This window comes from Sinorhizobium sp. CB7 (genome assembly GCF_041357635.1).
In the GTDB taxonomy this organism is placed as follows: Bacteria; Pseudomonadota; Alphaproteobacteria; order Rhizobiales; family Rhizobiaceae; genus Rhizobium.
Genome location: NZ_JAULLL010000004.1, coordinates 57,672 through 114,609 on the forward strand (window position 1 = coordinate 57,672; position 56,938 = coordinate 114,609).

At 59.8% G+C, this 56,938-nt stretch carries 51 protein-coding genes and 2 pseudogenes (2 of these 53 only partly in view); 16 read left to right on the top strand and 37 right to left on the bottom strand.

Annotation, left to right across the window (positions count from 1 at the left end; translation table 11 throughout):
* From AAE029_RS09360 to AAE029_RS09380, 5 genes are all read right to left on the bottom strand, one after another.
* On the bottom strand, positions 1-74 hold the 5' portion of the coding sequence (locus tag AAE029_RS09360; protein ID WP_371072556.1) for a DeoR/GlpR family DNA-binding transcription regulator. It extends 769 nt beyond the left edge of the window; only the first 74 of its 843 coding nucleotides appear in the window; its start codon is at positions 72-74; the stop codon falls past the left edge of the window.
* Between the two features lie 287 nt (positions 75-361).
* Positions 362-1,309 (bottom strand): D-ribose ABC transporter substrate-binding protein, encoded by a 948-nt coding sequence (locus AAE029_RS09365; RefSeq protein ID WP_371072557.1) that lies wholly within the window; start codon positions 1,307-1,309, stop codon positions 362-364.
* Between the two features lie 112 nt (positions 1,310-1,421).
* Entirely contained in the window at positions 1,422-2,474 is a 1,053-nt protein-coding gene (locus AAE029_RS09370; protein ID WP_371072558.1) for an ABC transporter permease, read from the bottom strand.
* Positions 2,475-2,497: 23 nt separating this feature from the next.
* Entirely contained in the window at positions 2,498-4,042 is a 1,545-nt protein-coding gene (locus tag AAE029_RS09375) for a sugar ABC transporter ATP-binding protein (protein WP_371072559.1), read from the bottom strand.
* A complete protein-coding gene (locus AAE029_RS09380; RefSeq protein ID WP_371072560.1) occupies positions 4,039-4,692 on the bottom strand; it encodes a DUF2291 family protein in 654 nt (217 codons plus the stop codon). The genes AAE029_RS09375 and AAE029_RS09380 overlap by 4 nt, the downstream gene beginning before the upstream one ends.
* Positions 4,693-5,622: 930 nt before the next feature.
* On the opposite strand from AAE029_RS09380, the gene AAE029_RS09385 reads away from it, so the two are divergent.
* The 7 genes from AAE029_RS09385 (at position 5,623) to AAE029_RS09415 (ending at position 12,905) form a co-directional block, all read left to right on the top strand.
* Positions 5,623-7,197 carry an FGGY-family carbohydrate kinase gene (locus AAE029_RS09385; RefSeq protein WP_371072561.1) on the top strand — a complete coding sequence of 525 codons (1,575 nt, stop codon included), beginning with the start codon at positions 5,623-5,625 and terminating at the stop codon, positions 7,195-7,197.
* Positions 7,198-7,235: 38 nt separating this feature from the next.
* On the top strand, positions 7,236-8,747 hold the full coding sequence (locus AAE029_RS09390) for a glycerol-3-phosphate dehydrogenase (protein ID WP_371072562.1): 1,512 nt from the start codon (positions 7,236-7,238) through the stop codon (positions 8,745-8,747).
* An 11-nt stretch (positions 8,748-8,758) separates the two neighbouring features.
* Positions 8,759-9,691 (top strand): sugar phosphate isomerase/epimerase family protein, encoded by a 933-nt coding sequence (locus AAE029_RS09395; protein ID WP_371072563.1) that lies wholly within the window; start codon positions 8,759-8,761, stop codon positions 9,689-9,691.
* 143 nt (positions 9,692-9,834) lie between these two features.
* Positions 9,835-10,821, top strand: coding sequence for a sugar-binding transcriptional regulator (locus AAE029_RS09400; RefSeq protein ID WP_371072564.1), 987 nt, complete (start codon positions 9,835-9,837; stop codon positions 10,819-10,821).
* 73 nt (positions 10,822-10,894) lie between these two features.
* Positions 10,895-11,671 (top strand): DeoR/GlpR family DNA-binding transcription regulator, encoded by a 777-nt coding sequence (locus AAE029_RS09405; RefSeq protein ID WP_371072565.1) that lies wholly within the window; start codon positions 10,895-10,897, stop codon positions 11,669-11,671.
* Entirely contained in the window at positions 11,668-12,438 is a 771-nt protein-coding gene (locus tag AAE029_RS09410) for a triose-phosphate isomerase (protein ID WP_371072566.1), read from the top strand. Before AAE029_RS09405 ends, AAE029_RS09410 begins: the two co-directional genes overlap by 4 nt.
* Positions 12,439-12,449: 11 nt before the next feature.
* The gene (locus AAE029_RS09415) at positions 12,450-12,905 is read left to right on the top strand and encodes an RpiB/LacA/LacB family sugar-phosphate isomerase (protein WP_371072567.1); all 456 of its coding nucleotides are present in this window, start codon (positions 12,450-12,452) and stop codon (positions 12,903-12,905) included.
* 183 nt (positions 12,906-13,088) lie between these two features.
* Here AAE029_RS09415 and AAE029_RS09420 read toward each other — a convergent pair whose 3' ends face one another.
* Entirely contained in the window at positions 13,089-15,386 is a 2,298-nt protein-coding gene (locus AAE029_RS09420) for a cation:proton antiporter (protein WP_371072568.1), read from the bottom strand.
* A gap of 266 nt (positions 15,387-15,652) precedes the next feature.
* Here AAE029_RS09420 and AAE029_RS09425 point away from each other — a divergent pair, with 266 nt between their 5' ends.
* Together AAE029_RS09425 and AAE029_RS09430 are read left to right on the top strand one after the other, a co-directional pair.
* Complete coding sequence (locus AAE029_RS09425; RefSeq protein WP_371072569.1) at positions 15,653-16,099, top strand: lipocalin-like domain-containing protein; 447 nt, start codon at positions 15,653-15,655, stop codon at positions 16,097-16,099.
* A 628-nt stretch (positions 16,100-16,727) separates the two neighbouring features.
* Positions 16,728-17,234: a DUF2380 domain-containing protein gene (locus AAE029_RS09430; protein ID WP_371072570.1), complete on the top strand. Its 507-nt coding sequence runs from the start codon at positions 16,728-16,730 to the stop codon at positions 17,232-17,234.
* A 20-nt stretch (positions 17,235-17,254) separates the two neighbouring features.
* Here AAE029_RS09430 and AAE029_RS09435 read toward each other — a convergent pair whose 3' ends face one another.
* The 8 genes from AAE029_RS09435 to AAE029_RS09470 are packed head-to-tail and all read right to left on the bottom strand — an operon-like array spanning position 17,255 to position 26,295.
* On the bottom strand, positions 17,255-18,133 hold the full coding sequence (locus AAE029_RS09435) for a ribokinase (RefSeq protein ID WP_371072571.1): 879 nt from the start codon (positions 18,131-18,133) through the stop codon (positions 17,255-17,257).
* Between the two features lie 10 nt (positions 18,134-18,143).
* A complete protein-coding gene (locus AAE029_RS09440; RefSeq protein ID WP_371072572.1) occupies positions 18,144-19,952 on the bottom strand; it encodes an ABC transporter ATP-binding protein in 1,809 nt (602 codons plus the stop codon).
* Positions 19,953-19,956: 4 nt separating this feature from the next.
* Positions 19,957-20,895, bottom strand: a complete 939-nt coding sequence (locus AAE029_RS09445; protein WP_371072573.1) for an ABC transporter permease — start codon at positions 20,893-20,895, stop codon at positions 19,957-19,959.
* On the bottom strand, positions 20,895-21,869 hold the full coding sequence (locus AAE029_RS09450) for an ABC transporter permease (protein ID WP_371072574.1): 975 nt from the start codon (positions 21,867-21,869) through the stop codon (positions 20,895-20,897). Before AAE029_RS09450 ends, AAE029_RS09445 begins: the two co-directional genes overlap by 1 nt.
* 5 nt (positions 21,870-21,874) lie before the next feature.
* Complete coding sequence (locus tag AAE029_RS09455; protein ID WP_371072575.1) at positions 21,875-22,849, bottom strand: nucleoside hydrolase; 975 nt, start codon at positions 22,847-22,849, stop codon at positions 21,875-21,877.
* Positions 22,846-23,805 carry a nucleoside hydrolase gene (locus AAE029_RS09460; RefSeq protein WP_371072576.1) on the bottom strand — a complete coding sequence of 320 codons (960 nt, stop codon included), beginning with the start codon at positions 23,803-23,805 and terminating at the stop codon, positions 22,846-22,848. The genes AAE029_RS09455 and AAE029_RS09460 overlap by 4 nt, the downstream gene beginning before the upstream one ends.
* A gap of 40 nt (positions 23,806-23,845) precedes the next feature.
* Positions 23,846-24,727 carry a dihydrodipicolinate synthase family protein gene (locus AAE029_RS09465; protein ID WP_371072577.1) on the bottom strand — a complete coding sequence of 294 codons (882 nt, stop codon included), beginning with the start codon at positions 24,725-24,727 and terminating at the stop codon, positions 23,846-23,848.
* Between the two features lie 23 nt (positions 24,728-24,750).
* Positions 24,751-26,295: an ABC transporter substrate-binding protein gene (locus AAE029_RS09470; protein WP_371072578.1), complete on the bottom strand. Its 1,545-nt coding sequence runs from the start codon at positions 26,293-26,295 to the stop codon at positions 24,751-24,753.
* Positions 26,296-26,430: 135 nt separating this feature from the next.
* On the opposite strand from AAE029_RS09470, the gene AAE029_RS09475 reads away from it, so the two are divergent.
* The 4 genes from AAE029_RS09475 to AAE029_RS09490 all read left to right on the top strand — a co-directional run bounded on the left by AAE029_RS09475 (position 26,431) and on the right by AAE029_RS09490 (position 30,261).
* On the top strand, positions 26,431-27,333 hold the full coding sequence (locus AAE029_RS09475; protein ID WP_371072579.1) for a LysR family transcriptional regulator: 903 nt from the start codon (positions 26,431-26,433) through the stop codon (positions 27,331-27,333).
* 215 nt (positions 27,334-27,548) lie between these two features.
* Positions 27,549-28,172 (top strand): Crp/Fnr family transcriptional regulator, encoded by a 624-nt coding sequence (locus AAE029_RS09480; RefSeq protein WP_371072580.1) that lies wholly within the window; start codon positions 27,549-27,551, stop codon positions 28,170-28,172.
* A gap of 463 nt (positions 28,173-28,635) precedes the next feature.
* Positions 28,636-29,190, top strand: coding sequence for an HdeD family acid-resistance protein (locus AAE029_RS09485; protein WP_371072581.1), 555 nt, complete (start codon positions 28,636-28,638; stop codon positions 29,188-29,190).
* Positions 29,191-29,283: 93 nt separating this feature from the next.
* Entirely contained in the window at positions 29,284-30,261 is a 978-nt protein-coding gene (locus AAE029_RS09490) for a YihY/virulence factor BrkB family protein (protein WP_371072582.1), read from the top strand.
* Between the two features lie 29 nt (positions 30,262-30,290).
* On the opposite strand, the gene AAE029_RS09495 is transcribed toward AAE029_RS09490, so the two are convergent.
* From AAE029_RS09495 to AAE029_RS09525, 7 genes are all read right to left on the bottom strand, one after another.
* Complete coding sequence (locus AAE029_RS09495) at positions 30,291-30,878, bottom strand: DUF3611 family protein (RefSeq protein ID WP_371072583.1); 588 nt, start codon at positions 30,876-30,878, stop codon at positions 30,291-30,293.
* A gap of 195 nt (positions 30,879-31,073) precedes the next feature.
* Positions 31,074-32,228 carry a mandelate racemase/muconate lactonizing enzyme family protein gene (locus AAE029_RS09500; protein ID WP_371072584.1) on the bottom strand — a complete coding sequence of 385 codons (1,155 nt, stop codon included), beginning with the start codon at positions 32,226-32,228 and terminating at the stop codon, positions 31,074-31,076.
* Positions 32,229-32,239: 11 nt separating this feature from the next.
* Positions 32,240-33,448: a D-mannonate dehydratase ManD gene (manD, locus tag AAE029_RS09505; RefSeq protein WP_371072585.1), complete on the bottom strand. Its 1,209-nt coding sequence runs from the start codon at positions 33,446-33,448 to the stop codon at positions 32,240-32,242.
* 3 nt (positions 33,449-33,451) lie between these two features.
* Entirely contained in the window at positions 33,452-35,152 is a 1,701-nt protein-coding gene (locus AAE029_RS09510; RefSeq protein ID WP_371072586.1) for an ABC transporter ATP-binding protein, read from the bottom strand.
* Positions 35,149-36,303 (bottom strand): ABC transporter permease, encoded by a 1,155-nt coding sequence (locus AAE029_RS09515; protein ID WP_371072587.1) that lies wholly within the window; start codon positions 36,301-36,303, stop codon positions 35,149-35,151. Before AAE029_RS09515 ends, AAE029_RS09510 begins: the two co-directional genes overlap by 4 nt.
* Entirely contained in the window at positions 36,300-37,286 is a 987-nt protein-coding gene (locus tag AAE029_RS09520) for an ABC transporter permease (protein ID WP_371072588.1), read from the bottom strand. Before AAE029_RS09520 ends, AAE029_RS09515 begins: the two co-directional genes overlap by 4 nt.
* 73 nt (positions 37,287-37,359) lie before the next feature.
* A complete protein-coding gene (locus AAE029_RS09525; protein WP_371072589.1) occupies positions 37,360-39,300 on the bottom strand; it encodes an ABC transporter substrate-binding protein in 1,941 nt (646 codons plus the stop codon).
* 176 nt (positions 39,301-39,476) lie between these two features.
* On the opposite strand from AAE029_RS09525, the gene AAE029_RS09530 reads away from it, so the two are divergent.
* Positions 39,477-40,172 (top strand): GntR family transcriptional regulator, encoded by a 696-nt coding sequence (locus tag AAE029_RS09530; protein WP_371072590.1) that lies wholly within the window; start codon positions 39,477-39,479, stop codon positions 40,170-40,172.
* Positions 40,173-40,353: 181 nt separating this feature from the next.
* On the opposite strand, the gene ccoS is transcribed toward AAE029_RS09530, so the two are convergent.
* The 13 genes and pseudogenes from ccoS to AAE029_RS09595 all read right to left on the bottom strand — a co-directional run bounded on the left by ccoS (position 40,354) and on the right by AAE029_RS09595 (position 52,525).
* On the bottom strand, positions 40,354-40,536 hold the full coding sequence (gene ccoS / locus AAE029_RS09535) for a cbb3-type cytochrome oxidase assembly protein CcoS (RefSeq protein WP_371072591.1): 183 nt from the start codon (positions 40,534-40,536) through the stop codon (positions 40,354-40,356).
* Between the two features lie 13 nt (positions 40,537-40,549).
* Positions 40,550-42,775, bottom strand: coding sequence for a cation-translocating P-type ATPase (locus tag AAE029_RS09540; RefSeq protein WP_371072592.1), 2,226 nt, complete (start codon positions 42,773-42,775; stop codon positions 40,550-40,552).
* Positions 42,772-43,272 (bottom strand): FixH family protein, encoded by a 501-nt coding sequence (locus AAE029_RS09545; protein WP_371072593.1) that lies wholly within the window; start codon positions 43,270-43,272, stop codon positions 42,772-42,774. The genes AAE029_RS09540 and AAE029_RS09545 overlap by 4 nt, the downstream gene beginning before the upstream one ends.
* A complete protein-coding gene (gene ccoG, locus AAE029_RS09550) occupies positions 43,269-44,849 on the bottom strand; it encodes a cytochrome c oxidase accessory protein CcoG (RefSeq protein ID WP_371072594.1) in 1,581 nt (526 codons plus the stop codon). The genes AAE029_RS09545 and ccoG overlap by 4 nt, the downstream gene beginning before the upstream one ends.
* 163 nt (positions 44,850-45,012) lie before the next feature.
* Positions 45,013-45,201, bottom strand: coding sequence for a hypothetical protein (locus tag AAE029_RS09555; RefSeq protein ID WP_371072595.1), 189 nt, complete (start codon positions 45,199-45,201; stop codon positions 45,013-45,015).
* A 9-nt stretch (positions 45,202-45,210) separates the two neighbouring features.
* Entirely contained in the window at positions 45,211-46,074 is an 864-nt protein-coding gene (gene ccoP, locus AAE029_RS09560; protein ID WP_371072596.1) for a cytochrome-c oxidase, cbb3-type subunit III, read from the bottom strand.
* Between the two features lie 2 nt (positions 46,075-46,076).
* Positions 46,077-46,229, bottom strand: coding sequence for a cbb3-type cytochrome c oxidase subunit 3 (locus AAE029_RS09565; protein WP_371072597.1), 153 nt, complete (start codon positions 46,227-46,229; stop codon positions 46,077-46,079).
* A gap of 12 nt (positions 46,230-46,241) precedes the next feature.
* Positions 46,242-46,973: a cytochrome-c oxidase, cbb3-type subunit II gene (gene ccoO / locus AAE029_RS09570; RefSeq protein ID WP_371072598.1), complete on the bottom strand. Its 732-nt coding sequence runs from the start codon at positions 46,971-46,973 to the stop codon at positions 46,242-46,244.
* 11 nt (positions 46,974-46,984) lie between these two features.
* Entirely contained in the window at positions 46,985-48,604 is a 1,620-nt protein-coding gene (gene ccoN, locus AAE029_RS09575) for a cytochrome-c oxidase, cbb3-type subunit I (protein ID WP_371072599.1), read from the bottom strand.
* Between the two features lie 190 nt (positions 48,605-48,794).
* Positions 48,795-49,966 (bottom strand): annotated as a pseudogene (locus AAE029_RS09580) (MFS transporter).
* Entirely contained in the window at positions 49,963-51,066 is a 1,104-nt protein-coding gene (locus AAE029_RS09585; protein WP_371072600.1) for a flavin monoamine oxidase family protein, read from the bottom strand. Before AAE029_RS09585 ends, AAE029_RS09580 begins: the two are co-directional and overlap by 4 nt.
* Positions 51,063-51,779 (bottom strand): cupin domain-containing protein, encoded by a 717-nt coding sequence (locus AAE029_RS09590; RefSeq protein WP_371072601.1) that lies wholly within the window; start codon positions 51,777-51,779, stop codon positions 51,063-51,065. Before AAE029_RS09590 ends, AAE029_RS09585 begins: the two co-directional genes overlap by 4 nt.
* A gap of 2 nt (positions 51,780-51,781) precedes the next feature.
* Positions 51,782-52,525 (bottom strand): SDR family oxidoreductase, encoded by a 744-nt coding sequence (locus AAE029_RS09595; protein WP_371072849.1) that lies wholly within the window; start codon positions 52,523-52,525, stop codon positions 51,782-51,784.
* A 105-nt stretch (positions 52,526-52,630) separates the two neighbouring features.
* On the opposite strand from AAE029_RS09595, the gene AAE029_RS09600 reads away from it, so the two are divergent.
* Positions 52,631-53,542: a LysR substrate-binding domain-containing protein gene (locus tag AAE029_RS09600; RefSeq protein WP_371072850.1), complete on the top strand. Its 912-nt coding sequence runs from the start codon at positions 52,631-52,633 to the stop codon at positions 53,540-53,542.
* Positions 53,543-53,724: 182 nt separating this feature from the next.
* On the opposite strand, the gene AAE029_RS09605 is transcribed toward AAE029_RS09600, so the two are convergent.
* Positions 53,725-55,125 (bottom strand): FAD-binding protein, encoded by a 1,401-nt coding sequence (locus AAE029_RS09605; RefSeq protein ID WP_371072602.1) that lies wholly within the window; start codon positions 55,123-55,125, stop codon positions 53,725-53,727.
* 262 nt (positions 55,126-55,387) lie between these two features.
* Here AAE029_RS09605 and AAE029_RS09610 point away from each other — a divergent pair.
* A pseudogene (locus tag AAE029_RS09610) lies at positions 55,388-55,743 on the top strand (leucine zipper domain-containing protein); the annotation flags it as partial.
* On the opposite strand, the gene AAE029_RS09615 reads toward AAE029_RS09610, so the two are convergent.
* Positions 55,744-55,929, bottom strand: a complete 186-nt coding sequence (locus tag AAE029_RS09615) for a hypothetical protein (protein WP_371072603.1) — start codon at positions 55,927-55,929, stop codon at positions 55,744-55,746.
* Positions 55,930-56,208: 279 nt separating this feature from the next.
* Positions 56,209-56,938 carry the 3' portion of a PAS domain S-box protein gene (locus tag AAE029_RS09620; protein ID WP_371072604.1) on the bottom strand. The gene runs 1,193 nt beyond the window's last position, so 730 of the gene's 1,923 nt are visible here — the last part of the coding sequence; the start codon falls outside the window, past its right edge — the gene reads right to left on this strand; its stop codon occupies positions 56,209-56,211.

The window sequence follows — 56,938 nt, forward strand, 5'->3', positions numbered from 1 at the left end:
AGCTGGCGCGTATGCCTGCTGTCGCTTGGCAACTCGTCCGACAGGAGTGCTCCTACGCTTATCTTCTGTGTCACGTTAGCCTCTCTGCCAAATTCCCTGGATCCCAGAACTCCTACTGCGAATGCCTTGCAAGAGCAAAGCAGGAGTCCGAAGGAGCGGCCGCGCGTGCCGCCTTCCCCACTACAGCGCCGTCGCGTCTTTTCAGACGCACAAAGGTCGCTGTAGCACTTTGAATTGCTGCATGTTTTTATCCTTAGATCGGTTCCGATTTAAGGAAACATGCAATGGGTCACGGCAATGGCATTCATGAGATCCGCATGCAAGAGGAAGAGGACGCCGCTGCCGGCGTCCTCTCGTACCGTTACTGGGCGAGAACGAACGGGCCCGTGTACTTGTCGATGTTATCCTTGGTGATCAACAGGCAATCGAAGAGCTGCTTTTCACTCTTGGCGCCGGTCTGGCCCGTCTTGATGACGTTGTCTGCCTGCTTGACGGCCTCCTCAGAGAAGACGGCGACCGGCTGCAGAACGGTGTACTGGAGTTCGCCGGCCTTGATCGCAGCAACAGCGTCCGGAGAACCATCGAAGCCGCCAACTTTGACGTTTGCAAGCTTGCCGGCTTCCTTAAGCGCAGCGATTGCACCGAGCGCCATTTCGTCATTGCCCGAAATCACGCCGATGATGTCGGGATGAGCCTGGAGCATGGACTGCATCTTGTTGTGGCCCTGGGTACGATCCCAGTTGGCAACTTCCTGAGCAACCTTTTCTAAATCCGGATACTGAGTGAGAACAGTCTCGTAGCCATTCGAGCGGGTTGCCGCGTTGTTGTCGGACGGAGCGCCCAACAGCTCGGCATACTTGCCCTCCTGGCCAACGCTCTCGACCCACTGCTGGGCGCCAAGGGCTGCTCCCTGAGCATTGTTGGAAACGAGCTGCGCCTTCGCAAGCCCTTCCTGGTTGATTTCCGCGTTGACCAGAATGACCGGAATGCCGGCAGCCACAGCCTTCTTCACTGCGCCGACCGAGCCGTCGGCATTCGCCGGGTCCAGAATGATCGCGACCGACTTGTTGGTGATCGCGGTGTCGATCAGGTTGCTTTCAGTGTTGGTGTCGCCCTTATGAGCACTCACCGAGGCCGTGTAGCCGAGCTTTTCGGCGGTGGCCTTTGCGACATTGCCTTCCGTCAGCCAGTATGGGTTGGAGGGATCGTTGACGATGATCGTCATCAAGCCGTCCGCCCATGCGGAGCTTGCCAAAATCGGCGCAACCGCTGCAGCTGCCAGAAGAATACGAATACCTTTTCTAAACATAGTTTCTCTCTCCCTTTCGATGAGCTCAGATGTTACCGGCGAACCGGTCGTGCTTTCCGCAATCGGCGATTTGTTGAAGATGGGCCGTCGTGGACAAGTTCAGTCGCGTCCGTCAGGTCGATTTGACCCGACGTCGGTATTGGATGCTGTTCATGAGAACTGCCAGAACGATGACGGCGCCGGTGAAGACCGTCTGCCAGTAGGCCGACACGCCGATGATCACGAGCCCGTCGGAAAGGAAGCCGATGACAAAGGCACCGAGCATCGTGCCTCGAACAGTCCCTCGCCCGCCGGTGAGCGCCGCACCGCCGATGACAACCGCTGCAATTGCAGTCAGCTCATAGGTTGTGCCAGCGGTCGGGCCGGCCGAAGTGAGCTGGGAAGACAAAACCAGACCAGCAATCGCAGCGCACACGCCCGAAAGCACATAGACCAGGATCTTGACCCGCTTGACCGGAACACCCGAGAGGTCGGCGGCACGCTCGTTGCCGCCCGAGGCGTACAGCCAGCGACCGAAGGCAGTGCGGCTCAAAACGATACCGCAGATGATTGCAAGGACCGCCAGCACGATGACGCCGATCGGGACACCAGCCAGGCGATTGAAGCCGAGCCAATCGAAGCCGGTGTTGCCGAGTTCCGGCCGCCCGCCGAGATTGTTGTAGGTCAGGCCATTGGTCATCAGCAGCGCAATACCGCGAGCGACGTAGAGGACGCCGAGCGAGGCAACGAAGGCCGGCACCTTCAAATAGGCGATCAATACGCCATTGACCGCCCCCACGACGGCCCCCAGCGCGCAGGTGAGAACGACGACGGCCCAAACCGGCGGGTACAAGATAACCCCAAGGGCATTCAAGGTGACACCTTGCATCAGGAATCCGGCAATGCAGCCGGCAAGTCCAAGCGTCGAGCCGACCGACAGGTCGATACCGCCGTTGAGGATCACAAGCAGCATGCCGATGGCCAGGATGCCGAAGATCGCAACATGCGAGGCCATGATCAGAAAGTTGTTCAAGGTGAAGTAGTTTGGCGACAGGAAGGAAAAGACCGCGATGATCACGATCAGTGCAAAAAACGCACGTCCCTCCAGAAGCAGACGCACGAAATTGATATTGCGCCTTTGCCCATTCGCCACTGTTTTCTTTTCGGTGAGATTCGTGACTGACATAATCAGTGCTCCATAATTCCGGGCTAGTGCGCGATCACTGCTTCGCCAGAAGCGGCCATGATCTTCTCTTTAGTGACATCTGAACCGAACTCGGCCGATATCCTGCCGCGGTGCATGACAATGATGCGATGCGCGATGCTGAGGCATTCGTTGACTTCCGATGTCGAATAGATCACCGCCAGACCCTGCTTTGCACGCTCTGCCAACAGCTTGAACACTTCCGCCTTTGCGCCGATGTCGATGCCGCGGCTTGGTTCGTCGAGGAGGATGACCTTCGGCTGTGTAGCAAGCATCTTTCCGATAACGACCTTCTGCTGATTGCCGCCGGAAAGCGAACCGATCGCGGCACCTCCTCCGTCCGTTTTGACGTGAACCTTTCTGATCGAGTCGTCGATCAGATCCCGCTCCCGTCGGACTGAGGTAAAAAGCCCTTTGGTGAAGGCACGGATGCTCGCCAGTGACAGGTTCGAACCAACCGTCATTGTCTGAACCAAGCCGTCCCGCTGGCGATCTTCGGGAACCAGGACCAAACCATTTTTGATTCGATCGGCGATGCTCAGACCGGCAACATCGCGCCCCTCAAGGAGGATTTGGCCACCGCTCGACCTCAGCCGGCCAGCCACGCATTCCAGGAGTTCGGTGCGACCGGCTCCCATCAGACCGTATATACAGACAATTTCGCCGGACTTGACCTGCAGTGACAGCCGGTCGACCGCGTTATATGCGGCGCCTGACGGGCCGGGAACGCTCAGATTGTTGATTGAAAGCGCCACGCGTCCAATCTCATATCCAATCGGCGGGCTTCCCAGATCAAAATTGTCGCCCACCATGTTGCGGACGATCCATTCGAGATCAATATCCTTGCGTTCGGCATAAGCGGTCATCTTGCCGTCGCGAAGCACGACCGCATGATTGGTGATCTGCAAAGCTTCTTCGAGATGGTGAGAGATATAGACGATCGAAACCCCGCGACTCGTCAGATCCTTGATAACCTTGAAGAGAACTTCCACCTCGGTTGCGCTCAGCGCCGAGGTCGGTTCATCCATGATCAAGATGCGCGAGTTGACCGACAGGGCTCGGGCGATCTCCACGATTTGCTGCTGGCCAAGACGCAGATCCTCAACACGTGTCAGCGGGTCAATGTCTTCTTCCAGCTCCTCCATGAGCGCCCGGGTCTGGCGCTCCTCTTCAGCGAAGTCGACGACACCTCCATTTATGATTTCGCGGCCCATGAAGATGTTGTCGCGAACGCTGAGGTTCGGCGCGAGGCTCAACTCTTGATGTATGATCGAAATCCCACACTCGCGCGCGTGGGTGGAGGAGCTAAAGCTTACGGGGTTGCCGTCGAGGACGATGTCACCTGAGCTCGGCTGAACGACGCCGGACAGGATCTTCATCAGCGTTGATTTGCCGGCGCCGTTTTCACCAAAGAGAGTGGTGACCTGGCCGCGATGAATGTCGAAGTTCACACCTTTCAGCGCATGAACACTGCCATAGGACTTGGCTATATTGCGCGCTGCGAGCACGACCTCGCCCAGCTTGCCATTGACACGTGCTGCCTGGCTCATTTCACGTCCACCTTAACCGGGGTCACAAGCCAGCTCTTCGGATTGATGAGCTTGAAGACGCCAACGACCGTTACCGTCTTGCCTGAAAGCGTCGCTGGGTCGATGCCGGCGAGAACCGACGTCTTCATTTCATTGTTGATGGCCGACCCGGCGTCCTGATATTGAATCTGATTGGTAAACTGACCGAACTCGATGGTACCGGTGGCGTCACGCAGATCGGTTCCGTTGACCGCCGGACCGGTCTGCACACGGACCATCATGTCGGCAGGCAGGCCATCGATCTTGATCTCGTTGTAATTGGACTTGCGCGTGCCGACGACGCCGGTGAAGGATACCGGGATGACCGGTCCTGTGCTGGTAGCAACCCCGTATTTTTCGCCAGCTGCCTTCTTGTCAGCTGCAATCGCATTCGAAAGCTCGACGGCATCGACCGCGCGCTTCTCGACATCGGCCTGGATCTTGGGGAACTGCTCGGCACCATAAGCGGCAGGCGAAAACGCCTGTTCCCGGACGTCATGCTCGGATCCGATCTTCACCACTTTGGTATCGAGCGCGATTGCTCCAAGAACAATGACCGCCGCAGCGACGCTCGCCAGGATTTTCAATTTGCCACCGGATTTGGCTGCTAGGTATTCAGTCTGCATGCTCATGTTCGGACGACCTTCTGGGTTGCTGGTCGGATTACGCCGTGCGTGAGGAGAGGAGCGGCTGTGACAGCTCTGACGTCAGAGCGTCAGCCTAGCCGAGGCGGGCTTTCATCGATCAAATCGCGCAAGCGCCGCAGATGTTCGCAGCACCCTACATCGCAACTTGGCAGAAACATGCTCATGGCATCCTCCTCGGCATGTGGGCCGTTGTCTCTCCTCCAACCGCCCCGATCACGACGCACCATCCGAGAAATTTTTAGCCTCGTGATAGTACAATGTTATTTAGCACGAAACTTATGTTATATTTTATCGCGCTGTCAATGGACTTTTATCCAATTAAAAGATCGCGACATGAAGGCGAGCATCAACACGCGAACCACATGCGTGGCCGACATCCCGCATGTAGAGCACCAGACGATGAAGGCTGCCGCAAAGGGCCTGATGCAGCTACATTTTCACACGAAAGATTTCAAGCCGTTGTAAGCAATAGCTTTTTATTTCGCTTTCGGTCTCCAGGCCGATCCTTTTCGATCGCCGCGAGCATGAAGCTCCTATCGGCCGCCCGCGCAATGGCGGCAGCGCCCACCACAAGATGATCCGCGTGAAACATCCTTTACCCATCTATTCTATCTGAAAAAAATTTCAACGCTAGAAAAATATTGCTAGCAAGATGATATCTCTATGTTATATTCGACCTTGCGGCAGCTTCCGGCGACATCCAGAGAACTGCGCAGCCAATGCGGAAGAAGGGGAAATTGGGCGATGCACTCGCCAGTTTCCGAATTGCCAGTCGCAGGATGAACGCGTTCATGCAGCATCCAAGGCGGAACGAGCGATATATTGATCGTGCATCAGTCGATCGGGGTGAGGAGATGAATTTGACAAGATCGTTACCTGCCGCGATATGCTTCCTCATGGCGGGGCAGCCTCAGCATGCGTGATAGCAAGCAGATTATCATTGGCATCGATGCCGGAACCTCAGTCATCAAAGCCGTGGCATTCGAGCCTTCCGGCCGCCAGATCGCTTCGGCATCGGCACGCAACAAATACGTGACCGGAGACGATGGCTCGGCGACGCAATCCCTCTCGCAGACTTGGCTCGATTGCGTGACCGCATTGCGCGGCCTTTCCGGCAAGGTGCCCGACCTTGCCGCGCGCACCGTCGCAATCGCCGTGACCGGGCAAGGAGATGGAACCTGGCTCGTCGGTTCCGGCAACGCCCCTGTCGGAGATGCCTGGCTTTGGCTCGACGCGCGTGCAGCCGCGACAGTCAGCCGCCTAAGCAAACAGGACGACAATCGCGCACGCTTTGAAGCGACCGGTACCGGCCTCAATACCTGCCAGCAGGGAGCCCAATTGGCTCACATGGACAGCGTCATGCCGGAGCTTCTCGAGCGAGCCGAAACCGCCCTGCACTGCAAGGACTGGCTCTATCTCAACCTGACCGGCGTCCGGGCCACCGATCCGTCGGAAGCGAGCTTCACCTTCGGCAATTTCAGGACGCGCCAATACGACCCGACGGTCATCGAGGCGCTCGGCCTCGAACATCGGCGCTCGCTGCTCCCGGAAATCATCGACGGCACCGAGGTCAGCCACGCCCTGACGGTTGAGGCGGCGAAAGCCTGCGGGCTTTTGGCGGGAACGCCGGTCTGTCTCGGATACGTGGATATGGTGATGACCGCGCTTGGGGCAGGCGTGCGCAGCAGCGGCCGCAATGCCGCCTGCTCGACGATCGGCTCGACCGGTGTGCACATGCGCGCCAAGCCGGTTGCCGATGTTCATCTCAATCGCGAAGGCACGGGTTATGTGATTGCCCTGCCCATCCCCGGCATCGTCACTCAGGTCCAGACGAACATGGGCGCAACGATCAACATCGACTGGATCCTGGATATCGCCGCCTATCTCATGTCCGAGGCAGGCAAACCCGCTTCGCACGCCGACCTTATTGCACGTATCGACGGCTGGTTTGCGGAAAGCCGGCCAGGTTCGGTGCTCTATCATCCCTACATCTCGGAGGCCGGCGAACGCGGGCCTTTCGTCAACGCCAATGCGCGTGCCGGCTTCACCGGACTTTCGACACGCCATGGGTTCCCGGACCTAGTGCGAAGTGTGGTGGAGGGACTGGGGCTCGCCACCCGTGATTGCTACGCGGCGATGGGTGCGATGCCGGACGAACTCCGCATCACCGGCGGCGCGACACGTTCGGTCGGCCTGCGCCGCTCGCTTTCGGCTGCGGTGAACGCCCCGATCCGTCAGTCGCAGCGTGAAGAGACCGGTGCTGCCGGCGTGGCGATGATGGCCGCAGTGGCCGTCGGCGTCTACGCGAACATGGACGATTGCATTGCCGACTGGGTGACGCCGCTTCTCGGCGAACCGGAAATTCCGAATGCCGCCGAAGCGACGAGATTCGATCGGCTGTTTTCCGCCTATGCCGATGTGCGCAAGGCATTAGTGCCCGCCTGGGACAAGCTCGCCACAGCTGCAACGACGCCGCCGGCCGGCGAGTAATTCAAGGTCTGATGCAGCAGGCATCGAAGGAGCATGACATGACCGAACCCGAAATCCTGGATCTCTTCGTCATCGGCGGCGGCATCAACGGCGCGGGTATTGCGCGCGATGCTGCGGGCCGCGGACTGAAGGTCGCGCTGTGCGAAAAGGATGATCTGGCGCAGGGAACATCTTCGCGTTCGGGCAAGCTTGTGCATGGCGGCCTGCGTTATCTCGAATATTACGAGTTCCGCCTCGTACGCGAGGCCCTGATCGAGCGGGAGGTGTTGCTCAATGCGGCACCGCACATCATCTGGCCGATGCGTTTCGTCCTGCCCCACAGCCCTCAGGATCGCCCGGCATGGCTCGTCCGGCTCGGCCTCTTTCTCTACGATCACCTCGGGGGGCGCAAGAAGCTACCGGGAACGCGCACGCTCAATCTGCTGCGCGATCCGGAAGGCACGCCGATCCTCGATCAATACACGCGCGGCTTCGAATATTCCGATTGCTGGGTCGACGACGCGCGCCTGGTCGTCCTCAATGCGGTGAGTGCTGCGGAAAAGGGCGCCATCGTGCTCACCCGCTCACCGGCCGTCTCTGCACGGCGCGAAAACGGCAGCTGGACCATCACGACGAGGGACAATACGACCGGAGAGACGCGCACCTTCCGTGCGAAATGTCTCGTCAATTGCGCCGGCCCCTGGGTGATGGATATCATCAACCGGGTGGCCGGCTCGAATTCCGCCCGCAATGTGCGCCTCGTCAAGGGCAGCCACATCATCGTTCCGAAGTTCTGGGCGGGCTCGAATGCCTACCTCGTACAGAACCACGACAAGCGAGTGATCTTCATCAACCCCTATGAGGGCGACAAGGCGCTGATCGGGACGACCGACATTGCCTACGAGGGCCGTGCCGAGGACGTCGCTGCTGATGAAGCGGAAATCGAATACTTGCTCAAAGCCGTCAATCGCTACTTCAAGGAGAAGCTGCGTCGGCAGGACGTGTTGCATAGTTTCTCGGGCGTTCGCCCACTCTTTGACGACGGCAAGGGCAATCCGTCTGCCGTCACCCGCGACTATGTCTTCGATCTCGACGAAACGGGGGGAGCGCCTCTGCTTAACGTCTTCGGCGGCAAGATCACCACGTTCCGCGAGCTTGCCGAGCGTGGCATGCAGCGCCTGAAGCACATCTTCCCGAACATGGGAGGCGACTGGACGGAGAAAGCTCCACTGCCTGGCGGCGAAATGCCCAATGCCGATTACGAGACGTTCGCCAACGGCCTGCGCGAAGCCTATCCCTGGATGCCTCGCAAGCTCGTGCACCACTACGGTCGCCTCTATGGCGCTCGCACGAAGAACGTGGTTGCGGCTGCGGCAAACCTTGAAGGGCTCGGCCGGCATTTCGGTGGACAGTTCTACGAAGCGGAGGCTCGCTATCTCGTGGCAACCGAATGGGCAGAGACTGCGGAGGACATCCTTTACCGCCGCACCAAGCACTATCTCCACCTGACCGAAGCCGAACGCGCAGCCTTTGCCGAATGGTTCACGTCCTCCCGTCTCGCCGCCGCCTGAAGGATCCATTGATGCCGCTGACCCTTTCGCTCAATACCAATCCGCTGGTCAACCGCTTCGCCGATCCCGACGACCTGATCGAAACGGTGGCGCACGATCTGAAGATTCGCGACCTGCAACTGACCCATGAATTCATCAATCCGAGCTGGCAGGCGCCCGTCATCCGCCGCCTGACCCGCAGCATGAACGCGGCGCTGAAGCGCACCGGCGTCCGCGTCACGTCCGGTATGACGGGTCCCTATGGGCGTCTCAATCACTTCGGGCATCCCGATGCCGACGTGCGGCGCTACTACATCGATTGGTTCAAGACCTTTGCCGACATTACCGCCGAACTCGGCGGCCACTCCGTCGGCACGCAATTTGCGATCTTCACCTACAAGGATTTCGACGATCCGGTGAGGCGCGAAGAACTGATCAAGATCGCAATCGATTGCTGGGCGGAGGTGGCCGAACACGCCCGTTCCGCCGGCCTCTCCTATATTTTCTGGGAGCCGATGAGCATCGGTCGTGAATTCGGGGAGACGATTGCCGCCTGCCTATCGCTGCAGGCGCGGCTGACGGCCACGAAAATGGCTGTGCCGATGTGGATGATGGCCGACATTGATCACGGCGATGTAACTTCCGCCAATCCCGATGACTATGATCCCTATGCCTGGGCTCGCGCTGTGCCGAAGGTATCGCCGATCATTCACATCAAGCAGAGCTTGATGGACAAAGGTGGCCACAGGCCATTCACGGCGGAGTTCAATGCGAAGGGCCGCATTCAGCCCGAACCGCTGCTTCGGGCCTTTGCCGAAGGCGGGGCGCAGGACAATGAAATCTGCCTTGAGCTTTCCTTCAAGGAAAGAGAGCCGAACGATCGCCAAGTCGTATCCCAGATTGCCGAAAGCGTTGCCTTCTGGGCGCCTTACATCGACACCGGGATAAACGATTTGAACATTTGAGGAGAACTATAAGGAGGCAGCATGATCGACGTCCATCCCGGCCATCATGGACATTGACACGACCAGACGTCGGCGCAAAGTCGCGGGAACGTCGCCGGCAAACAAGCAGGACCTATGCGCGACAGACCAAAGAGGAACGGATAATGGCGGATGCCGATGATACGCTTGCCGTACGCGCTGCCTGGCTTCACTACGCCGGCGGACTGACACAGTCCGAGGTTGCAAAGCGCTTGGGATTGCCCTCCGTAAAAGCCCATCGCTTGATCGCCAGAGCCGTCGCCGAAGGTGTCGTGAAAGTGACAATCGATGGAGACATCGTTGAATGCGTCGAGCTGGAAACGAAACTCGCTGCGCGCTTTGACCTGCAATATTGCGAGGTTGCGCCCGACCTGGGTGAGGAGGGCCTCCCCCTGCGGGCGCTCGGACACGCCGGCGCAGGGTTCCTGAAACGGGAAATCGAAAGGGGCGACACCAAGGTCATCGGCCTTGGCCATGGACGCACGCTATCGGCGGCCGTCCAGTACATGCCGCGCGTCAATGCAAAAGGTCTTCGCTTCGTTTCCCTGTTGGGCGGGCTGACGAGAAACTTCGGGGCGAATCCCTACGACGTTATGCATCGCATAGCCGAGAAGACGGGAACGCATGCCTATGTGATGCCTGTGCCCTTCTTCGCAAACACAGGAGAAGACCGGGAGGTGCTGCGCGCACAACGCGGCGTGAAGGAGGTTCTGGATTTAGCCAATAACGCCGACCTCAAACTCGTCGGCCTTGGTACCGTGGACGCTGACGCTCAACTCGTCCTCTCAGGCATGGTCGAGCCGCGTGAGATCGAAGACATCGCCGCCGCAGGCGGGGTGGGCGAAATCCTCGGCCACTTTTTTGACGCCACAGGTCACATTCTCGAGACCGCGCTCACGACGCGGACGCTTTCGGCCTCTTTTCCAACGACCAAAAGGGAAAGACTGGTCGCATTGGCCGGCGGCCAGGCAAAGGTTCCAGCCATTCGCGCTATCCTGAATAGCCGTCGCCTTTTTGGATTGATCACGGATGAGCGAACGGCTCAGGCGCTTCTGAAAGTCGATGAGGATGTTGTACCGATTGCGCGCGATGTGAAACGCAACACAGCCTGAAACATTCTAACATGTTTTTTGTTGCATTATGTGATTTTTCTGTTACTTTTTACCTAAACAGGTTGAGCATGCGATGAAACGCGAAGAGCGGCAGCAATCAATCATTAATCTGCTCGTTGAGAACAAGACCGTAGATCTCGAGGATCTTGCGGATCGCTTTACCGTTTCCAAAATGACCATTCACCGCGATCTCGACGATCTTGAGCAGGCGGGCGTCTTGCGGAAAATTCGAGGCGGCGCAACGATAGATGCAGGCACGCAGTTTGAAAGCGATTTCCGTATTCGCGAACGCCAGGGACATGAAGCCAAGCTCAGTATGGCGCGGTGCGCGCTTGAGCTTGTCGAGCCTGGCATGACGGTAATGGTGAATGACGGGTCGATGGCGGCTGTTCTGGGTGAAATGTTGCTGCAGAAGCGGCCACTGACCCTGATCACGAACAACGCGGCGATCATGGAAAGACTCAAGGGTGAAAGCGGCATTACCCTTATTGCACTCGGCGGCATCTATTCGGCAAAGTTTAACGCCTTTGTCGGCGTGGTGACCGAGGAGGCGCTTTCCCGCCTCAGAGCCGACATCGCGTTTATTTCAACCCCGGCGGTTTCAGGCCGGCTCGCCTATCACATGGACGATAACATCGTTCGCGCCAAACGGGCGATGATTTCCTCTGCAACCAAATCCTGCCTGCTCGTCAATCATGAACGCATCGGTCACACGGCGCTGCATGTCATGGCAGACTTGGGGGATTTCGATACCGTCATCACGGACAGCGCGCCCGACGCCGCTGCCCTTAAGGAATTCGAACAAGCGGGCATCAAGCTCACCATCGCATCAACCCAGGATCCGACATGACCGAAAAACCGCGCTGCTGGATTGGCACCAGCTGGAAGATGAACAAGACGCTTGCGGAAGCGCAGCACTTTGCGCGCGGCCTCGAGGCCACTGATGCGGGGCGCGATCAGCGCATCCAGCGCTTCGTCATTCCACCCTTTACAGCGGTGCGTGACGTCAAGGCGATGCTCGCCAAGACCTCCGTGAAGGTCGGCGCTCAGAACATGCATTGGGCCGATCAAGGAGCCTGGACGGGCGAGATCTCGCCGCTGATGCTCAAGGATTGCAACCTCGATATCGTCGAGCTCGGCCATTCCGAACGGCGCGAGCACTTCGGCGAGACCGATGAAACGGTGGGCCTCAAGACTGAAGCCGCCGTCCGCCATGGTCTGATCCCCCTCATCTGCATCGGCGAGACACTCTCCGACCGCGAGAGCGGAAAGGCAGCGGAAATCCTCGCAACACAAGTGCGCGGTGCGCTTTCCAAGCTGTCCGGCGATCAGAAGTCGGCTGAAATCCTGCTCGCCTACGAACCGGTCTGGGCAATCGGCGAAAGGGGCATTCCGGCAACCGCCGACTATGCCGATGCGCGCCAGGCCGAAATCATCGCCGTTGCTGAAGACGTGCTCGGCCGCAAGATCCCCTGCCTCTACGGCGGGTCGGTCAATCCGCAGAATTGCGAAGAACTGATTTCAAGCCCGCATATCGATGGGCTTTTTATCGGCCGTTCTGCCTGGAATGTCGAAGGTTATCTCGACATCCTGGGCAAATGCGCCGCCAAACTCTAAGGAGAAAATAGATGAAGCTTGCCATCGCAGGAGACAGCGCCGGTGAAGGTCTGGCCAAGGTTTTGGCCGACCACCTGAAGGACCGCTACGAAGTGCACGAAGTCTCGCGCACGAGCGACGGACCCGATGATTTTTACGCGGACCTGTCGGACCGTGTCGCCTCGGGGGTTCTCGACGGCACCTACGACAAGGCAATTCTTGTCTGCGGCACGGGGATCGGCGTCTGCATCTCTGCCAACAAGGTGCCCGGCATTCGGGCAGCGCTGACCCATGACACCTATTCGGCCGAACGTGCGGCCCTTTCGAACAACGCCCAGATCATCACCATGGGTGCGCGCGTCATTGGCCCGGAACTCGCCAAGTCGATCGCCGATGCCTTCCTCCTGCAGACATTCGATGAAAAGGGCCGTTCGGCCGGCAACGTTGAGGCAATCAACCGCGTCGACGCGAAATACAACACGCGTTGAGGTTTGAAGCGAAAGCCAGACGGCATGATCTCATCTCATGAATGGACGTTGCGGGCGGCTGTCGTCCACGGGACATTGGCCTGCTCTGCATAGCCCACGAAGCCTTCAAGCATTCAGAGCCGCGAGCAGTACTCGCCGATCAGCGCCGATGCCTCATCGGTCAGCACGCGGCCGAAGTTGGCGTTACGTGCTTTCGGCGGTCTTTCTCGCCTGCTCCGTTTCGACGAACAGACAGGATCGGTCGGCCGTGTTCAGTAGGGTATCAGCGACGCCGCCGTAAGACAGGCTTTCGCTGGCACGACGACTGACACCGAGCACGATCAGATTGTAGTCGGCGGAACGGGCATGCCTCAGGATCGCCAGCTCGGGCGACGATCCCTGCTGAACGACCTTCTCCGGTGACAGGTCGTAGTATTCAGCGATGGCATCGATCTTATGGAAGACTTCCTCTCGATAGTTTCCATGATCGCTTACCCTGGGAGCGGCGGAGGCCAGACGTGGGTCTTCGATCAGGATCACAGCACAGGTGACCCCTGCAGCCTTGGCGAGAGCGAACGCAAATTCTGCGGCTCGGATCGAACGCTCGGTTCCGCTCACGGGAATGAGTATTCGCAGCTTGCTGTTCTCCTGTGGAAGATGCCCGCGCGCAGAGATGATCGCGGACGTGCCTGCGAATGCGGAGGTCATCGTCTGAAGCACCTTGCTGAACGCTCCGACTTTGTTGGCAGTCGGTTTTATTCCCGCCAAAAGGAGATCGTGTCCGGTGTCCGAAATCTCTTTCAATGCCGGCGCGATTTCACCATCTTTGTCGTAGGCTGTCACATGGGCATCCGCGCTGGCAGATCCATCTCCGTCCCCCTCCGGCGCTCTCTCCTTCACGAGCTCGGTGATATCCTTACTTGTAGAATGTATCGCCCCGCCACCCTCCTGTTCGGCACTCGCCTCGACATCCTTTGTGCGATTCCTGATGTCGAGGACAGTGACAGGCATGTTCCGGCTTGACGCAAGGAGTGCTGCGATCCAGCCAGCAAGCCTGCTGCTCGAAGAGCCATCGACCGCAAGCACGATGCGTTCGAACTGAGCGACGAAGCTGTCTTTCTCGAACTCCTCGCGCCCCAACCGATGTTTCTCTTCTTCGCGTAGTGGAAGTCTTGCGAGCGCCCACCGCAGGGTCGGCGGCATTGCCATTGTCGTAATGATTGCCATCGCCACGATAACGGAAAAAAGCTGTTCGTTAAGGACGCCGACGGAAAGACCGATCGTTGCGACGATCACCTCGGTCGAGCCGCGGGCGTTCATCCCGCATCCGAGGGCGAGCGCTTCGGACGTTGTGAAACCGCCCATCTTGGCGGCGGTGAACGCCCCACCGAATTTCCCGACAGAAGCGATCAGAACTACCGCAGCTGTGAATAGCAGGACAGACGGGTTGGCGAGAACCGTCAGATCAGTTTGAAGTCCGGTCAGACCGAAGAAGACCGGCATGAAGAGCGCGGACGTCAATGCGCGCAGCTGGGCATCAATCTGGCGGGTCAGAATTGGCGACTCTCCAACCAGGATACCCGCAACGAAGGCTCCGAGAACCGTGTGGACGCCAATGGCGTCAGTGATCATCGCCATGCCTCCCATGATTGCGATGATCGCGCTCAGCACGGGCAGTTCGCTTTTGAAGCTGTCGTTTGTCCAGCGTATGATCTCGAAGACGATGCGTCTGCCGATCGTAAAGCTGAAGGCCATGAACGCGAGCGTTCCGAGCACGCTCTTCGCCAGGGTCATAAGATCGACCCCGCCGTTCTTGGCAAGGCCGAAGGTGACGGCGATGATCACCCAGCCAACAGTGTCATCAATGATGGCAGATGCGACGATAAGCTGCCCAATGTTCCGTCGCATGAAGTTCATCTCGCGGACGACTGAGGCGACGATCTTAACCGATGAGATCGACAGGGCGGTGCCGAGAAACAGCGAGGTCACCAGCCTTTTGTCTGGATCCGGCAGAAATCCTTCCGGAATCGCCTCGCCGAGAGCGAAACCCGCGGCGAAGGGGATCACGATACCTGTCAGAGAGACACCCGTTGCGGATTTCCTCAGTTTCCTCGCCAGGCCCAGGTCGGTTTCCATTCCCGCCAACAAGAGGAGGAAAAGAATGCCCAGCTGCCCGACGGCGTCCGTCATGTTCTTCTGCGCTTCGGCCGACGGAAACAGGGCCCGTTGCAGTTCAGGGAATGCGAGCCCCAGGATGGAGGGGCCGAGGACGATGCCCCCGATGATCTGACCCATGATCGACGGCTGGCCAATGCGGACCATCAATTCGCCAAGCAGGCGCCCAGTCACCACAAGCAAGACGATCTGCAGCAGAAACAGCGACTCGGAAGAGCCGGCGGACTTTCCATCATCCGCTCCCAGGGCTGTCGCGGCAGAGATTGAGATGAAAACCAAGGCGGCCGTGGGAACCCTGACGAGAGATGATAATTTTTGCAAAGACATGAATTGGACCAAGGCAGAGCACAGGGAACGATTCCAGGCGATGCGGGTTCCACGCGTTCGGCTATATTCCCGAATTTTTGCCCTGAACGAGCGCGCTACTCGCCCGCGCTCGGTGCCAGCCTCTGAAGACGGTGTACCGGGATGGTGGATTCCTCCCCAATAGATATCGCTTTACGACGGAACGCTCGACCATCTGGAAAGTTGTCCAAGAGCCTGTGCCATCGGCAAAATGGCTGCACCCAAAGCATTTGAAAGGATTCGACACAATGAACGCTGCAATATCCAACGTCCAAGAATGTCTCGTCGGTGTATGGACGCTTGTCGAATGGTCAGAACAACAGTCCGGTGGACACAAGGCATTTCCTCTTGGCGAAGATGCCGTCGGCCAGATCATCTATACCGCCGATGGACATGTCGCCGCGCAGCTTGTCCGGCGAGGCCGGCGTTCGTTCTCTTCGGGAGACTGGCGCGAGGCACGCGACGAAGACGCAGCGCGGGCATTTAAGGAATATTTCGGCTATTTCGGCACCTTCTCCATCGATACTGAAAAGCAAGTCGTTACGCACCACATCGAGGGGTCTTGGTTTCCCAATCTCGAAGGAAGCGATCAGGAGCGTCGGTTCCGACTCGAGGACGGTCTCCTAGTGCTCGATGCGGACACCGACTGGGGGAAGGTCATGATAGTCTGGCGGAAAGCCGAACCCAGGCGGTGATTTTCTCCATCGATGGGATCAGAGCGGGATCGACACATTGGTCGTCACGGGGGCTACGACAAGCGTTTGCGTCGATTCGACCGTATAAGATGCCATGTTCCGCGACTATCGTCGGGTCGAAACTCAGATTGCACACAATGAGCTCGAGAGCTCATCCGAAAGACTACGAAGCAAGTGCGAAAACTATCGGAGAACATCAGGCGTCATAAAACTTCGGCATGGCGAACGGACGCACGAGCGCGGCTGCTCATGAACCGAAGCGTCACGACTGCAGGTAACGCTTAGTCATTCCGCCTGCGTCGACAGCTCGGTGGTCGCGGTAGCCATCGCGGGGTTCTTTTTGGAACTCTTAAGGAGGATCGATGTTCGGTACGCTGAACCGTGCAGTAGGCGCTCCCTTCGCCGATCTGCGTTCCATCGCAGATCGCTGCGCGGTTCATCTTCCGTGCCGGAAGTAGGCCCCGTCGCCCTCCGTGCGACGGGGTTTGATGCAGCTCTCCATATCGAACGCAGCCGCCAGCCATCTGAACCCCGCACTTTTGTGAAATGCGCGCTTGGAATTTGCATTGATCGTGAATTGGGCGGTCAATCCGTGTACAATCGCTGCCACTTTGACGGGAGGGCTACCATGCGCATTCGCATATTAACTGTCCTGATGACGCTGCTTGTAGGCACTTGCACATTCGCGCAGGCTCAGCAGACAAAGCCGATGTTAATCGAAGTCTTTCCTTTTGAATTGGAAGACAAGAGCGCTGGGGCGGGAATAATTCCGCCGGATGAATACGATAAGCGATATCTCACCGAGTCGGCGCAAGTCGCGAAGGACCTGCTCTCTCAGTCTGGGCGTTTTGCAGTCATTGATGTGCCCGCGAGGAATGAGCAGGCGGCTGCACCGCACGGATTGCGCAACTGCGGAGGCTGTGAAGGCCAGATTGCCAAAGAGCACGGCGCGTCTCTTGCCTTGCTTGGTGTCGTAACGCGCGTCAACCGGACAGAACATACGATGTTCATTCGCATCCTTGACGCTCAAACCGGGAAACTTATTTCGCAAGGCTTTACCGATCTGCGCATGGGTGCGAACTACGCTTGGCCCCGCTCCGTGAAATGGCTGATGACAAACCGAATTCTGCGGTAGGGTTTCTCGATCCACCCTTTTTAGCGGAATGCGTCCGTATCCTTGTAATCCGGAATACTTGTCTGGCTTCCCGCCCTCGAACAGGCAATGGCTGCGGCGACGGCCGCGCGTTGCATGGCCTCCTCAAGCCGCAGACCGCGATCGAGCGCGGAGGCAAGAACGCCGATGAAACAATCGCCGGCTGCGGTGGTGTCGACCGTCTCGACCGGCACGGCGGCAACACGAGCCTCTTCGCCGTCGACGAAGACCTCCGCCCCTTCGGCGCCAAGCGTGCGCAGAACGCCTGTGTTCAGCGCCGCGGAGATCGCCTTTGCCGAAGGATCGCATCCCAGCCAGCCGGCCAAGGCGAGCGCTTCGTCCTCATTGACCACAATGAGGTCGCAGAGCGACAAGACTTCGCTGTCAAGGCGAACGGCTGGAGCGAGATTCAGGATCGAGGTCTTGTCCGCCTGCCTCACGCGTCTGATCAGCTTCTCGATTTCCGAAGGCTCGTTTTCCATCTGCATGAGCACGATGTTCGCCTTGCCGAGCAGCTCGTCGTCCACCGCATCGGAGGCGGCGGCGAGATTGGCGCCGGGCGCGATAGCGATCATGTTGCGACCAAGAGCGTCAATGAAGATCGAGGCGCAGCCGGTCGGCAGGGCAAGACGGCTGACGCGACTGATGTCGGCGCCGCTTGCGGAGAGGTTTTGAATCGCGCTATCGGCCAACGCATCATCGCCGATGGCGCCCACCATGCAGACGTCTGCGCCGTCGCGGGCAGCTGCCAAAGCCTGGTTGGCACCCTTGCCGCCGGCTTCCGTGCGAAAGGTCCTCGCCAGCAGTGTCTGACCGGGCGTCGGCATGGTCTCCATGGTGAAGACGAAATCGATGTTGATCGAACCGAAGGTGACGATCACGGGCCTGCTCCTATTCAGCCACCTGGAAGAAATGCCCTTCCCCGGCCTCGCGATACTGGCGCTTTGGCGGGACGTAATCCGCTGCGCGGAACGGGCTCTTGATCTCGTCATTCGAAATCCGCCGCGTCTGCCGGCGCGAGGGGTCGGCGATCGGCACGGCTGCCATCAGTCGTTTCGTGTAGTCATGCTGCGGGTTTTCGAAGACGGCGCGGCGGGGTCCGATCTCGACGATTTCACCGAGATACATGACCGCCACGCGATGGCTGATCCGTTCCACCACCGCCATGTCGTGCGAGATGAACAGATAGCCGAGGCCGTATTTCTCCTGAAGATCGAGCATCAGGTTGATGACCTGGGCCTTGACCGAGACGTCGAGGGCGGAGACGGATTCATCCGCAATGATTAGTTTCGGCTCAAGTGCCAGGGCTCTTGCAATACAGACGCGCTGCCGCTGTCCGCCGGAAAACTCATGGGGAAACCGGTCCGCCATCGATGCCGACAGACCCACCCGCTCGAGCAGTTCTCCCACGCGCTCCTTGGCCTCGGCAGCCGTCGCCAGGCCGTGGGCGACGATCGGTTCGGCGATGGCCGAGCCGACGCGGATGCGCGGATTGAGGCTCTCGAACGGATCCTGGAAGATCATCTGCGCGTCGCGTCGTATCTCCGCGAGCTGCGATTTGCCGGCGGCAGATACGCTCTTTCCGTCGATCCGGATCTCGCCGGCGGTGACGTCGGCCAGACGAATGATCGACCGGCCAGTCGTCGATTTTCCGCAGCCGGATTCGCCCACAAGAGACAGGGTTTCGCCGCGGCGCAATTCGAGCGAGATATCTTCCACCGCGTGGATGCGGCCGATGGTCTTTCGCAGAAAGCCCTGCCTGATGGCAAAGCGCGTCACGAGATTGTCGACCCTCAGTATCGGCGCCGCATCGCGCTTCACGGTGTCGGCGGTCGGTTTCACCGGCTGAACCTCTCCGGTCTTCATGTCCACGAGCGGGAACCGCAGCGGCCGGTCGATCCCCGTCATCGAGCCGAGCTGCGGCACGGCGGAAAGAAGCGCACGGGTATAGGGATGTTTCGCCGCCTTGAAGATATCGCTCGTCGTTCCGGTTTCGACGACCTCGCCACGGAACATGACGACGGTCCGGTCCGAGATCTCGGCGACGACCCCCATGTCATGCGTGATGAAGAGGACCGACATGCCCTCCTCTTCCTGAAGCGTCTTGATCAGTTCGAGTATCTGGGCCTGGATCGTGACGTCGAGCGCCGTCGTCGGCTCATCCGCGATCAGAAGCTTCGGATCGCAGGCGAGGGCGATGGCGATCACCACGCGCTGGCGCATGCCGCCGGAGAAGTTCATCGGATATTCGTTGAGCCGCGACTTCGCGGACGGAATGCGCACCTTTTCGAGGAGACGAACGGCCTCCGCCTTGGCCTGCGATTGCGACATGCCGCGGTGGTGGACGAGAACCTCGGTGATCTGGTCACCGATCTTCAGGACCGGATTGAGGCTCGTCATCGGTTCCTGGAAGATCATTCCGATCCGGTTTCCGCGGATCTTCTGCATCTCGTCGAGCGGCAGGCCGAGAAGATCCCTGCCTTCGAACTCGATCTTGCCGGTCACACGCGAGTTTGCGGGCGACAGAAGCCGCATGATCGACATCGCGGTCACGCTCTTGCCCGACCCGGATTCGCCGACCACGGCCACCGTCTCCTTGGCGCCAATGTCGAAGCTGACGTCGCGAACGACATTCTGCCATTCGCTGTTTACCCGGAACGAGGTGGTGAGGTTTGAAATCGAAAGTGCCGGATTGGTCATCGGCTCAGCCCTCCCGCCGAGGATTGAGAATGTCACGCAAGGAGTCGCCGATCAGGTTGATTGCGACGATGAGCACCAGAAGTGCGAGACCCGGAAAGAAGCTGATCCAGTAATCCCCGGAAAGAAGATATTCGAAGCCGTTGGAGATCAGCAGGCCGAGCGACGGCTCCGTGATCGGCAGGCCGATGCCGAGGAAGGAGAGCGTGGCTTCCAGCATGATGGCGTAGGCGACGCGCATGGTCGCCACCACGATCAGCGGCGGCAGGCAGTTCGGCAGGATGTGACGAAAGAGGATACGGCTGTCCGGCAACGCCATGGAGCGCGCGGCATCCACATAGGCGCGTTTGCGCTCGACCAGCGCCGAACCGCGGATGGTGCGGGCATAGTAGGCCCACTGCGTCACGACGAGTGCCAGAATGATCTTGTCCACGCCCTGGCCGAGGATCGCGAGGAAGATCAGGGCGATCAGGATCGCCGGAAAGCTGAGCTGGATGTCGACGACGCGCATCAGGACGGAATCAACCCGGCCTCCCGCATAGGCGCTCATCAATCCGATCGAGGATCCGATCACCAGCGCGATCGCAGCGCTGGATATGCCGACCAGGATGCTTGTGCGAAGACCATAGAGGATGGCGCTCAGAAGATCGCGCCCCTGGTCGTCGGTACCGATGAGGTAGACCGGTCCGCTCATGCTTTCCGAGCCGGGCGGAAGCCGGCCGTCGAGAATGTCGAGCTGCGAAAGATCATAAGGGTTTTGCGGCGCGATCACCGGCGCCAGCACTGCCGCAACGATCATAATCGCGACCACGACGATGCCGACGAGCGCCAGTTTGTCGGCGAGCAAGGCTGCTATCGTCTGGCGGAAGGGTGAGCGCGAGGCGCGAGGCTTGCCCTCGTTCTTGCCGGCGTGAACGGAATTTGCCGTATTGATCTCTTGGCTCATCACGAATTTCCTTCAAGACGAACGCGGGGATCGACGATCGAATAGAGGATGTCGACCAGCAGATTGATGATGCTGAACATCACGACGGTGATCATGAGGTAGGCAAGAATCACCGGGCGATCGAGGACGGCGATGGCGTCGATGATGAGTTTGCCCATCCCCGGCCAGGCGAAGATCGTTTCTGTGACGACCGCGAACGCGATCAGTGACCCGAGCTCGAGGCCGATCACCGTTATGAGCGGTATCAGCGTGTTCTTCAGCACATGCACCAGCACGATACGCCGTTCCGGCAAGCCCTTGGCCCGCGCAAAACGCACGAAATCGAGCTGCATCGTCTCCATGACGCCCGCCCGGGTCAGACGGATGACGAGCGAAATCTTGAAGAGAGCCAGGTTGAATGCGGGCAGCAGGAGATGCGACAGGCCATCGAGTGTGAGAAGGCTGACCGGAACTCCGAAGACCGGCACGGTCTCCCCGCGTCCGGAGGCCGGCAGCCAGCCGAGCTTCACGCTGAACAGCATGATCATGACAAGGCCGATCCAGAAAGTCGGCAGGCTGAAACCGAGGATCGAAAACGTCATGATCGATTTCGAAATCCAGCCCTTGGGCCGAAGACCGGCATAGACGCCGAGCGGGATGCCCGCAACGAGCGCCATGACCAGTGCCACGAAAGCAAGTTCGAGGGTCGCCGGCATGCGATTGAGGATCAGCGTCAGCGCCGGCTGATTGAACACGAAGGAATTGCCGAGATCGCCGGAGAGAGAGCGCGTCAGGAAGAGCCAATATTGTTCCCATACCGGCTTGTCGAGCCCGAAGGACTGTATGACCTGCAGCCGCTCCGCGGGCGTTGCCGTCGGGCTCAGAAGGACATCGACCGGATTGCCGACCAGATAGAGTCCGGCAAACACCAGGATCGACATGACGAAAAGCGTCAGGACGGTCTGGATTGACCTGCTCAAGAGATAACCGCTCATAGATATCAGCCTCCCAGCGATTTCGAACCGAGCCCGGCACGGCCATAGGTCGCAATCCGCTCGATGAGCAAATCGATGAAACCCGTTTCGTCGACATCAGTGACGACGGTGGCATTGGCGACGCGGTCCGTCTTCTTGTAGAAATCGGCGTAAGTATGACCCATGGTCAGGCCGGTCACCTGCACGCCGATGGCGGCCTTGCGGCTGCCGAACAAATCCGGCCGGATCAGCCAGGCAATCGTCGAGGCGTCGTGGATCGGCCCGCCCGGCCGCCCGAACCGATCGACGTCGCTGCGATCGAATGCCGAAAGAAGATTGAAGAGCGCCCTGCCCGCCTGGCCGCCCTTTTCCTGGAAAACCTGGAAGTGCTGCTTCGTGAAAAGCGCCTGGAAGGTCATGTCGAGGGGCATGACCACGATCGGTATGCCCGAGCTGTAGACGATCTCGGCCGCATGAGGATCGGCGTAGATGTTGAACTCGGCCCATGGCGTGCGATGGCCAAGCGCTGTGAACGCCCCGCCCATCGACACGATCTGGCGGATACCGCGCGCAACGTCCGGGTGCTGGATCAGTGCAAGTGCGAGGTTCGTAAGCGGGCCGATCGCGCATATGGTGATCGGATCTCCCTTTTGCGCAGCCTCCCGAGCCATGCGGACCAGGAAATGTACGGCATGCTCCTCCGCTGGTCTTATATCGGTCGGGTCCACCAACTGATCGCTGAAGGAGCCTATCTGTGCATATTTCCCGAAAACCTGGTTCCTGACCAGCGGTCCGGGCGCGCCCGCATGGACACGCACATCCCGCCGCCCGGAGAGGCCAACGATCTTGCAGGCATTCGCGACCGTGTCCGCAAGAGAGACGTTGCCAGCGACGACGGACAGGCCGAGCACATCGATTTCCGGGGATGCCAGCGCCATCAGGATGGCGGCGGCGTCGTCAACGCCTGGATCCGCATCGATGATGATCCTGTGCCTGCTCATGCGCTGGCCTTTTCGGCATAGCGCGAGAGCCGTTCAAGGAAGAGGTCGATGACGCCGCCTGCATTCACCTTGGTCACAATATCCGCATTGGGCTCCAGGCCGCTCTTGCCGTACCAGTCGGCGATGGTCTGCCCCATGCACAATTCGCTCTCGTACTCGACGAAGATGCGGGCGCGCTGCGTTTCGAAGAGGCCGGGTGCCAGCAGATAGGCGATGACCAGCGGGTCGTGCAGGGGCCCGCCGCGCGATCCGTAGCGCTGGGGATCGTTGCGATCCCAGAATGCCATCAATTCGGAAAGCGTCTGTGAAATGCGCCCGCTGACACTCGAAAACCGCGTGACATGCTCCGGCTTGAGCATGACCTGATGGGTGGCATCGAGCGCAAGCGCGACGATCGGAATGCCGCTTGAAAAGATGATGTGGGCGGCGTGTGGATCCGCCAGGACATTGAATTCCGACGTCATGGTGCGATTGCCGGCTTCGCGGTACGCACCACCCATCATCACAATGCGCTCGATGCCGAGCGCGCACTGCGGCTTCATCCTGAGCGCGACGGCGAGATTGGTCATCGGCCCGAGACAGCAGATCGTGATGCGCTTGCCGCTTCCGGCTGCCCGGCTCAGCGTCTCGATCAGAAAATCGACTGCGGACAAGGCTTCTGCTGTTTTCTTCGGCTCCGGCAGCGAGGTATTTCCAAGCCCGCTCTTGCCATGGAACTGACCGTAGATCGGTTCCCGGAACATTGGCCTGAAACAGCCGGCATAGACGGGAATGTCCGTACGCCCGCCGAGTTCGCAGACCTGCAGGGCATTTCGCACTGTCCGCTCCAGAGGCAGATTGCCGCAGACCGGGGTGATGCCGAGGATATCAAGTTCCGGCGAGACGAAGGCTGCGAGCAGAGCGATCGTGTCGTCGATTCCCGGGTCGCAGTCGATGATGATCGGAAGTACGGTCATTCTGAAATTACCTGTGATGTTCGATCAAATAATGAGCCGGTCACAGCGCGCCGACGTCGCGCAGGATGGCGGCGATTTCCGCACGGGCGGCCTCGCCGAGTGGCAGTTGCGGCGCCATGGGTGCGCCGACCGGGAAGCCTTCAAGATCGAGGGCCGTCTTGATGCAGGCGGCGATCGAATATTTCGCAAAGATCTCGTTGACGCGCCAAAGAGGACGCTGCAGTTCCATGGCCTGAGACCAGTTGCCAGCCTTCGCCGCTTCATAGAGCGCAATGCTTTGACGGGGCACGATGCAGGCGGGACCGGCCATCCAGCCGACCCCGCCGATCATCATCACGCAAACCGGAATATGGGCGGAGGCGGCAAACACCTCCATCCGGCCGCGGGTCCGCTCGATGATGGACAAGAGACGCCCCGTATTGGTGGACGCATCCTTGATGTAGCGGATGTTCTCAACGTGACTCAGCCGCTCGATCACCGGCAGCGTCAGATCCGAGCGCTGGAACTGGGGGTTGGTGTAGAGAACGACCGGCCGTCCTTTCGCAGCCTTGGCGATTGCAGTGAAATAGGCTTCGACCCCCTCGTCGCCGATCGGGAAGTACGCTTCCAGAATCGCGAGAATACCGTCTGCCCCGGCTTCGACCATGTATTCGGTCTGTGCGACGGCATCGCTCGTCGAGGTCGAGGCCACGCCCGCCACCACCGGCACGCGGCCGCCAGTGGCCGCGATGACCGTGTCCACGACCCGGCGGCGCTGTTCCTGGGTCAGATAGGCGAACTCTCCTGTGCTGCCGAGAGGCGTAAGCCCATGAACACCGGCCGCGATCAGATGCTCGACCAGATCGCCGAGCACGCCTTCCATGACCGCGCCGGACTGATCGATCGGCGAGACGAGGTAAGGAAACACACCGCTGAAGGACATGGCCGACCCTCCCTGGCTCCCGGTCAGTTCGGCTTCACGTAGTAGGGAAGGGTGTAGCCGTCGGAGCGTCCCTCATAGGTGATGTCCTTTTTGGTCGCCCATGTATTGGCAAGATAGAAGAGCGGAATGACGCCGAGATCGTTCATCGCAATTTCGGTAGCCTTCCTGAGAAGCTCTTCACGCTTTCCATCGTCGAGCGTGCCGCGGGCCTCGTTCAATGTCTTGTCGAATTCCGGATTGGAATAACGGCCGCGATTGCCCTGCCCGGCCTTCTCGCCAAAGGTTTCGAGAATTGGACCGAGCACACCCGAGGCTTCCCCGGTTTCGACGGCGGCGCCACCCATGATGAAGCTGAATTCGAGCGCCGAGGCGCGGGTGAAGTAGACGCTGCCCGGAAGTGTGACGACTTCGGTTTCGACCCCGACACGGCTGAAGAACTGGCCGATCGCCTGCGCGACCTTGGAGTCGTTCGGATAGCGGTCGTTCGAGGCATGGAAGGTCAGTGAAAAGCCGTCCGGATAGCCCGCATCGGCCAGCAGCTCCTTGGCCTTGTTCGGATCGTAAGGATCGACCTTGATGGTCGGATCGTAGCCGAAATATCCTTCCGGCACGACCTGACCGGCGGGAACGCCCTGCCCATCCATGATACGGCCGACCAGTGCCTCGCGATTGATGGACAGCGAAAGTGCACGGCGCACTTCGGGCTTCAGCAGCGGGTTCTTGCCGTCCGGACCCGTGGCAAAGGGCGATTCCTCGCGGGCCTGGTCCATATGCAGGTACATGATACGGTTGCTGGTAACGTTGACCACCTTGAGGGAGACCTCAAGATTGCGCGTATCGGCTGTCGGGATGGTCTCGATCATGTCGACATCGCCCGAAAGGATGGCGGCCACGCGCGCGCCGGCATTCTTGAAGACGCGGAAGGTCACGCGGTCCCAGGGGGCCTTTTTGCCCCAATAGGCGTCGTTGGCCTGCAGAACGACATTGTCATCCGGGGTCCAGGATACGAACTTGTAGGGGCCGGTGCCAATGACGCCCTTTCCGGAATTCAGTTCCGCCGTGGGCGTCGTTTCCATCTCGGCCGGCAGGATTGCGATGCGGCTCAGATTGTTGAGCAGGAGCGGGGTCGGGCCTGATGTCTTGATGCGGACCGTCAGCGGATCGACGGCCGTCACTTCGGTGATCGCCTTCACATAGGCGGCAAACGAGCTCGGGCTGTTGGTCGAGGCCAAGGGGATGCGCTTGATGCTGGCGACCACATCGTCCGCCGTAAAGTCGCTGCCGTCATGGAACTTGACCTTCGGCCGCAGCTTGAACTCCCAGGTCGTATCGTCGACCACCTTCCAGGATTCTGCGAGCGCCGGTTCGATCTGCTGCTTGGAATTCTGATTGACGAGCCCGTCGAAAATGTTGCGCGCCATGGCGCTGTTAGGACCGACCACATAGAACTGCGGATCCATCGACGTCGTCATGGCCGCAAGCCCGACGGTGAGGTCCCGTGCGGATGACATGGATGGCAGGGCGGCGACAGACGCGGCGACGGCGGCCGCAAAAGCAAGTAATCTCATGATTTGGAGCTCCTCCAGTGTTCCGTAGTCCGCATTGCCTGCGGATCATGGGCCGGAAACTAGCCCTTCCCAATATGAAAGAAAAATTGCATTTGGTATTCCATTCATGCCTGAATGTTATGGAGGCAATTTGAAATGCGTCTGAAACCACGCCAGGTCGAGGCCTTCCGAAGTGTGATGATGGCGGGAGGTATTACCGCCGCGGCCGAGGCGATGAATGTCACCCAGCCCGCGGTCAGCCGACTGATCCGGGATCTCGAAGAAGCAGTGCGTGTTCCCCTCTTCGAGAGACAAGGCACGCGTCTTGTCCCTACCCCCGAAGCAAGCCAGCTCTTTCGCGAGGTGGAACGCCTTTATCTCGGCCTCGACCAGATTGCTCAGGCCGCCGACGACATCCGCCAGCATAAGAATATCGTTTTGCGCATTGGCAGTGTCACGTCGCTGGTCAGGCCCTATCTCCACCAGGCGATTATCGACGTTGTCGGGAACAGGCTGGATTTGCCGCTTGTAATCGACGTCGAAAACAGCCGGCACATCTGGGATATGGTCGAAAACAACCGATATGATCTCGGTTTTGTATTCAATTCACCGCGCATGGCCGACAAGAATGCGGTTCTTCTGCACAGTTCTCAGGCCGTGGCTGCGATGGCGCCTGATCACCCGCTTGCGTCGCGAGACGTGGTCACTCCGGCCGACCTCTTTGATGACAGGGTCTTGATCCCCGGCCGCAATTCTCCGCTCAGGCTGGCTCTCGATCGCGCCTTTGCCAGCGAGGAACAATCGCCGGCGAGCACGATGGAGACTTCCATGCTGAACTGCTGCTACTTTGCCGCCTCCGGAATGGGCGTGGGGATCGTCGATCAAACGACCATTCGGGCGGCGGGAGCGGATATCGTGGCAGTGCCCTTCCGCCCTTCGATCGAAGTCTCGTATTTCGCAGTGCGCCCGTCCGGCACAGGCCGCATAACCATCCTTGAGGACATCATCGAGCGAATGCGCGCGCTCCTGCGGCAGCCCAGCGACCTCCACGCGAGCTGATGCATGTCGCAAATGTGTGCAGTGGTTTTTGCGGCAACGACATGCATGAAAATAGAAGCGGTGCGTTCGAACCTACGCACACAATAATATGCGAATGGTTACGTTTGATCGAGATCAAGCCGGATGAGGCCACGACCTGTTATTTGTGAAAAATGACCAATCAAACGCACACACAGCATGGTTTTGAGCCCACTATGCTTATGCGGTCCGATCTCATGGCCAGCATAAGTTCGGACGCGGCAAACGATCTTGTCGCTTCGGCGGAATTGGTTACGTTCGAACCGCTGGAGACGATCTTTCTGGAGGGGCAGCAGGCCAGGTTTTTCTACTGCCTCCTCTCCGGCTACGTTCGTTTATTCAAGCGTGCCCAATCAGGCCGCACTGCGGACATCAGAATATACGAAGCTGGCGACGTCTTCGCCGAATGCATGCTGGCCGTCGACAGCACCTATCGCCATAGCGCGCAGGCGGTCGACAAGACCAAGGTTGCGCGCTTCGACATTGCCGCCGTTCGCAATCTCGCAACGAAGCATCCCAGCATCGACAAGGTGATCATGAAAGTCATGTCGCGTCATCTTCTTGAGCTGATGGATTGCGTCGCCAATGACCGTGCTCTCACAGGGCCGCAAAAGCTTGCGGCCTATCTCCTGGAGAGAAGTGCCACCGAGGGCGGCGACGGCGCAATTCGGTTGCCATTCCAGAAAAGTCTGCTGGCCTCCAAGCTCGGTCTTGCGCCCGAGGCCCTTTCAAGAGCCTTCTCCGCACTGAGAGATCGAGGCGTTTCGGTAAACGGTCGGAACATCAGGATCAATGATATCGAGGCTCTTTCTAATTTCTAGAGCATGCCGCGCAGAAATGTGCGCGGCTTTCCGATGACGGAGCTTCCGCACGCTTTCATCGATAACACAGCCGTCGTGATCAAGGGCGCGCCAGAGTCGGTGCTTCCAGCTGTTGGCAAGTCTCCCTTGCGCGCAATGTAACTCCCTGTAGATCCACAGTTGGTCCGGAGCGGCGCGGGGCCAGTGTTCTCGCTGTATCCTCAAATAGCGACGTAGTGCACAGCGGTGAGACTCCAGGCTCATCTCATCTGCAAAAGGCGGACATAGAATCTTCCTCGCGCGCGGTCGTGCTGACGCGGCAAGGACGCAGGGACCGCAAGCAAAAATGGAATCGCGATGCATGGGCGCCCGCCGTGAACTCGGCCTGCGGACCTTCCGCAGCTGTCCGGCTTGGAGGCAAATCATACCGGGCGCAGATGGCCGCGTCCGATGGAAGATCTGGACTTCAACTGAGGAGGAAAACATGACCACCTACAATTCTGGACCACCATCGACACTCTACGTACCGCCCACCTGGCTTCGTGTCCTGCTTGGGATCGTCATGATCCTTGGGGGTTTATTCGTCCTCGGCGATATCGCGCTGGCCACGCTCGTCAGTACGCTGTTCATCGGCTTTACAGCGATTGTCGTTGGCGCATTCGAAATCATTCATGCCTTCTGGACGAAGGGATGGGGCGGCTTCATCTGGCAGCTCGTGCTGGGAATCCTGTACATCATCTTCGGTTTCATGGTGGTGAACCAACCCATTTCGGGTGCCCTGATCCTTACCGCCGCTTTCGGACTGGCGTTCCTGGCGTCAGGCCTCGTCCGGATCATTCTTGCCTTCAGGCACTGGAGCGAGGGCGGTTGGCTGATGCTCATTTCGGGACTATTCGGCGTTCTGGCGGGTCTTGTCATTATCACAGGATGGCCGGCAACCAGCCTTTGGGTGCTCGGACTTCTGCTGGGCATTGATCTCATTTCCCATGGGCTGGCCTGGTTGATCCACGCATGGTCCCCTTCGACGCAGACAGTGTAGCGTCCTCCAGCGCAGTGCGTCTTATAAGATGCACAAGGTCGCTGTGGCGTTTTGCGCATAATACATAGCGGCTTGTTAGCTGGGAGCCATACTATGCGTCCTCGATCAGTCTTTGACGACTTATCTTTCGCGGTGACCGTAGGAATCGCGGCTTACTTGACTGCGAGCCGGTTCGATAGAGGCATACCCGTCAAAAATGGAGAAGACTACAGGACGCAGCGATCAAGGAAAGCGTCGGAAACTTACAGGTCAAAGAGAGTATCAGCTGCGAGGTGGCGCTCGATTCTAAGGCAAACCTACGCGGGAATTCGCGCTGATCGCATCTTGTCTGTGGCTGCGGGCGTTACATTCTATGGATTGCTGGCACTCTTCCCAACCATAGCGGCAGTCGTGTCGATCTACGGGCTGATGGCAGATTCCCAATTTTTGACTGAGCTATTAGCGGATGTCGGCGGAGCCTTGCCGACCGCTGGGGTCGAATTCTTACGCAACAGGATTGAGCGCAGCGGAACTGAGGCATCACTTAGCTTCGCACTTCTCATATCCATATTGACAGCGCTTTGGAGCGCAAACAGGGGTATGAAGGCCCTGTTCGAAGGCTTGAATGTTGCCTATGGCGAGATTGAAAGCCGAACTACCCTTCAATTGAATACGACTTCAATCATCTTCACGATCGGATTGTTGTTATTTCTGCTAATTTCAATATTAGGCGTCGCCGCTGTCCCGCTCGTATTCGACTTTGACAATCTTGATACGACAGGCTCGATCCTGCTCTGGGTCGGGCGATGGCCTGTCCTTTTCATGATATTATTGATGTGCTTAGCAATTCTCTATCGATTTGGCCCAAGTCGAAAGGATCCTCATTGGAGATGGATCAGTCCTGGTTCTCTGCTTGCCAGTTCAGCCTGGCTAATCGGATCATTTCTGTTTTCAACCTTTTTGGCACATTTCGGGGACTATAACCGGACATTTGGCACGCTTGCCGCCGTCGATACCCTGCTCCTTTGGATGTGGCTCTCCTCAATCAACATTCTGATTGGGGCGGAGTTTGATGCCGAATACGAACGGTGAAGTTCGCGCGCACGAGAGGTCGCTTCGCATCACGCCAAATCGTGAGCGTGAGGATATTCTTCTGAAGCGGTCGACGCGCGGAATAGCAGCCAAAGGCTGAGCACAAGCACAATGACCTCAACTAAAGTCATGAGAATGATGATCGCCAAATTCAGGATATCGCCGGCAGATACCCAACTGGCCGGGCCGCCCGTGGTCTGGACGACGGGGACGCCCGCTTTGGGTGCACGCAGAAAATGAAGAAAGAGCTGTATTACCTCGAACGACATGATCAGCATCGAGATAACAAGGCCAAGCATGCCTGCGGCAACCCCCACCCCCGCAGTCCGTCGAACGGCAGATGCAGGGGGGCGGCGATCGGGGTCAGCAATACGTGCCGCAAGCATTGTGTACCGGTACGACCAGATCGTCGTAAACACCAGTACAAGCAAACTTGCGGCAGTCAGGTATTTGACAAGCGCCAAGCCACCACGTGTTGCCAAGCTTGGATCTCGATCCAGTACGAAAATGTATACTGTCAGCGCGATAGCAATCGCACCAATGGCAATCTGCATCCAGAAGCCAATCCAACCCAAGCGCGCAAATGCTCTGGCGAGGCCCGTAGTCGATTTCAACATCCCCATAAACTCAGGCTGAATCTACATATCGGGTTGTGCGATGCTGGGACCGCGTTGGCAGCACGCAGCAGGCGTATCTACATAAAATACACAACATTTGGTCGGCGGCCAAGATTTCCGCATGCGCTTTGGGCCTGATCACGGGCAGAATTCAGGCCGATTCGGCCTGAATTCATCCTGATCTAGCCCAATGGTTCACCAGTTCGTCACCGAGCCGTCGCGGCGTTTCAGGTGCGGCGCTTCCCAATACTCAAAACTTTGCCTTGCAATCAGTTCCTCATTCACCTCAATGCCAAGGCCAGGTGCGTCGGAAACGGGGTAATACGCGCCTTCGAGCCGCGGCTGGACTGGGAAGAAATCCGAATTGTCGAAACCGAGATGGGTCTCGGCAGGGCTAGCGCGGGTTTCCAGCCAGGCAAAATTTGCAACCGCCGCCGAGAAATGAATGGTCGCCGCGGTGCAGACCGGTCCCAGCGGGTTATGCGGCATCATGTCTACGTAATGCGTTTCGCTCCATGCCGCGACCTTCATCGATTCCGTCAATCCGCCGACGTTGCAGACGTCCAGGCGGTTGAACTGATGGATATCGCGCTCGATGTAGGGCTGGAACTGCCACTTCGAGGAAAACTCCTCGCCGATCGCAAAGGGAACATCCGTCATGCGGCGCAGCGCCTCGTAGGCGCCAGGCGATTCATCGCGGATCGGCTCCTCAACGAAGTCGAGCGTGCCCTTCGGCATCTTCTGGCAAAAGCTCGCCGCCTCGGCGACGGTCAGGCGGTGGTGATAGTCGATGCCGAGAACGACATCGTCGCCCAGCGCTTCTCGCGCTTTCACGCACCATTTCGCGGTCGTGGCGATGTGTTCCCGTGGCTCGTAGACGTCCTTGTGCTCGTGGCCGGAGGGCGAAAGGCGCATGGCCGTCCATCCGTGCTCGAGGAGCATCTGCGCCTGCTCGATCATGGCAGGGCCGGGCTCGGCGAATGTCGTTGCGAAAGTCGGGATGCGATCGCGCTGCTTGCCGCCGAGCAGCTCATGGACCGGCACGCCGAGCGCCTTGCCCTTGATGTCGTGGAGCGCGATATCGATGGCGGAGATCGCCGCCTGCAGCACGCGGCCGCCTTCGAAGTACTGGCTGCGGTACATTTCCTGCCAGAGGGCGCCGATCTTGAACGGATCGCGTCCACGCAGGAATTCGGCGTAATGCTCCAGGGCTCCGACGACAGCCTTTTCCCGGCCTGAAAGGCCGCTTTCGCCCCAGCCGAAAATGCCCTCGTCCGTCTCGACCTTCACCAGAAGCTGGTTGCGGATGCCAACCTTGACGGCATAGCTCTTGATTGCTGTGATCTTCATCTTCTTCCCCGTCACCAATGCCAGAGGGTGCCGTCTTCGAGACGGTTTACCGGCAGATAGGCACGCTGATACGGATATTTCTCCGCAAGCTTCTCATCGATGTCGACGCCGTGGCCGATCGTTTCGCCCGGATGCAGATAGCCGTCCTTCAGGCTCCAGGCGCTCGGGAAGACCTCGCAGATTTCCGGCAGATAGCCCGAATATTCCTGAATGCCGAAGTTCGGCACCCAGAGGTCGAGATGCAGGTTGGCGCCGAGGCAGATCGGCGACATGTCCATCGCGCCATGGCAGGCGGTGCGGACATTGTATACGCCGGCGTAATCCATGATGCGCCGCATGGGCGTGACGCCACCCGCATGGACAGTCGTCATTCGGATATAGTCGATGAGCTGCTCCTCCATGAGCAGGCGCGCGTCCCAGATCGTGTTGAAGACCTCGCCGACGGCAAGCGGCGTCGTCGTATGCTTGCGGATGAGGCGGAAGCCTTCCTGATGTTCGGCAGCAACCGTATCCTCCAGCCAGAAGGGCCGGGCGAATTCCAGATCCTTGCCGAGACGGGCGGCCTCGATCGGCGTCAGGCGATGGTGGGTGTCATGCAGCAATTCGATGTCCCAGCCATGCGTCTGGCGCAGCGCCTCGAAGAGCTTCGGGATGTGGCGCAGATACTTCGATGTGGACCAGGTTTCCTCGTGCGGGAAGGCATCGTCGTCGGCATTGTTGGTAACCGCCTTGTTGCCGGTCCCGTAGACATCCGGAAGGCCGGGAATGCCGACCTGGGCGCGGATCGCCTTGTATCCCTGATCAATGCGCTTGCCGACCGCGTCGACGGCCTCGGCGATGTCGCGGCCTTGGGCATGGGTATAGCAGAGCACCTTCTCCCGGCTTGCGCCGCCGAGGAGCTGGTAAAGCGGCATATTGGCCGCCTTGGCCTTGATGTCCCAAAGCGCAGTATCGATGCCGGCAATGGCCGCCATCGTCACGGGACCGCGGCGCCAATAGGCGCCCTTGTAGAAATACTGCCAGATATCCTCGATACGGCCTGGATCGCGGCCGATCAGCAGGGGAGCGAGATGGTCCTGCAGATAGGCGACGACCGCCTTTTCACGGCCGTTCAGCGTAGCATCGCCCACACCGGTCAGCCCTTCATCGGTGAAAATCTTGACGGTGACGAAGTTGCGCCCCGGCGAGCAGACAATGATTTTGACGTCGGTAATTTTCATGGCTTATCCGTTGGCTGAAACAGTGCGTGTGGGGTCGTAGCGGAAGCGATTGTGAATGCGCCGGTCGCGTGGGTCGGGATGCGGAATGGCCGACAGGAGTGCGCGCGTATAGTCATGCGCGGGATTATTGACGACCTGATCGGTCTCGCCGGCCTCGACGATCTTGCCGCGATACATCACGGCGACGCGATCGCACATGTAGCGGATGACCGACATGTCGTGGGAGATGAAGACGTAGGAAAGACCAAGCTCGTCCTGCAGTTTCATCATTAGGTCCAGCATCTGCGAACGCAGCGACACGTCGAGCGCCGAGGTCGCCTCGTCGGCGATGATCAACCGCGGCTTGACGGCAATCGCGCGGGCAATCCCGATGCGCTGGCGCTGGCCGCCCGAAAAAGCGTGGGGATAGCGCTCGCGCCAGGCGGGCTCGAGGCCGACCTGTTGCATGAGCTCGGACACCCGGTCGTCGAGTGGCCTAGCTCTCATTCCCGCAAGCTTCAGCGGTTCGGCAATGATCTGCCCGACAGTCTTGCGCGGGCTGAGCGAACCCACCGGATCCTGGAAGATCATGCGGATATCGCGGCGCACATCTTTCAGCGTCGCCCTGTCCGTCGTGCGCAGATCGACCGTGCTGCCGTCCCTGCGGCGATAATCCATGGCGCCCAGTTGCGGATCATAGATGCGCAGCAGGCAGCGCCCCATCGTCGTCTTGCCGGAGCCCGATTCTCCGACAATGCCGAGCGTCTCGCCGGGGCGGACAATCAGGGAAACATCATCGACGGCCTTCAGGCCTGAGGGGAAAGTCAGCGAAAGGTTCTTGACCTCCAGAAGCGGCAGCGCCTCCGCCGAAATCTGCGGCCGCGACAGGCGCACTTCCGCCTTGCGTTCCAGCTTCACGACCGAGCCGATCAGCCGGCGCGTATAGTCATCCTGCGGGGCGTGGAAGATCTGGTCGACCGGCCCCTTCTCCATCACCTTGCCGCGATACATGACAAGCACCTCGTCGGCGATCTCGGCAACGACCCCCATGTCATGGGTGATGAAAAGCACGGCCATGCCGTGGCTCTTCTGCAGCTTACGGATGAGGTCGAGAATTTCAGCCTGGGTCGTCACGTCGAGCGCCGTGGTCGGCTCGTCGGCGATCAGGACGGACGGGTTGCAGGCGAGCGCCATGGCGATCATCACCCGTTGCCGCATACCGCCGGAGAACTCGAACGTGTAGCGGTCGATCGCGGTTTCCGGCCGCGGGATTTCCACCTGCCGCAGCAGTTCCAGCACACGTTCGCGCTGCTCCTTCTTCGGCGTACCAAAATGGATGCGCAGGGCCTCGCCGATCTGTGTGCCGATGCGGTGAACCGGCGACAGCGAGCTCATCGGTTCCTGGAAGATCATGGCGATCTCCTTGCCGCGCACGCTGCGGATCTCCTTGCCGCGCGGATCAAGCTTGGCGAGATCGGTCGAGGATCGGTCGGCCCGCGTCAGAACGATCGAGCCGCCCTCGATCCGGCCGGGCCGGTCGACGATCTGCAGGATGGAGCGCGCCGTCACGGATTTGCCGGAGCCGGACTCGCCGACGACGCAGAGGGTCTTGCCGCGCTTCAGCTCGAAGGAGACGCCATCGACAGCCTTGAAGAGGCCGGTGCGGGTCGGAAAATAGGTCTTGAGATTATCGACCTTCAGGATCGTGTCGTCAGGGATGGTCATGAAACGGACTCGTAGGGATCTGCGGCATCGCGAAGACCGTCGCCGAGGAAGTTGAGGGAAAGCACCGAGATGACGATGGCAGCAGCCGGCGTGAACAGCAGCCACGGGGCCTGGGCAACCGCGCGGATGTTCTGCGCCTCCTGCAGGAGCACACCCCAGGAAATGATCGGCGGCTGCAGGCCGATGCCGAGGAAGGACAATGCCGTCTCCGCAAGGATCATCGAGGGGATCGCAAGCGTCAGCGTCGCGATAATGTGGCTCATGAAGGACGGCACCAGATGGTGGAAGATGATGCCGATCTCGCTCATGCCGTCGAGCCGGGCGGCGATCACGAAATCTTCGTTTCGCAACGACAGGAACTTGCCGCGCACCTCGCGCGCCAGGCTCGTCCAGCCGATGAGCGAGACGATCAGGGTGATGACGAAATAGGTACGAAGCGGCGGCCAGCCGATGGGAATGGCTGCGGCAAGACCCATCCAGAGCGGAATGGTCGGGATGGAGCGCAAAAGCTCGATCACGCGCTGGATGCCGAGATCGATCCAGCCGCCGAAGAAGCCCGAAATGCCGCCGATCGTCACGCCGAGCAGAAGGCTCATGAAGACGCCGACGAGACCGATCGAAAGCGAGATTTTGGCGCCATGGACGACGCGCGAGAAGATATCGCGGCCGAGGCGGTCGGCGCCGAAAATATATAGGCTGTCGCCCGGCATGGGATTCGCCAGGCCGAAAAGCTTGGTCTGCATCGGGATAAAGCCGAGCAGGTAATAGGGCTGGGGCGCTGGAACAAGGAAGCCGACGGAAATGGGCTTTGCCGGATCCGGCGTGAATTCGCGCCGCATGGATTCGGTGTTCAGCGTCATCTTGAGCTGATTCACATGCGGTCGGAAGGAGCCGTCGAGGATCAACGAGAGCCCCTGAGGCGGTGCATAGGTGAACCGCGCATTCGTGGCATTCGGATCGAAGGGCGCGATGAAATCGGCAAAGGCAGCGACGAGGTACATGAAGACGATGACGACAAGGCTCGCCAATGCGATCTTGTGCTTCTTGAACTTCAGCCAGAAGAGCTGCCATTGGCCGGCAACGGCAATGTCCTTGCCGTGAAGATCGAGCGACGGGCCGGATTCCGGCGGGAGATGGGTAATATCTGTCATTGGAACCGGATCCGCGGGTCAGTGATGGCGAGCAGGATGTCGGAAATCAGCGTGCCGATGATCGTCAGCACGGAGATCAGAAGGATCAGCGAACCGGCTAGATACATGTCCTGGGCGAGCAGTGCGCGCAACAGCAAGGGCCCCGTCGTCGGCAGGCTCATGACCACCGAAACGATGATCTCGCCCGAGATCACTGCAGGCAGGATCCAGCCGAGCGTCGAGATCAACGGGTTCAATGCCAGGCGCACCGGATAGCGGATCAAAAGCTCGAACTCGGACATGCCCTTGGCGCGTGCCGTCGTCACATAGGGCTTCGACAGCTCGTCAAGCAGGTTGGCACGCATAATGCGGACGAGAGCAGCGAGCGAACCGAGGCCGATAACGATCACCGGCAGCCAGACGTGCTGGGCAAAATCGAGGAGCTTGCCGAAGCTCCAGGGCGCATCGACATAGGCGGGCGAGAAGAGGCCGCCGACGCTTTGGCCGAAATAGGCGGACATGACGTACATCGCCGAAAGCGCCATCAGAAAATCGGGCACGGCGAGGAAGAAGAATGCGAGGAAGGTCGCCGAATAGTCGGAGATCGAATATTGCCGCACCGCCGACAGGATGCCGATCGGGATCGCCACCGCCCAGACGAAGCAGAGCGTCAGGAATGACAGGAGCAGCGAGAAACCGAGGCGGCTCCAGATCAACTCGGTGACGGGCTTGCCGAGTTCGAAGGAGATGCCGAAATCGCCATGCATCAGAATGCCAGCGATCCACTTGTAGTACTGGAAATAGATCGGCTGATCGAGGCCGTATCGCTCGCGCATCGCGGCAACGGTGCCCTCTTCCACCGCACCGCCCTGGCTCGCCCAATCGGCCATGAGCGTAGTGAGATAGTCGCCCGGCGGAAGCTGGATGATCATGAATGCGATGATGGAAACGGCAAAAAGCGTCGGTATCGCGAACACCAGCCGTTTGGCGATATATCGGAGCATGGGATTGGCCGCTCGATCGGATCGAAGGGACGGACCGGCGGGGAGGAACTTCCCCGCCGGTCCAGGGAGGATCTTAGTTAGCCGGCTTGTCGAAGTACCACTGGGTCAGCGTCGGTGCCGGATGCCAGAGGTTTCCGGTGATCGGAATGCCGTTGACCACGTTCTTCAGGTTCTTCGACACCATCATGTATTTCGGCATGGGGCGCGAGATACCGATGTTGAGGAAGTTGTCGGCGGAAAGGTTCAGGAATTCCTTCATCCGGTCGCGGCGGTCGTCATTTGTGACGGCGGCGTTGACCTTGTCATAGGCGGCCATCAACGCCTTGATCTGTTCCGGCGGCTCTTCGCCCGTCGCATGGTTCGAATACCATTCGCTCCAGCGCATCGCGAAGAAGATGTCGGCCTTCTGGAAGGGCATGTAGCAGCGAGGGTCGGTATAGACTTCCGACAGGCCGCCGACGCAGTTCCAGATATAGGCATCCTGCTCATTGGCCGCCCACATCGTGTTCAGGCGGGCGCGGTCAGTCGTCCGCAGCTGGATGTCGATGCCGACATCCTTGGCGTATTTCTGAACCATCTGCATGACGTCAGGATAGGAGAGTCCGAAGACGTCGGCGACCATGAAGTTTATGGTGAAGCGCTTGCCCGTCTCATCGAGGCGGAAGCCTTCGGCATCCTTTTTCGGCATGATCTTGTCGAGCATCTCGTTGGAGAGCTTGGGATCGAATTCGGTGTACTGCGTTGCCTCGCGCTCGTTGAAGAGCTCATGTTCGGGCTGGGTTGCGACCTGAGCCGGTGCGCCCTGGCCGACATAGACCAGATCGATGATCTCCTGACGGTTGATGGCGTGGCTGAGCGCGATGCGGAAATCCTTGTTCTGGAAGAGCTTGCGCTTCACATCGTCGGTCGAGTTGAGGTTGAGCAGGATGACGGCGTCGTTGGCTGGCAGGTCCTTCACATCGACGAAGCGATAGTTGCCGGTTTCCTGGCCGTCGAAAAGCACCGATTTGAAGGTCGCGTTATTGATGTGACGGAAGGCAAAGTCGAATTCGCCGGAGGTCATCTTCAGCGCCATCAGCTGCGGATCGTCTAGCTTCGCCCAGGTGATGCCGTCGATATAGGGCAGCTGATTGCCGTCCGGATCGACCTTCCAATAATAGGGATTGCGGGTCGCCACGACACGATCGCTGTCGGCATAGGGCACCGTCAGGATCCACGGGTTCATGGTCGGCAGGTCGAGGTTCTGCCAGTAGGGCGGCTGGAAGGTCAGCGAAACCTTCGAGTTGAAGAGTGCGACCCAGTCGCCTGCGGCAGGATTGGCCTTCAGCAGCGCCGGAATGCCGTCCCTGTTATACTTCTCATGGAACTGGCTGAGATAGTGCTTCGGATAGATGACCGGCAGATGCCCCTGGCCATAGGCCAGCTGCTGCAGGAAGAGGCCGTAGGGAGAATCGAACTTGAACTCGACGGTCAGATCGTCGATCTTGCGCACCTTGACCGGCTTGCCGGCGACCGTGAAGGTCGGGTTCTTGGCAGGCGAAAGCGCGTCGTTCATGAATACGTCTTCGTACCAGAACATGATGTCGTCTGCCGTAAAGGGCTGGCCGTCGCTCCACTTGAGCCCCTTGCGGAGCTTGAAGGTGTAGGTCGTTGCATCGTCGGAGGCCTTGAACTCCTCGGCGAGTGACGGAACGACCTTCTGCCATGCCGGATCCCAGCGGACGAGAAGCTCGTTGGCGATCGTGCGGGTCAGGTTGTACTGGTCGCCGTTGGCGAGAATCGTGGTGCGCAGCGTGCCGCCATATTTTCCGATCCCATCGACCATGGTCTCGACATAGGGATGCTCCGGAAGACGGTCTGCGACGGCGGGCAGCTTACCGCTCTTGACCTGCTCGTCGAGCATCGGCGCCTCTTTGTAGTCAGTCGCCCAAGCGGGAACCATCGTCCCGACGAGCATGGTCGTCAAAAGCCCCGTCGACAGGACGAGGCCGCGCAGCATGTGCTGGTAACCCATATTCTCTCCTCCGATAGCCGGCCCTCTCCGCCGGATTTTCATCCCTGAACCGAGTACCATCCGGCCCTCGTATTGCACGAAAGCTTCCAGATCGTACATTATTTGTCAACACGAATGTATCAAATGAAATGTTTTACTCTTGGCAAACCCCCGGAAAGTGCATTAAAAGCAAGCTTATGAACACGATAAGCACCATACAGCCTGTCTCCGAGCATGATGTGCTGACGGAGGATGCTGGTTCTTCGATCTATGAGCGGCTGCGCGACGACATCATCCACGGTCGTGTGAAGGCCAATGAACGGCTGAAGGTGGCGGAGCTCGCAAGCCGCATGGGCACATCCACGAACCCGGTGCGCGAAGCGTTGCAGCAGCTGCGAGGCGAGGGCTTCGTCGTCATGACCCCCAATCGGGGCGCTCGAGTACGTCCGATTGACGAGGAATTCGTGCGTGATATCTGCGAGATCGAAGTCTTGATCGAGCCCGCTCTAACGCGTTGGTTTGTCGGAATTGCCACCAAGGCTGATGTCGAGGAGTTGGAGCGTATACAGGCAGAGATCGAGCAGCTGAACTTTGCCGACGAGATGAAGCATTCCAATCTCGACCTGCAGTTTCATCAATTGATGTACGACCGGCATTACAATCGCCATGCCGTCGATCTGTGGGTGCGCCATCGCCAGATACTTTGGGCGATCAGCCGAGGCTTTCCGACGTCACTCAGTCGCCAGTCGAACGTTCTGGAAGAACATCGCGAGCTGATTGCCTGTATCAAAGCGCAGGATGCGGACGGTGCGGCGCGTGCTATTGGCCGCCATGTCGAAGGCTCCGGCCGGCACATCATGGAGCGGATGCGGCTGGATAAACGAGTGTCTTAGAACAATTCTAGGAAGAGTGCGCGGCGGTTTTCCGTTCGGAACTGCATAAAAACAAGAGGTTAGAGCAGTTCTGAGATTCCCTGAAAAGCTGAACCGCTCTAAGCCACGCGGTCGCCTTCGAGCGCGACAATATTCATGTCCAGCCTTGCCGATCCGCATGGGATCACCAGCGCGCGCCTCTTTACTGGCGTTTGTTCTCGCGAGCCCGCTCGGCTGTCGTCCCCTCCGCGTCATCGTCCAGGATCCGCCAGGCGGCTCCTTCGAGATCATCATATTGTCCGCTCTTCAAAGACCAGAGAAAGGCGGCAAGACCCAAGGCTCCCATGAACAGCGCGATCGGGATGAGATAGATAAGCATATTCACGTGAGAACCCTCATCATCCCTGGCGGTTGAGACGCAGTGCGTTGGCGACGACTATCAGCGACGACGTCGACATGGCGATTGCGGCGATCAGCGGCGTCGCATATCCGGCAATGGCGATCGGAACGGCGATAAGGTTGTAGCCTATCGCAAGCGCAAAGTTTTCGCGGATCAGCCGGCCGGCGCGACGGGAAATGTCGATTGCGACCGGTACCGCCTCCAGGCTCTCGTGCATGAAAACAAGATCGGCCGCCTGCCGCCCCACGTCGGCCGCGGTGGCGGGCGCTATCGAGACATGAGCGGACGAAAGCGCCGGCGCGTCGTTGATGCCGTCTCCGACCATGAGAACGCGATGGCCGGCTTGGCTGAGTACTTGACATTTTTCGACCTTGCCCTTCGGCGTAAGGTCGGAAACCCAACGGGCGATGCCAAGCCTCAGCGCGGTCGCCTCGACGACGGGCCGGTGATCGCCTGATATCAGCGCGGTCGCATAACCCTGGCTTTCCAGAGTGGCGATGGCGCTTGCGGCGCCAGAACGCAGGCCGTCCTCGAATTGGAACCGGGCAAGCTCCGCGCCGTCACGCGACAGGACGACCTCCGACAAGGCCTCGCCGCCATCCGCCTCCCGCCCGGTGTTGCAGGCGAAAGAGCGGTTGCCAAGCCGATAGACGCTGCCGTCTCGGAACGCCTCCAGGCCGGCGCCTGGATGTTCGGCCACGGTTTCGAAGGCCTCGCCTGGACCGCCCGCCTGCCGCGCAAGCGCCAGGGAGAGCGGGTGGCGTGAATGCGAGGCAAGCCCTGCGGCAAGCGCCCATTCCCCCGGTCCAGCGCCGATGGACCTCACGAAGCGCGGCTTTCCGAGAGTGAGCGTCCCGGTCTTGTCGAATGCGACGGCGTCGATTTCGGCCAGCCGCTCGATCGCCGAGCCATCCTTGACCATAATGCCCTGCTTGAAGAGCCGGCCCGCGGCAACGACCTGGACCACCGGAACGGCGAGCCCCAGCGCGCAGGGGCAGGTGATGATGAGCACGGCGACGGCGACCAGCATCGCCTGTTTCCAATCGCCACCGATGAAGCCCCAGGCGAGAAAGCAGACGAGCGCCAGAAGATGCACGACCGGCGAATAATAGCGCGCGGCCCGGTCGGCGATGCGGCGGTATTTCGCCCGGCCGCCTTCGGCTCCTTCCATCAGGCCGATGATCTCCGAAAGGAGTGAATCCTTTACCGCCGCGGTTGCTTCGATGACGAGCGAGCCGGTGAGATTGAGGCCGCCGGATTTCAGATCGGCGCCGGCCGTCACCGGGATCGGCACACTCTCGCCGGTGACGATCGACAGGTCGACATCGCTTGCGCCGCTCACGACACGGGCATCGACGGGAATGCGGTCACCGGCGGCAAGGGCGATCCTGTCGCCGATTTTAATCTCGTCGACCGGCACGTAGCGCCTCGCGCCGTCCCCGCCGATGACGAGAGCACCGCGCGGAGCGATCCGGGCAAGGCCGGTGATCGCCGCCCGCGCCTTGTCTCGCATGATGTGGTCGAGCGTGCGGCCGATCAGCAGGAAGAAGAGCAGCGAGACGGAAGCGTCGAACCAGGCGTGTTCGCCGTGATGGATGGTCTCCCAAAGCGACATCGAATAGGAAAGGATGACGGCGAGCGAGATCGGCACGTCCATGTTGGCGCGGCCGTGTTTCAGCGCGTTCCAGGCAGAAACAAAGAAGAAGCGTCCCGCATAGACGAGCGCGGGAGCGGCGATCATCGCCGAGATCCAGTGGAACATGTCGCGGGTCGCAGCATCCGCCCCGGACCAGATGGAAACCGAGAGCAGCATGATATTGGCGGCGGCAAAACCCGAAACGCCGACGGCGATCAGCAGCTTGCTGCGCACATCGTCTGACTCGTCGCCGATGGCGCTGAAAAGATGTGCGCGGTATCCCTTGGCTTCGATCGCCTGCAGAATATCGGCCGGATTTGGCCGGACACCATCGACCTCCTCGTTCCAGATGCAGCTCACCCGTTTCGACGTCAGGTTGACGCGTGCGCTGCGGACAAAAGGCAGCCGCTTCACCGCGGCCTCGACCGTCGAGATGCAGGCGCCGCAGTGCATGTCCGGCACGCTCATGTCGAGTTGACGCAGCCCGCCGCCGAGCGGCCGGCTCGCAAGCCAGACCTCGCCGGAGGAGGGAGCGGCGCCAGGACTAAGCGCGAGCACACCCTCCGCGTCCAGCGTGCAGCAGGTCATCGCGCGCCCTCCCCGACATAAATGCGGAAAGCTTCGTGCATGATCGCGTTCCCGCCACGCTGAGAGATGATCTCGACGATCCATTCACCGGGTAGCACGGCATGCGCCCGCTCGAACCGCCCTTCGCCCACCTTCGAAAGTGTGGCGGTGAAATCCTCGTGATCGCCGACCGGACGCTTGAAGTGAACCGTCACGTCATCTGCGCTCGCCGGGGAGCCGTCGCGGTTTCGCAGGCGGTATGCGATGAGCCCCTCCTGGACGGAAACCTCGCCGGTGATGCCGCTTGCCGCCATGGCCCGCATCGCCTTGGCCCTGCCGTTGAATTGCTGGCTGGCGACATAGGTGTTTTCGACGACAAGGCCGCTCCAACTCGAAGAGGCGTACCAGGCGTGCGTGATGTTGACGCCGATAACGACTCCGAAAAAGGCGACCATGATCGCCAGCATGTGACGTCCGGTGAAGCCTCGGCCGGAAGGGATGTAATGACTATCGCTCATTTCGCGGTCCTCGGCGCATTGAACGCCGCCTTGTAGGATGCATGCTCCGCTCCCGCCGCATCGTCGGCGAGAAACAGAAATTCGTTGACCTCTTCACCCGATGGATCGCGCGTGACGAAGATCCTGAGGCTGGTGACGCTGTCGGGCTGGGCCTGAATGTCGAAGCTTCGACCCTCATCGGGCCAGATCTCCGGGATCTTCATGGTTGCCCCTTTCAGCCCGCCCAGGCTGAGCCGGATCGTGCGCGGATGGGGAACCATGTTGAGGATGCGAAGCGTGTAGCCGTTGCGAATGGAACCATCGGATTCCATGACGAACTGCGGGTTGCGGTCATGCAGCACATTGAGCTCCAGCCGCTCGCGCAGGCTCAGATGCACGACCATGGCGATGCCGACCGCTGCCCAGATCAACGCATAGAAAAGGACGCGGGGGCGGAAGATGATACGCCAGTTGAAATGCCTGATTTCGGGAACGAAGCTGCCGTCGGTATTGTGCACGGCCTCCGGCCGGATCGCGGTTTTGCCGTTGTCGGTCGCAAGCGCCATGTTGACGGAATATTCGCTGAGCGTCGCATAGGCGATCAGGCCTCGCGGCTTGCCGATCTTGTCCATCACGCTATCGCAGGCATCGATGCAGAGGGCACAGGTGATGCACTCCATCTGCTGGCCCTCGCGGATGTCGATGCCCATGGGACAGACCGCCACGCAGGCATTGCAGTCGACGCAATCGCCGACCGGCTGGCCTGCGAGTGCGGCTTTCTTCGCATGGCGCGAGCGCGGCTCGCCGCGCCAGTCGTTATAGGTGACGACGAGCGAATTCTCGTCGAGCATGGCGCCCTGGATGCGCGGCCAGGGACACATGTAGGTGCAGACCTGCTCGCGCATCAGCCCGCCGAGCACATAGGTCGTGAAGGTCAGGAAGGCGACTGTGGCGTAAGCAACATAGGGCGCATCTCCCTTGACAATCGATATGGCGAGCGAGGACGCGTCGGCGAAATAGAATATCCAGGCGCCGCCGGTCGCAACGCCGATGAGCAGCCAGGCCGCATGCTTGGCGAGCCGCTTGCCGAGCTTGCTCACCGACCAGGGCGCACCATCGAGCTTGATACGCGCATTGCGATCGCCTTCGATGGCCCGCTCGACGACAAGGAAGAGGTCGACCCAGACCGTTTGCGGACAGGCATAACCGCACCAGGCGCGTCCGACCGCCGTCGTCACCAGGAAAAGACCGAAGCCGGCCATGACAAGCAGGCCGGCGACATAGAAGAATTCCTGCGGCCAGATTTCGATGAAGAAGAAATAGAATCGCCGGCCGGCGAGATCGATGAGGATCGCCTGATCCGGTGCATAAGGACCACGGTCCCACCTTACCCAGGGCATCAGATAGTAGATGCCGAGGGTGATCAGCATCACGATCCACTTGAAGCGCCGAAACCATCCTTCGACCCGCTTCGGAAAAATCTTCTTGCGGGCCTCATAGAGCGGCTTGCGATTGCGGGCGGAATTGACCGGTTCGACCTCCAGCCGCTCGGGCGCCTGGCGTTTGTCATTAGGATCTGGAGCGGTGTAGATATTCATGTGCCGGGCACCCGTTCATCAGGGCCTGAATGCCATCGGCCGGTCGCTCCGTCCTTGACCCAGGTCAAGTTTCGGCCATCTTGCCACCGGAAAAAAAATGCCACGCCCGATGAATGGGCGTGGCCAAGGTAGTCCATGGGATCCATGGACGGGACGTCTTTCTCTAGCGTGCGGTTTCGGCCTTCTCTTTGAGCGAGATCAAGCTCACCATCGCCTGGCCGATTTTTTCAGGCGGGTCCTCCTCAGTCTCCGCACCGCCATCCTTCTTGCCGCGTACCGACACGCGGGAATGAATGACGGAACGGGGCTCGCCGTATAGGGAAAGCAGAACGTTTGAGCATTTTGTCGTCATGACAACCTCTCATTCTCCGCCGCCGAGCGAATGCACAAAGACCGTAAGCTCCTTGACGGTGGTGTCTCCAAGACGCCCCGTCCATGCCGGCATCACGCCATGTTTGGGCGCAGTGACCTGCTGGGCGATCGCCTTTTCACCCCGGGCTTTCAGCCAAATGGCATCGGCGAGATTGGGAGCGCCCATATCGCGGTTGCCCTTGGCGTCGTCGCCGTGACAGGCGGCGCAATTTTCCGCAAAGACCTGCTTGCCGGTTTCGATCAGCGAAGGATCGGCGGATGCTCCTGTCAGGCTTGAGACATAAGCCGCGACGGCATGGATCTGTTGCGGATCGAGAATATCGGCGAAGGCGGGCATTTCCGACACACGCGTATCGGCATCGGCATCGTAGCGGATGCCATGCGAAATCGTCTGATAGATCGTGTCGAGATCGCCGCCCCAGAGCCAGTCGTCGTCATTGAGGTTCGGGAAGCCGGGACCGCCGGCCGCGCCCGAGCCATGGCAGGTCGCGCAGTTGACCTTGAAAGCGGAAGCGCCGCCGGCGATGGCAAACTGCCGGAGATTGACGTCCTCATAGATCTCCGTCACCGATTTCTGAGCGATCTGTTCGAGATAGACGTTCTGCGCCAGATTCGCCTTTTCTACATCGGCCGCAAGTTCGGCGCGGCTCGAAAAGCCGAGCATCCCCTTGGTCGCGTCTCTGATGAGCGGGATGGAGGGAAAGGCAATCGCATAACCCATCGCCCAGAGGATCGTGGCGTAGAAGGTCCAGACCCACCATCGCGGCATCGGATTGTTCAATTCCTTGATGCCGTCCCAATCATGGCCGGTTGTCTCGACGCCGCTGAGTTCGTCAATATGTTTGTCAGCCATTCTCAGTCATCCTTCAATGGTATGGCGGCGGCCTCATCGGCGCTTTTCTTGCCGCCCGGCCGGAGCGTGAACAGCACGGTCCCGACGAAGAACAGCGTCATGGCGAGAAGCCCCCAACTGTCGGCGAAATGACGCATTGCGGTATAGGTCTCCATGTCGCGTCCTCCTCAGCGGTAGCCGGTTGCATCGTCATAGGTCGAGAAATCGATGAGCGTGCCGAGCATCTGCAGATAGGCGACGAGCGCATCCATCTCGGTGACCTTACCGGCATCACCATCGAAATCGCCGATCTTGGCCTTCGGATAGCGCTCCAGCAGCGCCGTGCTGTCGGCATTCGGATCGGCCTGTGCTTTCAGGTCGGCATCCGCATTGCCGAGCATGTCGTCGCTATAGGGTACGCCGACATCCTTGTTCGCCTTGAGATCGGCGGCCGGGTCGTTCACCTTGAGTTCGCGATCCTTCAGGAAGGCGTAGCTCGGCATGATCGATTCCGGCACGACTTCACGCGGATGGGAAAGGTGCTGGACGTGCCATTCGTTGGAGTAGCGCCCGCCGACGCGCGCCAGGTCCGGGCCGGTGCGTTTTGAACCCCATTGGAACGGGTGGTCGTACATCGATTCCGCCGCCAGCGAATAATGGCCGTAACGTTCCACCTCGTCGCGGAAGGGTCGGATCATCTGGCTGTGGCAGAGGTAACAGCCTTCGCGGATGTAGATGTTGCCGCCGGCGAGCTCGAGCGGTGAATAGGGTCGCATGCCCTCCACCTTTTCGATCGTGTTCTGCAGGTAGAAGAGGGGTGCGATTTCGACGATGCCGCCGACGCTGACGACGAGCAGCGATCCCACCAGGAGAAGCGTCGCGTTGCGCTCGAGGATTTGGTGTTTGTCGAGAATTGACATCGATCTTTTCCTTATTCGGCGGGCTGCGCGAGTACGACGCCGGGCATCGGCGCCTCGTCCCTCTGGCGGCCGAGGATCGTCATGGCGATGTTCCACGCCATGATGAGGCCGCCTGCGAGATACATGCCGCCACCGATGGCGCGCAGCAGGTAGTAGGGGAACATGGCTGCTACGGTTTCGGCGAAGGAATAGACCAGGAAGCCCTGGCTGTCGTATTCGCGCCACATCAGGCCCTGCTGGATGCCGGCAACCCACATGACCGCCGCGTAGATGACGATGCCGAGGGTGGCGAGCCAGAAGTGCCAGTTGACCATGCGCAGGCTATAGAGCCGCTCGCGGTCCCAGAGCTTCGGGGTGAGATGATAGATCGCGCCGAAGGTGATCATGCCGACCCAACCGAGGGCGCCGGAATGCACGTGGCCGATCGTCCACTCGGTATAGTGGCTCAGCGAATTGACGGCCTTGATCGACATGACCGGCCCCTCGAAAGTCGACATGCCGTAGAAGGCGATCGCCATGATCATCATGCGGATGATCGGATCTGTGCGGATCTTGTCCCAGGCGCCCGACAGCGTCATCAGGCCGTTGATCATGCCACCCCAGGAGGGCATCCACAGCATGACCGAGAAGACCATGCCAAGTGTCTGTGCCCAGTCGGGCAGCGCGGTGTAATGCAAGTGGTGCGGACCGGCCCAGATGTACATGAAGATCAGGGCCCAGAAGTGAATGATCGACAGGCGATAGGAATAGACCGGCCGGTTTGCCTGCTTCGGCACGAAGTAATACATCATGCCGAGGAAGCCGGCCGTCAGGAAGAAGCCGACGGCGTTGTGGCCGTACCACCATTGGGTCAGTGCATCCTGCACCCCGGAGAAGACCGAATAGCTCTTCGAGCCGAGGAAGGAGACAGGCACCGCCAGATTGTTGACGACGTGAAGCATGGCGATGGTGACGATGAAGCCGAGATAGAACCAGTTGGCCACATAGATATGCGGCTCCTTGCGCTTGAGGATCGTGCCGAGGTAGGCGACGAGATAGGCGACCCAGACGATGGTCAGCCACAGGTCGACGTACCATTCCGGCTCGGCATATTCGCGGCTCTGGGTGATCCCGAGCAGATAGCCGGTCGCGGCCATGACGATGAAGAGCTGATAGCCCCAGAAGACGAACCAGCCGAGCCCGCCTCCGAACAGCCGGGCGCGACAGGTGCGCTGCACGACGTAGAATGAGGTGGCGATCAGGGCATTGCCGCCGAAGGCGAAGATGACGGCGGAGGTATGGACGGGCCGCAGGCGACCGAAATTCAGGAATGGTGCGAAGTTGAGATCCGGATAGGCAAGCTGGAGGGCAATGATCACACCGACCAGGAAGCCAACAACGCCCCAGAAGACCGTGGCGATGACGCCGTAGCGGACGACCTCGTCGAAGTATTCCGTTGTCGGGCGCACACGTGCGACCGTTCCCGCCGGCGGGAAGCTCGCCCGCCGCAACAGCACGAACGTGCTCACCAGAAGCACGAAGAAAAGCACCCACATGTGCGCCGCAAAGAGGCTGTCATGGGCAAAGGCGGCGCCAAGCAGCGCAAAGAAGGCGCCCACGGCCACAGCCATCGTCGATATCGTATAATTCATAATGTCGCCCCCGAAAGCGATGAGACGCAGGCGATGAGCACTGGACCTGCACGATGCTGTGCTGCCATGCGGGAGCGCGGCTAACCTTGACATAGGTCAATAGCCTCACAAATGCGCGGGACCTGTGGCCACCCCGCCTCGGACGAGAGCGGCAGCGCCGCCCTCGCGTAGTTTCAGGATCGGCGACCTTCTATCCGTGTGTGGGTCGGGCCGCGCGCCAGACCAGAGGAACCAGAACTAGGGCGACCGCCGGAAGCACGATCCAGTTGATCGTCTCCCAGCCGGAACTGTGGAGAAGCGATCCGGCCGAGAAGGAGGCGCAGGCGACCGTTCCGAAAACGAGGAAGTCGTTCGCACCTTGCACCTTGCTGCGTTCCGCCGGCGTGTGGGAGTCGGCCACCATGGCGGTCGCCCCAATGAAGCCGAAGTTCCAGCCGATTCCCAGCAGCACTAACGAGATCCAGAAGTGGGCGATGTCGAAGCCGGAGAGCGCGACTGCCGCCGAGCTGCCGATGAGGAGAAGGCCGACGGCCGCCACCCGTTCCTTGCCGAAACGCACCATCAGACGCCCGGTGACGAAGCTCGGGCCATACATGGCGAGGATGTGCCATTGGATTCCGAGAGCCGCCTGGTCGATCGAATGTCCATGCCCCACCATGGCGATCGGCGATGCGGTCATCACGAAGGTCATCAGTCCGTAGGACACGACTCCTGTCGCAATAGCCAGGAGGTAGCGCGGCGCGGTCAGGATCTGGGTAAGGGGCCGCTCCGCAGCGCCTTCCCTTGCCCGCCTCTTCTGCGGCGAAGACGCGCGAAGAAGAGACAGGACCGGAAAGGCCAGCGCGGCGAGCGCAGCCTGGCTGAGGAAGCTTCCCGCGAAAGGCGTTCCAGGACGAGCGTCACGCGTCCAGATGACGAGCTGCGGCCCGATGATCGCCGCCGCGAGGCCGCCGATCATGACGCGGGCGATCGCCTTCTGGCTCTCAGCCCCGGTCGCATTGTCGGTCGCGGCGAAACGATAGCTTTGAACGTAGGAAGAATCATGAAGCTTTCGAAGACGATGCCCGCTGCGGCGATCAGGCCGGAGATCATGCCGATCGTCGTTCCAAGCAGATAGCCCGGCCGTCGCCCGAACCGACGCATGACGTAGGCCGCAGGCAGGGTTCCGAGCGCTAGTCCAAGGTTGAGCAGGCTGACCGGCAAGGTAACGAGATCGGGATCGGGCGACAGGTGTTGCCCCACCAACCCGCCGAGCGAGATGACGATCGGGGCGTTCGCGCCGCCTAAAGCCTGCGCGACGGTCAGAATCAATGCGTTTCGCCTTATGCCCGGCTCTACCGAGCCTTGATGCATCACGTTCATTCCGCGTCGATCTTCGAAAGGATCTCGCCCGTAGCCCGCTCCGCGGCGATGATAGCGCCGGCGAGATATCCGGGTTCGGAAGGACTGGTCTCGCTTCCGGCCAGAAAAAGGCGTTCCTTCCACGGACCGGCGACCCACTGCGTGCTTCCCGGCACGGGATGGCCGCCGGCCGCACGGTCGGCGGCGGTCGCCGTCAGCGGATCGGCGGCCCAGTCCTTCAGGATGGTCGCACGCGGTTCGAGCGCATCCGGGCCGAAGAGCCGCGCGAACTGCGTAAGGCACGCCTGTTTCAACACTTCCTCACCGAGCGCGGCGCGCTGGTCGGCCGCGACGCCGAGAAAGCCGAACAGAGCTGCCTTGCCGGAAGCCGTCGTTGCGTCATGGATTTCGACCATCGGCCCGACCATGCTCTGCGCCGTGCCCGAGAGGCCCGCCGTCCGCCAGAAGGGCCGGTCGTAGATCGCGAAGAACTTGGCATGCGGGGCCATCCATGTCGGGCTGGCGCGCCAGCGGGCGGTGGTTGCCGGCTCCTGCCCGGGCGTGAAGCTCACCGTCGCTTCCAGCAGCCGTGGCGGCAAGGCGGCGACGACATGCTCCGCCTGTAGGCGATCGGCGCGTCCCTCGCCCATTTCCACGGTGAGCTGGACACCGTGATCGCTCAGAGCCATCGCCGTCACCTTCGTATTGAGGAGGATGCGGTCGGCGGGGAGATCGCCGGCCAATGCGCGAACCAACGCCGCCGTGCCGCCTGCAAGCCGCACCGACTGCTGCTCCAGTGCCGTCGGGCTGTAGCGCTGCGGCTTCTCGCGCGACATCCGTTCGAAGACCACGTCGCCATCGCTGTTCTGGAAGAAGGATTGGAGCCCGAGCTGCCCAATGAGCGTCGCCATGGCCGGCTGCATCAGCGGCCAGTACCAGGAAGGGCCGAGATCGAAACCGTCTTCCGCGGAAAGGCCGGATTCATCGGCCGTCAGAATACGGCCTCCGAGGCGGTCACGCGCCTCGATCACGATGACATCGACGCCGGCGGCCTTCAGCGCCCGCGCGGCGTACAAACCGGCGAGACCAGCGCCGACGACGGCTATTTTGCAAGCTTTCATGTCTTGTCCTTAGAGAGTTCGGGCGTGAGTTCGGCATTGTCGAAAAGGCAGACGTCGTCATGCAGGAGCGGCGCCGATTTGTACCAGACCCGCGCGCCGCGCTTTCCGACCTCAGCATGCAGCCGTTGCCCGGAAGGAAGACGCAGCCAGCTCCAGCGATCGAGAACATCGCCCGCTTCGGTGAAAGTGCCGTCGAGCACCAGCAGCTCAAGTCCTTGCGGATTTGAGATCTCGACATCGGCATTCGGCTGCCAGTCCTCCAGCATCACGCACTCGCCCGACCCGTGGAAGAGGATCCTTGACGACGTGACGCCGGGACGAGACTCGCCAGGCTGACCTTCCCCGGGCAGACAAGCGACGCGCTCGCGATCGCCTGCCTTGAACTGCCAGAGCTTCACCAGGATCGTGCAGCCGCCATCGCTCCTCGGGGCGTGCCCGGTCCCAGGCGGGTTCCGGACATAGGCGCCGACGGGGAAGTCGCCACTCTCGTCCTGGAAAATGCCGTCCAGAACAAGAAATTCTTCGCCGCCCGGATGCTCGTGATGGGCGAACCGACTGCCGGCGGCGTAGCGGACGATCGATGTGGCGCGTGCTTTCTCCTCGCCGATCCGGAAGAGCATGCGCCGGTCAACGCCCTTCGCGGGGCTTGGCACCCAATCGAGTTGCGTAGCGTGGACAAGCGTGCGTCTGGAGAGATCTTCGTTCAACAGCATGATCAGAGCTCCGATCTGCCGCCGTCGATCACAATCTCTGCTCCGGGCATGTAGCTCGAGGCGTTGCTGGCCAGGAAGAGCACGGCGGCTGCGATCTCCTCCGGTTTGCCCATGCGGCCGAGCGGCACTTGCGAGCCGACCCGATCCGCATACGCGCGAAACTCTTCCTCGCTCTGATTTCTACCACGGTGGATCGGCGTCTCGATCGAGCCGGGGCTGACGGCGTTCACCCTGATCTTGCGGTCGAGCAGCTCGGCCGACATCGTTCTTGCGAAGGAGCGAACCGCCGCCTTTGAGGCGGACAGGATCGCCCGACCGGGCGTCCCGACCCGATTTAGCCAGGAGGTGTTGAGGACGATGGAACCTCCGTCGTGCATGAGGGGAAGGACGGACTGCACCGTAAAGAAAACGCCCTTTACGTTCACGTCCATGATCTTGTGATAGGTCGCCTCGTCTGCCGTCGCAAGCGGCGTGCCAAGCGCGGCGCCCGCATTGACGAACAGGATGTCTAACGAGCCGAACGCGTTCTGAACCTTCGTCTTCATGCGGCTCAGATCGTCGAGCGAGGAAACGTCCGCCTGGATCGCAAGGATCTCGCCGTCGAGTTCGGCGACCGCAAGGTCGAGCTTCTCCTGCGACCTCCCGGTGATCGCAACACGCGCGCCGTTGTTGCGTAGCGCTCGTGCGGCAGCGAGGCCGATCCCGCTCGAACCATCGGTGACCAGCGCGGTCTTTCCCTGAAGCATCATTCGTCAATCCTCTTGTCTGTCGCCCGAATCTAACGCGGGGAATTGCATTCGCGAGGAAAACCCGCCATACCGCACAGAAAGAAAAACTTTGTCGTGAGCGACATGAGAAATCTGACCAGACTGAGATCGCTTCAGGCGCTGGAGGCATCCGCAAGACACGGCAGCTTCGTGGGCGCCGCCAGCGAACTCGACGTAACGCCGCCCGCCGTCGGTCAGCTCGTCCGTTCGCTGGAGGACTGGGTCGGCTATCCGCTGTTCAGAAGGAGTCGTTCCGGCGCCGAACGCCTGACGCCCGTCGACGAGGCGCAGGACGCCCTCGAAGATATCGCGCAAGGGCTCGACCTGCTCGAGGCAGGATTGAGGAAGCTACGTGGCCGCAAGGCACGCTCCGTCGTAGTGGTCACGGCTTCGCAGGCATTGGTGGCCAATTGGTTGCTTTCACGACTGGACGACTTCGCAACCAGCTACCCGAACATCGACGTTCGGCTCGACGTCTCGGACAGGATCATCGATCTCGCCCAGGGCGAGGCCGACATCGGCATTAGATGTGGACTGGGCTCATGGAAGGGCGTGAAGTCAACCTTTCTGATGGGCGAAGAAATCATTGCAGTCTGTCACAACCGGCTGTTGCCGGTCGATCAGGAGGTCACCGCCGGATGGATCGCCGAGCAGACCCTGATCCACGACGGCACGCCTCATCCTGGCGGCGACTTTCCCGCATGGAGCGACTGGCTTTCCCGATCCGGAGCGAACCAGGCGCCCGCCGACCGCGGACTGAAGATCAACTCCACAGCCGCGGTGATCCATGCGGCAATCGCGGCAAGGGGTGTGGCCCTCGTGCGCAAGGCGCTCGTGGCACAGGAACTGGAGAGCGGCCGGCTGGTCCATCTGCTGCCGCAAGTCCGGTGGCCCGTGAAGTGGGCCTACTACGTTGTGGCGGCTCCAAAGGTGCTGCGGCGGTACGAAGTCGCGGCTTTCCATGACTGGCTCGTAGACCATAGACCCAAGTTATGACCGTGACGGGCCCGAAAGCCGCCGTGACGCTTCTCCGCGACTACTGCATGGTTCCTTAAATCGGAACTGATTTAAAATGCTGCAGCGACCTTTGTGCGTCTTACAAGAGGCACGACCCCTGTAGGGTCCTGAACCTGCTTGCTGCGACCGACAACAAAACGGTTACGCCGAGCGCTCGTGGATTATTCTGCAACGCTGAAAATATTCTGTCCGTTTGCCAGAAGATGCTTAGGATCATACCGCTCTTTAGCTGCCTGCAGGACCGGCCACATCTCTCGAAGCTGTTGCTTCCAATCATCGAATGTCAGGTTGGCTGTCCCTACAGGGTAGATAGCTCCTCCGACGGACCTCGCCATTTTGTAAATCTCGTCATTAGAGACCATCGGGCCATCGACTGCATTATGAGGAATTGTGCGCAGGAGTGCGAAGAGAAATACAAGCTCTTCATCCGGAACCCGCATCATCGGTCTTCGAAGCCGCGCTCTTGTGATCGGATAAAGCAGGATAACGCCAGATGGTCCAATATGGTCTGGCTGGAGCTCGGCCAAGGTGCGCTTCACAAAATCGATGGTTCTCGATCCAGGCAGAAACAGATTTAACCAAGGGTGCGTCTGTTCCCACTCGCCGGAAAGTTTGAAACAGGTGATCGAAGGTTCGATCCTCTCAAGGAACTGAAGATATGTTGTCTCGGATATCTCGACCGATGCGGGATCCGGGCAGAGGCCCGCAAGAAGTGAAGTGTCGTCAATACTTTCGGATGAATCTAAGAACTTCGCAACTTCCACGGCATAGATCCAGCGGCCAGCGTCGTCCCAATAAATCTGGCCCTCCAGATAATCGAATCGAGCCTCCTTCAGCAGGCGGCACTGAACATCGATCAGTTCGTGAAGATGCTGATATGCGATCTTAAATCTTCGAACTCTCGTGGGCGCGGTAATCAGTTCGAGTGTTGCACTGGCAATGGCGCCGCATTGGCCGAGCCCGCACAGGATAACATCAAACAAATCGGCATGGACGGCAGCTGAACAATGAATGATCTCGCCGTTCGCAGTTACCGCTTCCACTGCCGCCACGTTGTCGGCTTGGGAGCCATGCATGAAAGATGTACCGCCAAGGCCGCCAACCGATAAAGTTCCTCCGACGGAGAGACCGAGATAATCGGTCAATACGGGCGGTGTCAGTCCGAGAGGCAGCGTCCTTGCCAAAACCTCACGCCAAGACGATCCTGCACCGACGACGACTTGTGTTGGTGTAACGCTGTCGATGCGGTTGAGCGTTGACAGATCGATGACGACCCCTTCCGTCAATGCTTGACCGTTGGTCGAATGCGCCTTTCCCCGCACGGCAAACTCGACCCCGTAATTCTGGCAGTGCCGGAATGCTTCAGCCACATCACCCGGGGTGTGCGGTCTTAAAACTGCAGCAGGAGTTCGCCGGATGATATTCCCAAAATCGCTGGAAGCGGCAAAACGCGCTTCGAGATCGGTGTGCACACTTCCCCGAAATTGCGTTTCACGGAAGAGTTTTCCTAAGAACCCGGCATGTTTGGGTAATGATAAGCCGGGAGCTATTCGTCTCGCCATTGCTAAAACTTTCGCGAACCGCGTTCGAACTCATATTTCGATCTGCATAAATTTGATCCAAACCATACAAGCTGCTGGTCATTTTCAGAACAGCACTTTGATAAAATCAAGGGAGATGCAGCTACAGATGAAACATGGCACGCGCCGCGATTGCGCGCGAAGAAATCGAGCGCGGCGTCGCTAGATGTGAGCTTTCGGGACATTCGGAGCGGATCGAGGAGACTGGAGTTACCACACCTCAGTTTTCCAGGATCGGCCCCGAATGAACATTCACAAGAATGCCCGACTGACGCCTGTGCGTCGAGAAATGGCGTTGGCCGCTATCAGCGGTCGCTTGTCGCAAGCCCAAGCCGCCGGCGTCTCGGCGAAAATCGTTTCGCGCTGGGTCTGCCGGTTCAGACCGCAGGGCGCGAGGCCATGAGAGATCGGTCGTCCCGGCCCAAAAGCAGTCCACGGCGAACGGATAACGTTCTGGCCGAGCGGATCATCGCGCTTCGCCGTCAGCATCTCTATAATTGGCATCGCCCGTATGGCGGCCTAAACTCAAAGACACCCATCAGCCGCCTGGCTCTATCCAGGGACAACCTGTTGAGGCTCGCCCCTCGCAAGCCGCTGGATCTATAGGCGCTGCTTTGTGCCGGCACTCTTGCCGTCGGAGCTTTTCGAACGCTCCTCAAACCGGGCGGGACCTTTCGCAAGGTCTGAACCTTTTTGAGCCTCCACCTTCCGTTCCTCGTTGGCAGCGCTCCTTTTCAAGCCTCGTGCCGACTGCTTTCCTTTTTCTTCTCGGGTCCGCTCAACCATTGGATCTCCTCCGCTGCTAGCGCCGGATAAACGTTCGCGCCATCGTTTCGTTCCTTACCTTGCCGACCCGATCATCAGAGGTGTTGTGACGGGACCGGACAGTTGGTCTTGGCCTTCACGGCGATCCAGATGAAGCGCGGCGAGCCGATGTTTTCCATCGGGCGCATGCACCGCCGCCCCTTCCTTTGCGGAGTTTTTCAAAGAAAGCTCGCTTTTTTCCCCGGCGTTCCCACGCGGTGGTGCTCGCGACCTCTGTTGACCAATGGGCGAGCCGCGGGCTCAATCGAGAAGTTCCCGCAGGCGAACCGCCAATTCGCGTGCCGTATAAGGCTTTTTCAACCAGCTTCCCGACTGGGCGAGTTCCCGGCCGGCAATCGTTGGCTCGGCATAGCCGGAGGAGAACAGGATCTTGATCCCGGGATTGAGCCCACGCACCTTCTGGGCAAGCTCGTCGCCCGTCATTCCGCCAGGCATGACGATGTCGGTGAACAGCAATGCGATGTCGGGATTTTCTGCCAGCCGCGCAAGGGCCTCCCTGCCGTTAGCCGCCTCGACAACTCTGTATCCGGCATCAAGAAGCCTCGATACGGCCACGCGGCGGACACGCGCGTCATCCTCGACGACCAGAATTTTCTCGGAGCCGCCGGGTATGCTGGGCTGTTGTTCCAAGGGACGTTCCTGATCGCCAGCTTCAACGCCGGTCTTATGCGCCGCGGGCAGGAAGATGCGCACGCTCGTCCCCTGATCGAGTTCACTGTAAATCTGAATGTGGCCGCCGGATTGCTTGGCGAAGCCATAGACCATGCTGAGGCCGAGGCCGGTACCCGAACCCGTACCCTTCGTGGTGAAAAAGGGCTCGAAAGCGCGCTGCTTGACATCGTCAGTCATGCCCATGCCGGTATCGGTCACTGCGATCAGAACGTAGTCGCCGGTGCGCACCTGCGGGTACATTTGCGCATAGTCGACGTCCAGCCGCACGCGGGAAATCTCGATCGACAGCCGGCCGCCA

What these genes read in the sequence shown, in the direction of transcription:
- AAE029_RS09530 (WP_371072590.1), top strand. Translation starts at nt 39,477, where the DNA reads ATGAACACGATAAGCACCATACAGCCTGTCTCCGAGCATGATGTGCTG.
- AAE029_RS09425 (WP_371072569.1), top strand. Translation starts at nt 15,653, where the DNA reads ATGAACGCTGCAATATCCAACGTCCAAGAATGTCTCGTCGGTGTATGG.
- AAE029_RS09565 (WP_371072597.1), bottom strand. Translation starts at nt 46,229, where the DNA reads ATGGAGACCTATACCGCAATGCGTCATTTCGCCGACAGTTGGGGGCTT.
- AAE029_RS09615 (WP_371072603.1), bottom strand. Translation starts at nt 55,929, where the DNA reads ATGGTTGAGCGGACCCGAGAAGAAAAAGGAAAGCAGTCGGCACGAGGC.
- AAE029_RS09555 (WP_371072595.1), bottom strand. Translation starts at nt 45,201, where the DNA reads ATGACGACAAAATGCTCAAACGTTCTGCTTTCCCTATACGGCGAGCCC.
- AAE029_RS09440 (WP_371072572.1), bottom strand. Translation starts at nt 19,952, where the DNA reads ATGACCAATCCGGCACTTTCGATTTCAAACCTCACCACCTCGTTCCGG.
- AAE029_RS09600 (WP_371072850.1), top strand. Translation starts at nt 52,631, where the DNA reads ATGAGAAATCTGACCAGACTGAGATCGCTTCAGGCGCTGGAGGCATCC.
- AAE029_RS09385 (WP_371072561.1), top strand. Translation starts at nt 5,623, where the DNA reads ATGCGTGATAGCAAGCAGATTATCATTGGCATCGATGCCGGAACCTCA.
- AAE029_RS09375 (WP_371072559.1), bottom strand. Translation starts at nt 4,042, where the DNA reads ATGAGCCAGGCAGCACGTGTCAATGGCAAGCTGGGCGAGGTCGTGCTC.
- AAE029_RS09380 (WP_371072560.1), bottom strand. Translation starts at nt 4,692, where the DNA reads ATGAGCATGCAGACTGAATACCTAGCAGCCAAATCCGGTGGCAAATTG.
- ccoP (WP_371072596.1), bottom strand. Translation starts at nt 46,074, where the DNA reads ATGGCTGACAAACATATTGACGAACTCAGCGGCGTCGAGACAACCGGC.
- AAE029_RS09365 (WP_371072557.1), bottom strand. Translation starts at nt 1,309, where the DNA reads ATGTTTAGAAAAGGTATTCGTATTCTTCTGGCAGCTGCAGCGGTTGCG.
- AAE029_RS09500 (WP_371072584.1), bottom strand. Translation starts at nt 32,228, where the DNA reads ATGAAGATCACAGCAATCAAGAGCTATGCCGTCAAGGTTGGCATCCGC.
- ccoG (WP_371072594.1), bottom strand. Translation starts at nt 44,849, where the DNA reads ATGAATATCTACACCGCTCCAGATCCTAATGACAAACGCCAGGCGCCC.
- AAE029_RS09445 (WP_371072573.1), bottom strand. Translation starts at nt 20,895, where the DNA reads ATGAGCCAAGAGATCAATACGGCAAATTCCGTTCACGCCGGCAAGAAC.
- AAE029_RS09455 (WP_371072575.1), bottom strand. Translation starts at nt 22,849, where the DNA reads ATGAGCAGGCACAGGATCATCATCGATGCGGATCCAGGCGTTGACGAC.
- AAE029_RS09430 (WP_371072570.1), top strand. Translation starts at nt 16,728, where the DNA reads ATGCGCATTCGCATATTAACTGTCCTGATGACGCTGCTTGTAGGCACT.
- AAE029_RS09490 (WP_371072582.1), top strand. Translation starts at nt 29,284, where the DNA reads ATGCGTCCTCGATCAGTCTTTGACGACTTATCTTTCGCGGTGACCGTA.
- AAE029_RS09475 (WP_371072579.1), top strand. Translation starts at nt 26,431, where the DNA reads ATGCGTCTGAAACCACGCCAGGTCGAGGCCTTCCGAAGTGTGATGATG.
- AAE029_RS09460 (WP_371072576.1), bottom strand. Translation starts at nt 23,805, where the DNA reads ATGACCGTACTTCCGATCATCATCGACTGCGACCCGGGAATCGACGAC.
- AAE029_RS09495 (WP_371072583.1), bottom strand. Translation starts at nt 30,878, where the DNA reads ATGTTGAAATCGACTACGGGCCTCGCCAGAGCATTTGCGCGCTTGGGT.
- AAE029_RS09410 (WP_371072566.1), top strand. Translation starts at nt 11,668, where the DNA reads ATGACCGAAAAACCGCGCTGCTGGATTGGCACCAGCTGGAAGATGAAC.
- AAE029_RS09590 (WP_371072601.1), bottom strand. Translation starts at nt 51,779, where the DNA reads ATGCTGTTGAACGAAGATCTCTCCAGACGCACGCTTGTCCACGCTACG.
- AAE029_RS09450 (WP_371072574.1), bottom strand. Translation starts at nt 21,869, where the DNA reads ATGAGCGGTTATCTCTTGAGCAGGTCAATCCAGACCGTCCTGACGCTT.
- AAE029_RS09595 (WP_371072849.1), bottom strand. Translation starts at nt 52,525, where the DNA reads ATGCTTCAGGGAAAGACCGCGCTGGTCACCGATGGTTCGAGCGGGATC.
- AAE029_RS09540 (WP_371072592.1), bottom strand. Translation starts at nt 42,775, where the DNA reads ATGACCTGCTGCACGCTGGACGCGGAGGGTGTGCTCGCGCTTAGTCCT.
- ccoO (WP_371072598.1), bottom strand. Translation starts at nt 46,973, where the DNA reads ATGTCAATTCTCGACAAACACCAAATCCTCGAGCGCAACGCGACGCTT.
- AAE029_RS09525 (WP_371072589.1), bottom strand. Translation starts at nt 39,300, where the DNA reads ATGGGTTACCAGCACATGCTGCGCGGCCTCGTCCTGTCGACGGGGCTT.
- AAE029_RS09470 (WP_371072578.1), bottom strand. Translation starts at nt 26,295, where the DNA reads ATGAGATTACTTGCTTTTGCGGCCGCCGTCGCCGCGTCTGTCGCCGCC.
- AAE029_RS09390 (WP_371072562.1), top strand. Translation starts at nt 7,236, where the DNA reads ATGACCGAACCCGAAATCCTGGATCTCTTCGTCATCGGCGGCGGCATC.
- AAE029_RS09515 (WP_371072587.1), bottom strand. Translation starts at nt 36,303, where the DNA reads ATGACAGATATTACCCATCTCCCGCCGGAATCCGGCCCGTCGCTCGAT.
- AAE029_RS09585 (WP_371072600.1), bottom strand. Translation starts at nt 51,066, where the DNA reads ATGAAAGCTTGCAAAATAGCCGTCGTCGGCGCTGGTCTCGCCGGTTTG.
- AAE029_RS09400 (WP_371072564.1), top strand. Translation starts at nt 9,835, where the DNA reads ATGGCGGATGCCGATGATACGCTTGCCGTACGCGCTGCCTGGCTTCAC.
- AAE029_RS09395 (WP_371072563.1), top strand. Translation starts at nt 8,759, where the DNA reads ATGCCGCTGACCCTTTCGCTCAATACCAATCCGCTGGTCAACCGCTTC.
- AAE029_RS09520 (WP_371072588.1), bottom strand. Translation starts at nt 37,286, where the DNA reads ATGCTCCGATATATCGCCAAACGGCTGGTGTTCGCGATACCGACGCTT.
- AAE029_RS09605 (WP_371072602.1), bottom strand. Translation starts at nt 55,125, where the DNA reads ATGGCGAGACGAATAGCTCCCGGCTTATCATTACCCAAACATGCCGGG.
- AAE029_RS09485 (WP_371072581.1), top strand. Translation starts at nt 28,636, where the DNA reads ATGACCACCTACAATTCTGGACCACCATCGACACTCTACGTACCGCCC.
- ccoN (WP_371072599.1), bottom strand. Translation starts at nt 48,604, where the DNA reads ATGAATTATACGATATCGACGATGGCTGTGGCCGTGGGCGCCTTCTTT.
- AAE029_RS09510 (WP_371072586.1), bottom strand. Translation starts at nt 35,152, where the DNA reads ATGACCATCCCTGACGACACGATCCTGAAGGTCGATAATCTCAAGACC.
- AAE029_RS09480 (WP_371072580.1), top strand. Translation starts at nt 27,549, where the DNA reads ATGGCCAGCATAAGTTCGGACGCGGCAAACGATCTTGTCGCTTCGGCG.
- AAE029_RS09545 (WP_371072593.1), bottom strand. Translation starts at nt 43,272, where the DNA reads ATGAGCGATAGTCATTACATCCCTTCCGGCCGAGGCTTCACCGGACGT.
- AAE029_RS09465 (WP_371072577.1), bottom strand. Translation starts at nt 24,727, where the DNA reads ATGTCCTTCAGCGGTGTGTTTCCTTACCTCGTCTCGCCGATCGATCAG.
- AAE029_RS09420 (WP_371072568.1), bottom strand. Translation starts at nt 15,386, where the DNA reads ATGTCTTTGCAAAAATTATCATCTCTCGTCAGGGTTCCCACGGCCGCC.
- AAE029_RS09370 (WP_371072558.1), bottom strand. Translation starts at nt 2,474, where the DNA reads ATGTCAGTCACGAATCTCACCGAAAAGAAAACAGTGGCGAATGGGCAA.
- AAE029_RS09415 (WP_371072567.1), top strand. Translation starts at nt 12,450, where the DNA reads ATGAAGCTTGCCATCGCAGGAGACAGCGCCGGTGAAGGTCTGGCCAAG.
- manD (WP_371072585.1), bottom strand. Translation starts at nt 33,448, where the DNA reads ATGAAAATTACCGACGTCAAAATCATTGTCTGCTCGCCGGGGCGCAAC.
- AAE029_RS09405 (WP_371072565.1), top strand. Translation starts at nt 10,895, where the DNA reads ATGAAACGCGAAGAGCGGCAGCAATCAATCATTAATCTGCTCGTTGAG.